This is a genomic window from Pseudomonas sp. NPDC089534 (genome assembly GCF_044749305.1).
Classification (GTDB): Bacteria; Pseudomonadota; Gammaproteobacteria; order Pseudomonadales; family Pseudomonadaceae; genus Aquipseudomonas; species Aquipseudomonas ekonensis.
This window is the reverse complement of the sequence record NZ_JBIVHR010000040.1, coordinates 1-50,056: the sequence shown is the minus strand read 5'-3', so window position 1 is coordinate 50,056 and position 50,056 is coordinate 1. Positions and strand designations below refer to the sequence as shown.

Annotated in this window: 49 protein-coding genes, 2 pseudogenes and 1 riboswitch; of the genes and pseudogenes, 16 read left to right on the top strand and 35 right to left on the bottom strand. The window is 65.2% G+C overall.

Annotated elements, in window-relative coordinates:
• The first annotated feature begins 212 nt into the window (after nt 1-212).
• The 3 genes from rdgC to sugE all read left to right on the top strand — a co-directional run bounded on the left by rdgC (nt 213) and on the right by sugE (nt 2,676).
• Complete coding sequence (gene rdgC, locus ACIP0B_RS14580; protein WP_400832950.1) at nt 213-1,133, top strand: recombination-associated protein RdgC; 921 nt, start codon at nt 213-215, stop codon at nt 1,131-1,133.
• 147 nt (nt 1,134-1,280) lie between these two features.
• Entirely contained in the window at nt 1,281-2,243 is a 963-nt protein-coding gene (locus tag ACIP0B_RS14575) for a bile acid:sodium symporter family protein (protein WP_400832949.1), read from the top strand.
• A 118-nt stretch (nt 2,244-2,361) separates the two neighbouring features.
• Nucleotides 2,362-2,676 (top strand): quaternary ammonium compound efflux SMR transporter SugE, encoded by a 315-nt coding sequence (gene sugE / locus ACIP0B_RS14570; protein WP_085577699.1) that lies wholly within the window; start codon nt 2,362-2,364, stop codon nt 2,674-2,676.
• A gap of 146 nt (nt 2,677-2,822) precedes the next feature.
• Here sugE and ACIP0B_RS14565 read toward each other — a convergent pair whose 3' ends face one another.
• From ACIP0B_RS14565 to ACIP0B_RS14550, 4 genes are all read right to left on the bottom strand, one after another.
• Complete coding sequence (locus ACIP0B_RS14565; protein WP_400832946.1) at nt 2,823-4,700, bottom strand: MFS transporter; 1,878 nt, start codon at nt 4,698-4,700, stop codon at nt 2,823-2,825.
• Between the two features lie 105 nt (nt 4,701-4,805).
• The gene (locus ACIP0B_RS14560) at nt 4,806-5,957 is read right to left on the bottom strand and encodes a TDT family transporter (RefSeq protein WP_400832945.1); all 1,152 of its coding nucleotides are present in this window, start codon (nt 5,955-5,957) and stop codon (nt 4,806-4,808) included.
• A gap of 105 nt (nt 5,958-6,062) precedes the next feature.
• Nucleotides 6,063-6,374 (bottom strand): cupin domain-containing protein, encoded by a 312-nt coding sequence (locus ACIP0B_RS14555; protein WP_400832942.1) that lies wholly within the window; start codon nt 6,372-6,374, stop codon nt 6,063-6,065.
• A gap of 52 nt (nt 6,375-6,426) precedes the next feature.
• Nucleotides 6,427-7,614 (bottom strand): MFS transporter, encoded by a 1,188-nt coding sequence (locus tag ACIP0B_RS14550; RefSeq protein WP_400832940.1) that lies wholly within the window; start codon nt 7,612-7,614, stop codon nt 6,427-6,429.
• A 91-nt stretch (nt 7,615-7,705) separates the two neighbouring features.
• Here ACIP0B_RS14550 and ACIP0B_RS14545 point away from each other — a divergent pair, with 91 nt between their 5' ends.
• Nucleotides 7,706-8,248, top strand: a complete 543-nt coding sequence (locus ACIP0B_RS14545; RefSeq protein WP_400832939.1) for a TetR/AcrR family transcriptional regulator — start codon at nt 7,706-7,708, stop codon at nt 8,246-8,248.
• Nucleotides 8,249-8,516: 268 nt separating this feature from the next.
• Nucleotides 8,517-11,987 carry a NahK/ErcS family hybrid sensor histidine kinase/response regulator gene (locus tag ACIP0B_RS14540; protein ID WP_400832938.1) on the top strand — a complete coding sequence of 1,157 codons (3,471 nt, stop codon included), beginning with the start codon at nt 8,517-8,519 and terminating at the stop codon, nt 11,985-11,987.
• Between the two features lie 252 nt (nt 11,988-12,239).
• Here ACIP0B_RS14540 and rmuC read toward each other — a convergent pair whose 3' ends face one another.
• Both rmuC and ACIP0B_RS14530 read right to left on the bottom strand, forming a co-directional pair.
• Complete coding sequence (rmuC, locus tag ACIP0B_RS14535) at nt 12,240-13,604, bottom strand: DNA recombination protein RmuC (protein ID WP_400832957.1); 1,365 nt, start codon at nt 13,602-13,604, stop codon at nt 12,240-12,242.
• A 175-nt stretch (nt 13,605-13,779) separates the two neighbouring features.
• Nucleotides 13,780-14,103 carry a sel1 repeat family protein gene (locus tag ACIP0B_RS14530; protein WP_400832935.1) on the bottom strand — a complete coding sequence of 108 codons (324 nt, stop codon included), beginning with the start codon at nt 14,101-14,103 and terminating at the stop codon, nt 13,780-13,782.
• 962 nt (nt 14,104-15,065) lie between these two features.
• Here ACIP0B_RS14530 and ACIP0B_RS14525 point away from each other — a divergent pair.
• The 3 genes from ACIP0B_RS14525 to ACIP0B_RS14515 all read left to right on the top strand — a co-directional run bounded on the left by ACIP0B_RS14525 (nt 15,066) and on the right by ACIP0B_RS14515 (nt 17,461).
• Nucleotides 15,066-15,287 (top strand): hypothetical protein, encoded by a 222-nt coding sequence (locus ACIP0B_RS14525; RefSeq protein ID WP_400832934.1) that lies wholly within the window; start codon nt 15,066-15,068, stop codon nt 15,285-15,287.
• 273 nt (nt 15,288-15,560) lie between these two features.
• Entirely contained in the window at nt 15,561-16,043 is a 483-nt protein-coding gene (locus ACIP0B_RS14520; RefSeq protein ID WP_400832933.1) for a hypothetical protein, read from the top strand.
• Between the two features lie 146 nt (nt 16,044-16,189).
• A complete protein-coding gene (locus ACIP0B_RS14515) occupies nt 16,190-17,461 on the top strand; it encodes an OmpP1/FadL family transporter (protein ID WP_400832930.1) in 1,272 nt (423 codons plus the stop codon).
• Between the two features lie 210 nt (nt 17,462-17,671).
• Here the strand turns inward: ACIP0B_RS14515 and ACIP0B_RS14510 are convergent, their stop codons facing one another.
• From ACIP0B_RS14510 to cobO, 14 genes are all read right to left on the bottom strand, one after another.
• The gene (locus ACIP0B_RS14510; RefSeq protein ID WP_400832927.1) at nt 17,672-18,232 is read right to left on the bottom strand and encodes a glutathione peroxidase; all 561 of its coding nucleotides are present in this window, start codon (nt 18,230-18,232) and stop codon (nt 17,672-17,674) included.
• 67 nt (nt 18,233-18,299) lie between these two features.
• Complete coding sequence (locus ACIP0B_RS14505) at nt 18,300-18,422, bottom strand: hypothetical protein (RefSeq protein ID WP_264082382.1); 123 nt, start codon at nt 18,420-18,422, stop codon at nt 18,300-18,302.
• Nucleotides 18,419-19,618, bottom strand: coding sequence for an MFS transporter (locus ACIP0B_RS14500; protein WP_400832955.1), 1,200 nt, complete (start codon nt 19,616-19,618; stop codon nt 18,419-18,421). The genes ACIP0B_RS14505 and ACIP0B_RS14500 overlap by 4 nt, the downstream gene beginning before the upstream one ends.
• Before the next feature lie 61 nt (nt 19,619-19,679).
• Nucleotides 19,680-20,084: a MarR family winged helix-turn-helix transcriptional regulator gene (locus ACIP0B_RS14495; RefSeq protein WP_400832924.1), complete on the bottom strand. Its 405-nt coding sequence runs from the start codon at nt 20,082-20,084 to the stop codon at nt 19,680-19,682.
• 105 nt (nt 20,085-20,189) lie between these two features.
• A complete protein-coding gene (locus tag ACIP0B_RS14490; protein WP_400832922.1) occupies nt 20,190-20,921 on the bottom strand; it encodes an adenosylcobinamide-GDP ribazoletransferase in 732 nt (243 codons plus the stop codon).
• Nucleotide 20,922: 1 nt separating this feature from the next.
• A complete protein-coding gene (cobC, locus tag ACIP0B_RS14485) occupies nt 20,923-21,498 on the bottom strand; it encodes an alpha-ribazole phosphatase family protein (protein WP_400832920.1) in 576 nt (191 codons plus the stop codon).
• Complete coding sequence (cobT, locus tag ACIP0B_RS14480; protein WP_400832917.1) at nt 21,495-22,550, bottom strand: nicotinate-nucleotide--dimethylbenzimidazole phosphoribosyltransferase; 1,056 nt, start codon at nt 22,548-22,550, stop codon at nt 21,495-21,497. Before cobT ends, cobC begins: the two co-directional genes overlap by 4 nt.
• Nucleotides 22,547-23,068, bottom strand: a complete 522-nt coding sequence (gene cobU, locus ACIP0B_RS14475) for a bifunctional adenosylcobinamide kinase/adenosylcobinamide-phosphate guanylyltransferase (RefSeq protein WP_400832916.1) — start codon at nt 23,066-23,068, stop codon at nt 22,547-22,549. The genes cobT and cobU overlap by 4 nt, the downstream gene beginning before the upstream one ends.
• A 78-nt stretch (nt 23,069-23,146) precedes the next feature.
• The gene (locus ACIP0B_RS14470) at nt 23,147-24,598 is read right to left on the bottom strand and encodes a cobyric acid synthase (RefSeq protein ID WP_400832914.1); all 1,452 of its coding nucleotides are present in this window, start codon (nt 24,596-24,598) and stop codon (nt 23,147-23,149) included.
• Nucleotides 24,595-25,602 (bottom strand): threonine-phosphate decarboxylase CobD, encoded by a 1,008-nt coding sequence (gene cobD, locus ACIP0B_RS14465; RefSeq protein ID WP_400832911.1) that lies wholly within the window; start codon nt 25,600-25,602, stop codon nt 24,595-24,597. The genes ACIP0B_RS14470 and cobD overlap by 4 nt, the downstream gene beginning before the upstream one ends.
• Nucleotides 25,595-26,503, bottom strand: coding sequence for an adenosylcobinamide-phosphate synthase CbiB (cbiB, locus tag ACIP0B_RS14460; RefSeq protein WP_400832908.1), 909 nt, complete (start codon nt 26,501-26,503; stop codon nt 25,595-25,597). Before cbiB ends, cobD begins: the two co-directional genes overlap by 8 nt.
• Nucleotides 26,500-27,150, bottom strand: coding sequence for a 5,6-dimethylbenzimidazole synthase (gene bluB, locus ACIP0B_RS14455; RefSeq protein WP_400832906.1), 651 nt, complete (start codon nt 27,148-27,150; stop codon nt 26,500-26,502). The genes cbiB and bluB overlap by 4 nt, the downstream gene beginning before the upstream one ends.
• Complete coding sequence (locus ACIP0B_RS14450) at nt 27,147-28,514, bottom strand: cobyrinate a,c-diamide synthase (RefSeq protein ID WP_400832903.1); 1,368 nt, start codon at nt 28,512-28,514, stop codon at nt 27,147-27,149. The genes bluB and ACIP0B_RS14450 overlap by 4 nt, the downstream gene beginning before the upstream one ends.
• Nucleotides 28,511-29,122 carry a cob(I)yrinic acid a,c-diamide adenosyltransferase gene (gene cobO / locus ACIP0B_RS14445; RefSeq protein ID WP_400832901.1) on the bottom strand — a complete coding sequence of 204 codons (612 nt, stop codon included), beginning with the start codon at nt 29,120-29,122 and terminating at the stop codon, nt 28,511-28,513. Before cobO ends, ACIP0B_RS14450 begins: the two co-directional genes overlap by 4 nt.
• 80 nt (nt 29,123-29,202) lie before the next feature.
• A riboswitch (cobalamin riboswitch) is annotated at nt 29,203-29,433 on the bottom strand.
• Between the two features lie 166 nt (nt 29,434-29,599).
• Between cobO and ACIP0B_RS14440 the strand changes: the two genes are divergently transcribed.
• Together ACIP0B_RS14440 and ACIP0B_RS14435 are read left to right on the top strand one after the other, a co-directional pair.
• Nucleotides 29,600-30,184: a hypothetical protein gene (locus ACIP0B_RS14440; RefSeq protein ID WP_085694594.1), complete on the top strand. Its 585-nt coding sequence runs from the start codon at nt 29,600-29,602 to the stop codon at nt 30,182-30,184.
• Between the two features lie 66 nt (nt 30,185-30,250).
• Nucleotides 30,251-31,564, top strand: coding sequence for a PQQ-dependent sugar dehydrogenase (locus tag ACIP0B_RS14435; RefSeq protein WP_400832898.1), 1,314 nt, complete (start codon nt 30,251-30,253; stop codon nt 31,562-31,564).
• Between the two features lie 129 nt (nt 31,565-31,693).
• Here ACIP0B_RS14435 and ACIP0B_RS14430 read toward each other — a convergent pair whose 3' ends face one another.
• The 5 genes from ACIP0B_RS14430 to ACIP0B_RS14410 all read right to left on the bottom strand — a co-directional run bounded on the left by ACIP0B_RS14430 (nt 31,694) and on the right by ACIP0B_RS14410 (nt 36,378).
• Nucleotides 31,694-32,230, bottom strand: coding sequence for a C40 family peptidase (locus ACIP0B_RS14430; RefSeq protein ID WP_400832897.1), 537 nt, complete (start codon nt 32,228-32,230; stop codon nt 31,694-31,696).
• 218 nt (nt 32,231-32,448) lie between these two features.
• Nucleotides 32,449-33,066: a C40 family peptidase gene (locus tag ACIP0B_RS14425; protein ID WP_400832894.1), complete on the bottom strand. Its 618-nt coding sequence runs from the start codon at nt 33,064-33,066 to the stop codon at nt 32,449-32,451.
• Between the two features lie 223 nt (nt 33,067-33,289).
• A complete protein-coding gene (hda, locus tag ACIP0B_RS14420) occupies nt 33,290-33,994 on the bottom strand; it encodes a DnaA regulatory inactivator Hda (RefSeq protein ID WP_085577728.1) in 705 nt (234 codons plus the stop codon).
• A gap of 221 nt (nt 33,995-34,215) precedes the next feature.
• Nucleotides 34,216-35,289 carry an AI-2E family transporter gene (locus ACIP0B_RS14415; RefSeq protein ID WP_400832892.1) on the bottom strand — a complete coding sequence of 358 codons (1,074 nt, stop codon included), beginning with the start codon at nt 35,287-35,289 and terminating at the stop codon, nt 34,216-34,218.
• Between the two features lie 36 nt (nt 35,290-35,325).
• A complete protein-coding gene (locus tag ACIP0B_RS14410) occupies nt 35,326-36,378 on the bottom strand; it encodes a DUF2066 domain-containing protein (RefSeq protein WP_400832890.1) in 1,053 nt (350 codons plus the stop codon).
• A gap of 376 nt (nt 36,379-36,754) precedes the next feature.
• Between ACIP0B_RS14410 and purM the strand changes: the two genes are divergently transcribed.
• From purM to ACIP0B_RS14395, 3 genes are read left to right on the top strand one after another with little or no spacing between them, the layout of a single operon-like run.
• Nucleotides 36,755-37,813, top strand: coding sequence for a phosphoribosylformylglycinamidine cyclo-ligase (gene purM, locus ACIP0B_RS14405; RefSeq protein ID WP_085577731.1), 1,059 nt, complete (start codon nt 36,755-36,757; stop codon nt 37,811-37,813).
• Nucleotides 37,813-38,463, top strand: a complete 651-nt coding sequence (gene purN, locus ACIP0B_RS14400) for a phosphoribosylglycinamide formyltransferase (protein WP_400832887.1) — start codon at nt 37,813-37,815, stop codon at nt 38,461-38,463. The genes purM and purN overlap by 1 nt, the downstream gene beginning before the upstream one ends.
• Before the next feature lie 8 nt (nt 38,464-38,471).
• On the top strand, nt 38,472-39,185 hold the full coding sequence (locus ACIP0B_RS14395; protein WP_400832886.1) for a DUF3108 domain-containing protein: 714 nt from the start codon (nt 38,472-38,474) through the stop codon (nt 39,183-39,185).
• 56 nt (nt 39,186-39,241) lie between these two features.
• On the opposite strand, the gene ACIP0B_RS14390 is transcribed toward ACIP0B_RS14395, so the two are convergent.
• Nucleotides 39,242-39,946 (bottom strand): methyl-accepting chemotaxis protein, encoded by a 705-nt coding sequence (locus ACIP0B_RS14390; RefSeq protein ID WP_400832953.1) that lies wholly within the window; start codon nt 39,944-39,946, stop codon nt 39,242-39,244.
• Between the two features lie 198 nt (nt 39,947-40,144).
• Nucleotides 40,145-40,867, bottom strand: a pseudogene (locus ACIP0B_RS14385) (MCP four helix bundle domain-containing protein); the annotation flags it as partial.
• Between the two features lie 320 nt (nt 40,868-41,187).
• Here ACIP0B_RS14385 and ACIP0B_RS14380 point away from each other — a divergent pair.
• Together ACIP0B_RS14380 and ACIP0B_RS14375 are read left to right on the top strand one after the other, a co-directional pair.
• On the top strand, nt 41,188-41,604 hold the full coding sequence (locus ACIP0B_RS14380; protein ID WP_400832883.1) for an OsmC family protein: 417 nt from the start codon (nt 41,188-41,190) through the stop codon (nt 41,602-41,604).
• A 60-nt stretch (nt 41,605-41,664) separates the two neighbouring features.
• The gene (locus ACIP0B_RS14375) at nt 41,665-42,528 is read left to right on the top strand and encodes a pirin family protein (RefSeq protein ID WP_400832881.1); all 864 of its coding nucleotides are present in this window, start codon (nt 41,665-41,667) and stop codon (nt 42,526-42,528) included.
• A 159-nt stretch (nt 42,529-42,687) separates the two neighbouring features.
• Here ACIP0B_RS14375 and ACIP0B_RS14370 read toward each other — a convergent pair whose 3' ends face one another.
• The 4 genes from ACIP0B_RS14370 to ACIP0B_RS14355 form a co-directional block, all read right to left on the bottom strand.
• Nucleotides 42,688-43,416, bottom strand: coding sequence for a dienelactone hydrolase family protein (locus tag ACIP0B_RS14370; protein ID WP_400832879.1), 729 nt, complete (start codon nt 43,414-43,416; stop codon nt 42,688-42,690).
• Nucleotides 43,417-43,483: 67 nt separating this feature from the next.
• Nucleotides 43,484-45,385, bottom strand: coding sequence for a molecular chaperone HtpG (htpG, locus tag ACIP0B_RS14365; RefSeq protein WP_400832876.1), 1,902 nt, complete (start codon nt 45,383-45,385; stop codon nt 43,484-43,486).
• Nucleotides 45,386-45,466: 81 nt separating this feature from the next.
• On the bottom strand, nt 45,467-45,916 hold the full coding sequence (locus ACIP0B_RS14360) for a PaaI family thioesterase (RefSeq protein ID WP_400832874.1): 450 nt from the start codon (nt 45,914-45,916) through the stop codon (nt 45,467-45,469).
• A complete protein-coding gene (locus ACIP0B_RS14355; RefSeq protein WP_400832871.1) occupies nt 45,913-46,389 on the bottom strand; it encodes a PaaI family thioesterase in 477 nt (158 codons plus the stop codon). The genes ACIP0B_RS14360 and ACIP0B_RS14355 overlap by 4 nt, the downstream gene beginning before the upstream one ends.
• Nucleotides 46,390-46,547: 158 nt before the next feature.
• Here ACIP0B_RS14355 and ACIP0B_RS14350 point away from each other — a divergent pair, with 158 nt between their 5' ends.
• Entirely contained in the window at nt 46,548-46,784 is a 237-nt protein-coding gene (locus ACIP0B_RS14350) for a hypothetical protein (protein ID WP_065260459.1), read from the top strand.
• A gap of 86 nt (nt 46,785-46,870) precedes the next feature.
• On the opposite strand, the gene ACIP0B_RS14345 is transcribed toward ACIP0B_RS14350, so the two are convergent.
• From ACIP0B_RS14345 to ACIP0B_RS14330, 4 genes and pseudogenes are all read right to left on the bottom strand, one after another.
• Nucleotides 46,871-47,272 (bottom strand): MAPEG family protein, encoded by a 402-nt coding sequence (locus tag ACIP0B_RS14345; protein ID WP_400832868.1) that lies wholly within the window; start codon nt 47,270-47,272, stop codon nt 46,871-46,873.
• A complete protein-coding gene (locus ACIP0B_RS14340) occupies nt 47,272-48,009 on the bottom strand; it encodes a DUF599 domain-containing protein (RefSeq protein ID WP_400832866.1) in 738 nt (245 codons plus the stop codon). Before ACIP0B_RS14340 ends, ACIP0B_RS14345 begins: the two co-directional genes overlap by 1 nt.
• A gap of 206 nt (nt 48,010-48,215) precedes the next feature.
• Complete coding sequence (gene brnQ, locus ACIP0B_RS14335; RefSeq protein WP_217893087.1) at nt 48,216-49,529, bottom strand: branched-chain amino acid transport system II carrier protein; 1,314 nt, start codon at nt 49,527-49,529, stop codon at nt 48,216-48,218.
• Nucleotides 49,530-49,908: 379 nt separating this feature from the next.
• A pseudogene (locus tag ACIP0B_RS14330) lies at nt 49,909-50,056 on the bottom strand (hypothetical protein); the annotation flags it as partial.

The window sequence follows — 50,056 nt, the reverse complement described above, 5'->3', positions numbered from 1 at the left end:
CCGCCGACATTCTGCTTGTAAGGCAGACGCTCTCCCAGCTGAGCTAATCACCCTTCGCTTCGGTGTGGCGCGCATTCTACGGAGCGACCCAACCTCTGGCAAGCACTTTTTCAATTAATTTTTTCAGGCCTTCCAAAGGCTTAGAGAAGGGTTGGCCTATGGCACGGCGAAGACAATAATGCCCTCCTTTGTATAAAGGAGAGATTCACCCCATGTGGTTCAAGAACCTGCTTATCTATCGCCTGACCCAAGACCTGCCTGTCGATGCCGAGGCGCTGGAAACCGCACTGGCCACCAAACTGGCGCGTCCATGTGCAAGCCAGGAGTTGACCACCTACGGTTTCGTCGCACCGTTCGGCAAGGGCGAGGATGCGCCGCTGGTGCACGTCAGCGGTGATTTCATGCTGGTCGCCGCGCGCAAGGAAGAGCGCATCCTGCCGGGCAGCGTCGTGCGCGACGCGGTGAAGGAAAAGGTCGAAGAGATCGAAGCGGCGCAAATGCGCAAGGTCTATAAGAAGGAACGCGACCAGATCAAGGACGAGATCATCCTGGCGTTCCTGCCGCGCGCCTTCATCCGCCGCTCGTCGACCTTCGCCGCCATCGCGCCGAAGCAAGGCCTGATCCTGGTCAACTCCGCCAGCCCGAAACGCGCCGAAGACCTGCTGTCCACCCTGCGTGAAGTGCTCGGCACCCTGCCGGTCCGCCCGCTGACCGTGAAAACCGCACCGACCGCCGTGATGACCCAATGGGTCACCACCCAGGAAGCCGCCCCGGACTTTTTCGTCCTCGACGAATGCGAACTGCGCGACACCCACGAAGACGGCGGCATCGTGCGCTGCAAGCGGCAGGACCTGACCAGCGAAGAGATCCAGCTGCACCTGAGCACCGGCAAGGTGGTCACCCAACTGTCGCTGGCCTGGCAGGACAAGCTGTCGTTCATGCTCGACGACAAGATGACCGTCAAGCGCCTGAAGTTCGAAGACCTGCTGCAGGACCAGGCGGAACAGGACGGCGGCGACGAGGCCCTGGGCCAACTGGACGCCAGCTTCACCCTGATGATGCTGACCTTCGGCGACTTCCTGCCGGCGCTGGTCGAGGCGCTGGGCGGTGAAGAGACGCCGCAGGGCATCTGAGGCCGGACGATGTACAACCTGTAGGAGCGAGCCTGCTCGCGATCGGCGATCGACATTCAACGAAAGGGTTGACTGAAAGTCCGCTATCGCAAGCAGGCTCGCTCCTGCAGTCGTTTTGTGGTGCACATAAACAATAAGGATCAGGCCATGCGCGCACTGGCAGCACTGAGTCGTTTCGTCGGCAACACCTTCGCCTACTGGGTACTGGCCTTTGCGGTGCTCGCCTTCCTGCAGCCGGCCTGGTTCCTGGGCCTCAAGGGCGCGATCGTGCCGCTGCTGGGCCTGGTGATGTTCGGCATGGGCCTGACCCTCAAGCTCGACGACTTCGCCGCCGTCGCCCGCCATCCGTGGCGGGTGGCGCTGGGCGTGGTGGCGCATTTCGTGATCATGCCGGGCATGGCGTGGCTGCTCTGCCAGGTGTTCCGCCTGCCGCCGGAAATTGCCGTCGGCGTGATCCTGGTGGGCTGCTGCCCGAGCGGCACGGCCTCCAACGTCATGACCTGGCTGGCCCGCGGCGACCTGGCGCTGTCGGTGGCCATCGCCGCCGTGACCACCCTCCTCGCCCCGCTGCTGACCCCGGCCCTGATCTGGCTGCTGGCGTCGGCCTGGCTGCCGGTGTCGTTCATGGAGCTGTTCTGGTCGATCCTTCAGGTGGTGCTGCTGCCGATCGTGCTGGGCGTGGTCGCGCAACGCCTGTTGGGCAGCAAGGTCCGTCATGCGGTAGAGGTGCTGCCGCTGGTCTCGGTGGTGAGCATCGTGATCATCGTGGCCGCGGTGGTGGCCGCCAGCCAGGCGAAGATCGCCGAGTCCGGCCTGCTGATCATGGCGGTGGTGATGCTGCACAACAGCTTCGGTTACCTGTTGGGCTATTTCACCGGGCGCCTGTTCAACCTGCCGCTGGCCCAGCGCAAATCGCTGGCGCTGGAGGTCGGCATGCAGAACTCCGGCCTCGGCGCCGCCCTGGCCAGCGCGCACTTCTCGCCGCTGGCGGCGGTGCCGAGCGCGCTGTTCAGCGTGTGGCACAACATTTCCGGGGCGCTGCTGGCCACCTGGTTCCGGCGGATGGACGAGCAGGACGGACGCGACACGCTCGTTCAGCAGCCCGACTGAGCGCGAACTTGATCCCCCAATCGATGCTGGGCACTATAGCGCCCAACGCGGGGACGACCCTGCGGCTCGCACGAGTCATTATCCTGGGGACGACCCCGTCAATCGATGGAGGTCCTGCATGTCCTGGATCATTCTGTTTTTCGCCGGCCTGTTCGAGGTCGGCTGGGCCGTCGGCCTGAAGTACACCGACGGCTTCAGCCGCCCGCTCCCCACCGCCCTCACCGTCGCGGCCATGGCCATCAGCCTGGGCCTGCTCGGCCTTGCGATGAAGGAACTGCCGCTGGGCACGGCCTATGCGATCTGGACCGGGGTCGGTGCTGTGGGCACCGTGATCGCGGGCATCATCCTGTTCGGCGAGTCGATGGCGCTGGTGCGCCTGATCAGCGTTGCGCTGATCGTGGCCGGGCTGATCGGGCTCAAGGCCAGCGCTTAAAGCACTGGCCCCTTCCCGGCGCAAGATTGTGGGAGCCAGCCTGCTGGCGATGGCGGCCTGTCTGACACATCAATGCCGGACGTGCCGCCGTCTTCGCGGGCAAGCCCGCTCCCACAGGAACAGCAGTGCCCTGATGGGCGCGGGCGTTACTTCCTGACCGTCCCGCGCAACTCCCCCACCAACACCTGCAACCGCGCCGGCTGCGCCGCCTCCACGGCCACCGGCGCCCCCGCCACCAGCGTCACCCGCGACCACAAGCGGTGAAACAGCCCCTTGTCCGGATCCCGGCTGAAGAAACTCCCCCACAGCCCCTGCAACGCCATCGGGATCACCGGCACCGGCGTCTCTTCGAGAATCCGCGTCAGCCCGCCCTTGAACTCGTTGATCTCGCCGTCCGCCGTCAGCTTGCCTTCCGGGAAGATGCACACCAGCTCACCGTCCTTCAGATACCGGGCGATGCGGGTGAAGGCCTTTTCATAGATCTGGATGTCTTCCTGGCGGCCGGCGATGGGAATCGCCCCCGCCGTGCGGAAGATGAAGTTCAGCACCGGCAGGTTGTAGATCTTGTAGTACATGACAAAGCGAATCGGCCGACGCACCGCGCCGCCGATCAGCAAGGCATCGACGAACGACACGTGGTTGCACACCAGCAGCGCCGCGCCCTCATCGGGAATCGCTTCAAGGTTGCGGTGCTCGACGCGGTACATGGAATGGCTGAGCAGCCAGATCATGAAACGCATGCTGAACTCGGGCACGATCTTGAAGATGTAGGCGTTGACGCCGATGTTCAGCAGCGACACCGCCAGAAACAGCTGCGGGATCGACAGCTTCACCAGGCTCAGCAGGACGATGGACACGATGGCCGAAATCACCATGAACAGCGCATTGAGGATGTTGTTGGCGGCGATCACCCGCGCCCGCTCGTTCTCGGCGGTGCGCGACTGGATCAGCGCGTACAGCGGCACGATGTAGAAGCCGCCGAAGATGCCGAGGCCGAGGATGTCGATCAGCACGGCCCAGGCATGGCCAAAGCCGAGCACTTGGGTCCAGCTGTACCCGCTCGCGCTTTCCGGGATCCCGCCGGAGTGCCACCACAGCAGCAGGCCGAACACGGTCAGCCCGAACGAGCCGAACGGCACCAGGCCGATCTCGACCTTGCGCCCGGAAAGCCGCTCGCACAGCATCGAGCCGACGGCGATGCCGACCGAGAACACCGTGAGGATCAGGGTCACCACGGTTTCGTCGCCGTGCATCCATTCCTTGGCGTAGGCCGGGATCTGCGTCAGGTAGATTGCCCCGACGAACCAGAACCACGAGTTGCCGACGATGGAGCGCGACACCGCCGGCGTCTGGCCCAGCCCCAGTTTGAGGGTGGCCCAGGACTGGCTGAAGATGTTCCAGTTCAGGCGCAGCTGCGGGTCGGCGGCCGCCGCCCGGGGAATGCTGCGGCTGGCCAGGTAGCCCAGCACGGCGATGCCGACGATCGCGGCCGACACCACCGGTGCGTAATGTGCCGAAGACATCATGATCCCGGCGCCGATGGTGCCGGCCAGGATCGCCAGGAACGTGCCCATCTCCACCAGGCCGTTGCCGCCCACCAGCTCGTCCTCGTGCAGGGCCTGGGGCAGGATCGAATACTTCACCGGCCCGAACAGCGCCGAGTGAGTGCCCATGGCGAACAGCGCCACCAGCATCAGCGACAGGTGGTCGAACAGGAAGCCGACCGATCCCACAGCCATGATGGCGATTTCCGCGAGCTTGATCAGACGGATCAGCGAGTCCTTGGCGAACTTTTCCCCGAACTGCCCGGCCAGCGCCGAGAACAGGAAGAACGGCAGGATGAACAGCAGCGCACACAGGTTGACCCAGATCGAGCGGTCACCTTCGATGGTCAGCCGATAGAGGATGGCCAGGATCAGCGATTGCTTGAACACGTTGTCGTTGAAGGCCCCCAACGACTGGGTGATGAAGAACGGCAGGAAACGCCGGGTTCGCAGCAGGTTGAACTGTGAGGGGTGACTCATCTTCCGTGTGACCTGTTTTTTGTAGGGTAGGTAGAGAACGGCCTGGATACGGTTATTGGAGTCTCGAACCGCGATCCAGGCCACACCTTACCTAAACTTTGCCGGTCATTTCTTCAAACCTGCAATGCAGGGCGACACGAACAGCTCGCCGCGCCAGGCGCCCTGCAGGGTGCGCTTGCCGACGATCAGCCACATCACCGCCAGCAGCGCCACCAGCACGCAGCCCGCCACGCTGAAAAAGCCCAGGTGCAGCGTGCCGGCCAATTTCAGGGTCGCCAGCGAGTACACGCCCAGCGGGAAGGTGAAGCCCCACCAGCCGAGGTTGAACGGAATGCCGTCGCGCAGGTAGCGCACGGTGATCAGCAGCGCCATCAGCATCCACCACAGGCCGAAGCCCCACAGGGTGATGCCGGCCACCAGGCCCAGGCCCGATGCGACCTCGCCGATGCCTGGCAGGCCGTTGGCGGCGAAGATCGCCGGAGCGTCGCCGCCCAACAGCAGCATGCCCAAGGCGCCGGTGCCGATCGGGCCGAGGGCGAGCCAGCTCGACGCGGCCATGCTTTCGTGGGGCAGTTTGTGCAAGGCCATGCGCAGCAGCAGGATGGTGAGGATGCTGAACGCCACCGGCAGGGAAAACGCCCACAGCACGTAGCTCGTCGCCAGCACCACCAGTTGCGCATGGGCATCGGCCAGGTGCGGCGCGAGCAGGCCGCCGCTGGCCGCCGCCACTTCCGCCGCCACCACCGGCAACAGCCAGACGGCGGTCATCTGATCGATGCTGTGTTCCTGGCGGGTGAACATCATGTACGGGATCAGCACGCCGCAGGCCAGCGACATCGCCACGTCCAGCCACCACAGCGCCTCGGCCAGGTGGATCACCCCCTCGCCCCAGCGCGGCAGGCCGAACGCGAGAAAGCCGTTGATGATCGTCGCCAGGCCCATGGGAATGGTGCCGAAGAACATCGAGACCGTGGAGTGCCCGAAGATCCGCCGGGCCTCGTCGAAGAACAGCACCCAGCGCGCGGCGTAGGCGAAGGTAAACAAAGTGAACAACAGGATGTTGAACAGCCACAGCCCTTCAGCCACGGTGTGCAGGCCAGGAACGGAGACCGGCAATTGCGCCAGCGCCAGGGCGAGCACGCCGGTACCCATGGTGGCGGCGAACCAGTTCGGGGTGAACTGGCGGATCGCCTCACGCGGGTGCTGCAGGTGGCTGAAGGGTTTGATGCCGGGTTTGGCGGTGTTGGGGCAAGTCATCATGAACTCCTGTCCTCTGGTGAGGGTGGAGCCATGATAGATCCGGATCGAATATCTATATAACGGGTAATTTCTCTATCTGTTATCTATTTTGCAAATAAGCGATCACACGCTGCCTTCCGTTTCGATCACGAGAATCCGCGCTTCGCCCTGAGGATGGGCGACATGCTCAGTGCCGACCGAGGCGTAGAAAATGTCGCCGGCCTCCAGCAGCACCTGCTGCTCCTGGCCCTTTTCGCGGTAGCGCATCTGCACGCGGCCATCGAGCACCACGAACACTTCCTCGCCGTCGTTGACGTGCCATTTGTAGGGCTGGTCGGTCCAGTGCAGGCGCGTGGTGATGCCGTTCATGTTGGCGATGTCCAGGGCGCCCCAGGCGCGTTCGGCGGTGAACGCCTTGCTGCGGATGATCTTCATGGGTCGTTCCGTGAGAGAAGTGGCCGGCCAAGGCTAACCGAATCCGCCGCGCTTATGGAGCGCCGCACGCCTTCACCGCCTGCGGACGGAAGCTGACCAGCAGCGCGCCCACCGCCAGCACGATCAGCACCGCGCCGTAGCCGTCGGTGGTGGCCAGCAGGCCCAGGCTGCGGGTGAAATGCCCTGCGAGCAGCGCCGGCAGACAGAACGCCAGATAGCTGAGCACATAAAAGGACGACATCAGCCCGGCGCGCTCGTGGGGCAACGCCAGCGGCACCAGGCTGCGCACCGCACCGAGGAAACCTGCGCCGAATCCGCAGCCGGCCACCAGCGTGCCGAAGAAGAACAGCGACAGACTGGCGCTGTGCACGCCCAGCAGCATCAGCACCACACCACCCGGCAACAGGCTGGCGCCCAGCTGCAACGCCCGGCCTGCGGGCCGGTTGCGCAGGGTGAAGATCATCAGGGCGCCGGTCACGGTCAACGCGGCCACGGTTGCCCCGCCGATCAGGTTGGAGGTGGAGCCGGTCGCCGTGCGCACCAGCGACGGGGCCAAGGAGGCGTAAAAGCCGCCCAGCGCCCAGGTGGCGGTGTTCAGCGGCAGCACCCGCCACAAGGTCGAACGCGCCTGGACCGGCACATGCAGGGTCGGCCGCAACGAAGCCCAGGCCCCGGCCTGCGGAGTGACGCTCTCAGGCAGGCGCCAGACATACGCGGCCTGCAACACAAACAGCGCCAGCAGCAGCCAGTAGGTCAGTTGCAGCGGCGCCGGGGCGAACTCCACCAGCACGCCGCAGCCCATCGCGCCCGCCGCCATGCCCAGCAACGGTGCCACGCTGTTGACCAGCGGCCCCTGCACGCGGTCGGTGTCCAGCAGCGTGGCGCTCAACACCGCCGTGGCCATGCCCGTGGCGAAGCCTTGCAGGATCCGCGCGCCGATCAGCCAGGCCACGCTGTCGGCGTAGATGAACGCCAGCATCGCCAGGGCGTTGAGCACGGCGGCGGCGAAGATCACCGGCTTGCGCCCCAGATGATCCGACAGCGAGCCCACCGTCAGCAGCGCCGCCAGCAGGCTCAGGGCATACACGCCGAAGATCAGGGTCAGCACCGCCGCCGAGAAGTGCAGGTGATCCTGGTACAGGTGGTACAGCGGCGTCGGCGCCGTGGAGGCGGCGAGAAAACTGAGCAGGGTGATCGCCAGAAACCACAGGCTGGAACGGTTCGAAACAGGGCTGGTCATGGGCACGCTCCTTAAAAGCTAATTTTTTGCTTTTGCGGAGTGTGCGCCCGGTTTTCGCTTAAAGCAAATTCTTTGTGTTAAGGTCGGCCCCATGCCTATCAAAGAAAGCAGCCGCCCCGGCGGCCGAAGCGCCCGGGTGCAGGAATCGATCCACTGCGCCGTGCGCGCGCTCCTCCAGGAACAGGAGCGCTCCACCGTGACCGTCCCGCAGATCGCCGCGCGGGCCGGGGTCACGCCCTCCACCATCTACCGGCGCTGGGGCGACCTGTCGGCCCTGCTGGCCGACGTCGCCCTCGCCCGCCTGCGCCCCGAAAGCGATCCGCTGGACACCGGCAGCCTGCGCGGCGACATCCGCGCGTGGGCCGAGCAGTATCTGGACGAGATGAGCTCCGAGCCTGGGCGCAATGTCATGCGCGACGTGCAGGCCAGCGCCACGCCGGGGTTCTGCATCGCGATCATCGCCGACCAGTTGCAGACCATCGTCGACCGCTACCCGGACGACTCGCCGCCCTCGGTGGATCACCTGATCAACCTGGTGGTGTCGCCGACGGTGTTCCGCATCCTGTTCGCGGCCCAGCCGCTGGAAGTGGAAGCGCTGCACCGGCTGATCGACATCGCGCTGCGCCAGGACTGACACCGCAGATCCCTGTAGGAGCGAGCCTGCTCGCGATGGCGACGGCTCATCCGGCATCGGTGTGTCAGGTGGGCCGTCATCGCCAGCAGGCTGGCTCCCACATTGAAATGCGGCGCGCACGTGCCGGCGCGGTCACCGAAGAACCGCCCGGTTCCACGCCTGCGACACCCCGCCGCGCCACGACCTTGGTCGACACTGACTAACCGCGGCACTCGTGCCAGACTGTCTGACCGGGCAAAGGTCCGGGCGTGTTCTGTCGGGAGTGCTCATGTCGTTGTCCACCGGGCTGATTGCCATCGTCGCCCTGGCCTATATGGCCATCATGTTCGCCATCGCGTTCTACGGCGACCGCCGCAGCGCGCCGCTGCCGCCGCGGATGCGGGCCTGGGTGTACAGCCTGTCGCTGGCGGTCTACTGCACCAGCTGGACCTTTTTCGGCGCGGTCGGCCAAGCCGCCGAACAGTTGTGGTCGTTCCTGCCGATCTACCTCGGGCCGATCCTGCTGTTGCTGGGCGCCCCGTGGGTGCTGCAAAAAATGGTGATGATCAGCAAGCAGGAGAACATCACCTCCATCGCCGACTTCATCGCCGCCCGCTACGGCAAGTCCCAATCGCTGGCGGTGGTCGTGGCGCTGATCTGCCTGGTCGGCGTGCTCCCCTACATCGCCCTGCAACTCAAAGGCATCGTGCTCGGCGTCAACCTGCTGATCGGCGCCGGGGCCGACGCCATGGGCACCCGCGCTCAGGACACCGCGCTGATCGTGTCGCTGGTGTTGGCGCTGTTCACCATCGTGTTCGGCACGCGCAACCTCGACGCCACCGAGCACCACCGCGGCATGGTGCTGGCGATTGCGTTCGAGTCGCTGGTCAAGCTGTTCGCGTTCCTGGCGGTGGGCGCGTTCGTCACGTTCGGCCTGTATGACGGTTTCGACGACCTGTTCAACCAGGCCATGCTCGCCCCGCGCCTGGAGGAATACTGGAAAGAAACCGTCAACTGGCCGTCGATGGTGGTGCAGACCGGCGTGGCGATGATGGCGATCATCTGCCTGCCCCGGCAGTTCCACGTTACGGTGGTGGAGAACATCGACCCGCAGGACCTGCGCCTGGCCAAATGGGTGTTTCCGGCCTACCTCGCCCTGGCGGCGCTGTTTGTGGTGCCTATCGCCCTGGCCGGTCAGATGATGCTGCCGAGCTCGGTCATTCCCGACTCGTTCGTCATCAGCCTGCCGCTGGCCGAGGCGCACCCGGCGCTGGCGCTGCTGGCGTTCATCGGTGGCGCCTCGGCGGCCACCGGCATGGTGATCGTCGCCAGCGTCGCGCTGTCGACCATGGTCTCCAACGACATGCTGCTGCCCTGGCTGCTGCGCCGCAACAACGCCGAGCGGCCGTTCGAGGTGTTCCGCCAGTGGATGCTGTCGGTGCGGCGGGTCAGCATCGTGGCGATCCTGCTGCTGGCCTACGTCAGCTACCGCCTGCTCGGCTCCACCGCGAGCCTGGCGACCATCGGCCAGATCGCTTTCGCCGCCGTCACCCAACTGGCCCCGGCCATGCTCGGCGCGCTGTACTGGAAGCAGGCCAACCGCCGCGGCGTGTTCGCCGGCCTCGCCGCCGGCACGTTCCTGTGGTTCTACACCCTGATCCTGCCCATCGCCGCCCGCAGCCTGGGCTGGTCGCTGGACAGTTTTCCGGGCCTGGCGTGGCTGGCCAGCAACCCGCTGAACCTGCCTATCACCCCGCTCACCCAAGGCGTGGTGCTGTCGCTGGCGGGCAACTTCACCCTGTTCGCCTGGGTCTCGGTGCTGTCCCGCACGCGGGTGTCGGAACACTGGCAGGCCGGGCGCTTCATCGGCCAGGAAATCAGCGCCCGGCAGAGCGCCCGCTCGATGCTGGCGGTGCAGATCGACGACCTCTTGAAACTGGCGGCGCGGTTCGTCGGCGAAGAGCGGGCGCGGCAGAGCTTCATCCGTTTCGCCTATCGCCAGGGCAAGGGCTTCAACCCGAACCAGAACGCCGACGGCGAATGGATCGCCCACACCGAGCGCCTGCTGGCCGGTGTGCTGGGGGCCTCATCGACCCGTGCGGTGGTGAAGGCGGCCATCGAGGGCCGGGAGATGCAGCTGGAGGACGTCGTGCGCATCGCCGACGAAGCCTCGGAAGTGCTGCAGTTCAACCGGGCCCTGCTGCAAGGCGCCATCGAGAACATCACCCAGGGCATCAGCGTGGTCGACCAGTCCCTGAAACTGGTGGCCTGGAACCGGCGCTACCTTGAACTGTTCAACTACCCGGACGGCCTGATCAGCGTCGGCCGGCCGATCGCCGACATCATCCGCTACAACGCCGAGCGCGGCCTGTGCGGCCCAGGCGAGGCGGAAGTCCACGTCGCCCGGCGCCTGCACTGGATGCGCCAGGGCCGCGCCCACACCTCCGAGCGCCTGTTCCCCAACGGCCGGGTGATCGAGCTGATCGGCAATCCGATGCCCGGCGGCGGTTTCGTGATGAGCTTCACCGACATCACCGCGTTCCGCGAAGCCGAACAGTCCCTGACCGAATCCAACGAATGGCTGGAGCAGCGGGTCAGCGAACGCACCCAGGAGCTGTCGCAGCTCAACGTGGCGCTGACCGAAGCCAAGGGCAACGCCGAGGCGGCCAACCAGTCGAAAACCCGCTTCCTGGCCGCCGTCAGCCACGACCTGATGCAGCCGCTGAACGCCGCCCGCCTGTTCTCCGCCGCCCTCTCCCACCAGGACGACGGCCTGAGCCCGGAGGCGCAGAAGCTGGTGCAGCATCTGGACAGTTCCCTGCGCTCGGCCGAGGACCTGATCAGCGACCTGCTGGACATTTCCCGCCTGGAGAACGGCAAGATCAACCCGGACCGCAAGCCGTTCGCGGTCAACGAGCTGTTCGACACCCTCGGCGCCGAGTTCAAGGCGCTGGCCCAGGAACAGGGCCTGAATTTCCGCGTGCGCGGCAGCCGCCTGCGCATCGACAGCGACAGCAAGCTGCTGCGGCGGATACTGCAGAACTTCCTCACCAACGCCTTCCGCTATGCCAAGGGCCCGGTGCTGCTGGGCGTGCGCCGGCGGGCGGGCGAAGTGTGCCTGGAGGTGTGGGACCGCGGGCCGGGCATTCCGCTGGACAAGCAACAGGTGATCTTCGAGGAGTTCAAGCGCCTCGACAGCCACCAGACCCGCGCCGAAAAAGGCCTGGGCCTGGGCCTGGCGATCGCCGACGGCCTGTGCCGGGTGCTCGGCCACACGCTGCGCGTGCGTTCCTGGCCGGGGCGCGGCAGCGTGTTCAGCGTCAGCGTGCCGCTGGCCCGCACGCAAACGGCCCAGCCGGGCGCTGCGGTCGAGCTCAACGGCAAATTGCTCGGCGGTGCGCAGGTGCTGTGCATCGACAACGAGGACAGCATCCTGATCGGCATGAACAGCCTGTTGACCCGCTGGGGCTGCCAGGTGTGGACGGCGCGCAACCGCGACGAATGCGCGGCGCTGCTGAGCGAGGGCATCCGCCCGCAACTGGCGCTGGTGGACTACCACCTGGATCACGGCGACACGGGCACCGAACTGATGGCGTGGCTGCGCACGAACCTGGGCGAACCGGTGCCCGGCGTGGTGATCAGCGCCGACGGCCATCCGGAGACCGTGGCCCAGGTGCATGCGGCGGGACTGGATTACTTGGCCAAGCCGGTGAAGCCGGCGGCGCTGCGGGCGTTGCTGAGTCGGTATCTGCCGCTGTAGCGGTCGGCCGGATTCAGTGGCGCCATCACCAGCAGGCTGGCCCCCACCAGGGATTGCGGGTGGCCGCAGGGTGCCTGCACACCACCAATCCTTGTGGGAGCTGGCTTGCCAGCGATGGCGGCGGCACATCCAGCACAGAGGTGTCGGATAGACCGCTATCGCCAGCAGGCTGGCTCCCACAGTGGTTTGGCGTTGTCGCTGAAAAGGTAGGAGCCAGCCTGCTGGCGATGGCGTCGGCGAAGGTCTGCGGGCCTACTCCGGCAATTCGACCAGCCCGTCCGCATCAGTCATGGCGCGCTCCAGCAGATCCGCCGGCAGGCTCTTGCTGGCCCGGGCGCCGAGCAGCTTGAGCTGTTCGCTGCGGCTGACCAGGTTGCCCCGGCCCTCGGTCAGCTTGTTGCGCGCGGCGCTGTAGGCCTTGTCCAGCTGCTGCAGGCGGTTGCCGACCTCGTCCAGGTCCTGGATGAACAACACGAACTTGTCGTACAGCCACCCGGCGCGCTCGGCGATTTCCCGGGCGTTCTGGCTCTGGCGCTCCTGCTTCCACAGGCTGTCGATCACCCGCAGGGTCGCCAGCAGCGTGGTCGGGCTGACGATCACGATGTTGCGGTCGAAGGCTTCCTGGAACAGCGTCGGCTCGGCCTGCAGCGCGGCGGAGAACGCCGCTTCGATCGGCACGAACAGCAAGACGAAATCGAGGCTGTGCAGGCCTTCCAGACGTTTGTAGTCCTTGCCGGCCAGGCCTTTGACGTGGCTGCGCAGGGACAGGACGTGCTGTTTCATGGCGGCCTGGCGAAGGCCCTCGTCGTCGGCGGCGACGGACTGCTGGTAGGCGGTCAGGCTGACCTTGGAATCGACCACCACCTGCTTGTCGCCCGGCAGGTAAATGATCACGTCCGGCTGGAACCGCTCGCCGTCCGGCCCCTTGAGGTTGACCTGGGTCTGGTACTCGCGGCCCTTCTCCAGCCCGGCGTGCTCCAGCACCCGCTCCAGGATCAGCTCGCCCCAGTTGCCCTGGGTCTTCTGGCCCTTGAGGGCGCGGGTCAGGTTGGTGGCTTCGTCGCTCAGGCGCAGGTTCAACTGCTGCAGCCGCTCCAGTTCCTTGGCCAGCGAGAAACGCTCGCGGGCCTCGGCCTGATAGCTTTCCTCGACGCGCTTCTCAAAGGACTGGATGCGCTCCTTCAACGGATCGAGCAACTGGCCCAGACGCTGCTGGCTGGTTTCGGCGAAGCGCTGCTCGCGCTCATCGAAGATCTTGCCCGCCAGTTCGGCGAACTGCGCACGCAGCTCGTCGCGGGAACCTTGCAGGTCGTTGAGGCGTTGCTGATGGCTGTCCTGCTGCTCGCGCAGCTCGGCGCTCAGCGAAGCGGCCTGGGCGTCCAGGCGCCGCAGCTCGGCGTCCTTGCCGGCGCGTTCGAGGTTCCAGGCATGGGCGGCGTCACGGGCGTCGTCGCGGTCGATCTGCAGCAGTTCGACCTCCCGGCGCAGCGCCGCCAGTTCCACCTGCTTGGCGGTGTTGGCCTGGCCGAGGTCGGCGATTTCGTCGCGGCAGGCGTCGAGCTGCGCGCTGAGCCCGTCCTGGGCCATCTGCGCCATGGCCAGCCGCTCTTCGAGCAATGCGAGATCGGCCTGGCCGCCGCTGGCCCGGCGCTGCAACCGCCAGGCCAGCGCCAGCAGCGGCAGGCCCGCGCCCGCAAGGCCCAGCAGCAGGCTGGTCAAGTCCATCGCCATCATCATTCCCGCCGATCAGATAAAGCCTGAAGGTTAACCAAGGCGTCCGGTCTTGGACAGCTCAGTCTTCGATCAGGCCGAGCTCCTGCTGCGCACGGCGATCCCCCGCGCGGGCGGCCTGGCGCAGCAGATCCTGACCGATGCGGCGATCCCGGGCGTTGCCGCACTCGCGGCACATCAACTGGCCCAGACGGCTCTGCGCGGCCACCACCCCTTCGCGCGCCGGTTGCTTGAGCAGGCGGCCGGCCAAGTGCTTGGCGTTGCGGCTGTCGCTCAGGCGCGGGCTGTCCAGCAGCCATTCGGCCACACGGACGGAAAATCGCTTGGGAGCGGCAATGCGGGGGGATTGGGAAGGAGCAGCGTCTGATACTGAGCGAAACTTCATAAAGCACTGTGGGACGAATCGGAAGGCGCGCCACTCTACTCTTTTTTTCGTACAGGTAAAGTCGAAAAAAACCCGGCACGCCCGTGCTAGAGCAAGCGCTAGGGACAATCCACAGAAGCTGTGGATAACTCAGTGGACAACCGCCCTCCAACCCCCGCAAAGCCTTGTGGAACGGGGCCCGCAGTCAAACTGACGATTTTTTCACCAGCAAAAAAAAGCGATGTTTTTCATTGACTTAAACTTTCGACACAGGCAGCCACCGGGGTCAGGATCGTTGTGACAGCGCCGTTACAGTCTGCGCAACTAATGTGCACAAGTACCTGTTGCGCGGTTATATCGATGCGCCTTTTCGGGTCGTTTCGGTGGCCGGCCCTTCGCGAAACCGCTCTGGGCCGCTCTTTTGTGCGAGCCTTGGGCGCGACCGCCGGTCGGAAGGCGGGCCATTTCGGGGCGAGCGAATCCGGCATGGGGCTCAGGCTGGCCGGCACAAGCACTTTTTCGCGTCTTCGGGTTTGCATTACACGACCGGTTCGGTTAGCATCCGCGCCGTTAGTACCAAGCTGAAAGTCAATTCCGGTCGAACACATCCTCGCGGTCAGCCTTCTGCCAAAGAAGCCTCCACCGAAAAAACAGGATCGACCCCTCGATGGTTTCCAGGTAAACCCTGCGCCGGCACAGCCTCGAACGAAGGCCAAGCGTGTCGCGACACAGCGTTACTCTGACCGAACCAACCTGCAGATTGATCAGGATCTTCACCCTGGGCCATGGACCTCTGCCCTTGCTGTGTTGCCTGTCCTCCTAAGTACCTACCTGCCAGCCCGAGCGCGCCAAACCTTATAGCGCTTCAAACTGGCTGCCTTGTTCCAGCCGGGTTCTTCGTTCGACCGATGGCGGTCGTCGTTACTGGAACGTTTTAACGTTGCACGGTTCTGATCCGTGTCATATGCAGGAACACCCATAACATGTCTCATATCCAGACTCAGGATGCCATTCGCACCCTCACCAACGCTTTTGCACCGATGAACTGCCTGATCCTGGCCGCCCGCAAAGGCTGCTTCAGTTTCACCGTCGTCAACGAACACGGGATCGCCCGCCACAGCGAGCGCCTGTACCCCGATCAATACTCCAGCGCCGAACCGCTGCAGGCCGTGATCGACCGCACCCGCCAGGCCCTGACCGCCTGAACGGCCGCTACGCCGCAAAAGCCAAAGCCCCGCCGACAACGCGGGGCTTTTTATTGCCCGATGTTTCCCGGTGAGGCCGAACCGGTTAAGTCCGATCCGGCATAACGGTTATAACGGCCGTTCGGAAATATTGTAAAAACAGGCCTTTACGCCCCGAATATGACACTACACTTCAACTCAAGCGGCATGAACCGCTTCCGGCGGGCCTGATTCGTTCCACAGCTGCCAAGCACCCGGTCAGGCCCGCCGCCACTCAAACGCTCCGAGGGCTTTATGGGTATCGCCGCAAGCGAACTGTGCCGTTATGTGATCCGCCCCACGCTGATCTACCTGGGACGCCACTGCGCCACCGCCGAATCCCTGCTGCTGGGCATCGCCGCCAGCCAGTCAGCCCTCGGTTCCGCCCTGCATGACCGCCGCGGCCACGGGCTCTACCGGATCGCCGAACACCGCCACCAGGCCCTGTGGGATCATTACCTGGCGCTGGATCCGGAGCGCGCCAGCCTGGTGCGCGGCCTAGCCAGCCAGCATGCCTTCCTCAGCGGCCCGCACCTGGAACTGACCGTCAACCTGCGCTACGCCACCGCCATCGCCTGGCTGCTGGTGGAAGAACAGAACCCCACCCTCCCCGACCCCGACGATCTGCTGGGCATGGCGCGCATCTGGCGCCAGACTTTCCAGCCCCAGGGTCGCCTGCGGGATTTCACCTGCGCCTGGCAGGCCTGTGTTTCACCGCTGAATCAGGTCGCTTGCTGACCCGCCGGTTCCGGAAGATCGCCCATCGCGACGCCAATTTGGTCGGATTGTCCTACAAAACCGCTCTAACTCAAGGCATACGGGCTCTGGCGCGCGGACGAAAATGTTGGTAATTTTCGCCCCGGTGATCACCAGGAGTTCTAATAATGAAAAAAGTCATGCTCAAAACCACCCTTAGCCTTGCCGTTTCCCTGGCATCCACCCAGCTTTTCGCAAGTGGCTTCGCCATCAACGAACACAGCATCAGCGGGATGGGGACTGGGTACGCCGGGCGATCTTCTTCTGCCGACGATGCAAGCACCGTTTACGGCAACCCTGCCGGCATGTCGCGCATCAAGCGCGAACAAGTCACCGGCGGCGTTGCGTTCCTCGACGCCTCGACCGACATCAGCCACGGCAGCTCCAGCCCGAACAGCGGGAGCAACAAAGGCGACATGGTGCCCTTCACCTCCGTACCTATGGGCTACTACGTCAAGCCGATCGACGAGCATTGGGCCTTCGGCCTCGGCATGTACGTGCCGTTCGGCCTGATCACCGACTACGAAAACGGCTTTGCCGGCCGTTACTTCGGCAGCAAGTCGAAAGTTCAGGTCATCACCCTGCAGCCGACCGTCAGCTACGCCTTCAACGACAAGGTGTCGATCGGTTTCGGCCCGACCATCAACCGCATCGACGGCTCGCTGGAGTCCAACCTGTCGATCACCCAGGCTGCGCCGGACGGCAAGGTCAAGATCAAGGGTGACGACACCGCGCTGGGCTACAACGTCGGCGTGCTGGTGCAGGCCACCGACTCCACCCGTGTCGGCCTGACCTACCACTCGAAGGTCGACTACAAGCTCGAAGGCGACACCAAGGTCAACTACGGCGTGCTCGGCGCAATCGGCCTGGGCGCCAGCCAGAAGTACGACGCTTCGCTGAAGATCACCACGCCTGAGTCCGTCGACCTCTCGGTCACCCAGGCGATCAACGATCAGTGGAACGTCTACGCCGGTACCACCTGGACCCGCTGGAGCCAGCTGGAGAAGATCACCGTCAAGAACTCCGGTGTGCAGCCGCTGCTGGCCGGCCAGTTCGGCGAAATCACCGAAGAGCAGAACTGGCACGACACCTGGGCCTACGCCATCGGTACTTCGTACCAGCTGAACAAGGAATGGGTGCTGCGTACCGGCCTGACCTTCGACCAGGCGCCGACCAACAACGTCGACCGTTCGCCTCGCATCCCGACCGGCGACCGGACCATCTTCAGCATCGGTGCCGGCTGGAGCCCGACCGACGACCTGACCATCGACGTCGCGTACTCGTACCTGAAGGAAGAGACCGTCAAGATCAACAACAGCAACGACCGCGGCCAGTCCTACAGCTCCAAGTACGACAACTCGGCCAACGGCTTCGGCATCGGCGCGACCTACCGCTTCTGATGGCCTGCGGCGAGGCTCATCCCTCGCCCACAAAAAGCCCCGCTGTCCTTCGGACGCGGGGCTTTTTCATGCCTGAGATTAACAGACAGACCGCCATCGCCAGCAGGCTGGCTCCCACAGGAGATCTCGGGTGAATGCAGGGGCTGTGGTCACCGAAGAACCCTGTGGGAGCCAGCCTGCCGGCGATAGCGTCAGTCAGTGCGCCGCCGCTCATTGCCCAAGCGGCTTGGACGCAATCGCCTTCTCGATCGCCGCCAGAAACTCAGGATCGTCCGGTTTGGTCAGGCTGGAGAAATTGGCGATCACCTTGCCCTGGCGGTCGATGACGTACTTGTAGAAATTCCACTTCGGCGCACCGCTCTGCTTGGCCAGCACCTGGAACAGATGGGTGGCGCCGTCGCCGCGGACTTTCTGCGGTTCGGTCATGGTGAAGGTCACGCCGTAGTTGGCGTAGCAGACCTTGGCGGTCTCGGCGCTGTCCTTGGACTCCTGCTTGAAGTCGTTGGACGGCACGCCGAGCATCTCCAGGCCTTGCGCCTTGTAGCGTTGATTGAGGGCCTCAAGGCCTTCGAACTGCGGGGCGAAGCCGCAGAAGCTGGCGGTGTTGATCACCACCAGCGGTTTGTCGGCATAGCGTTGGCACAGGTCGATGGATTCCTTGGCCCGCAGCTTGGGCAAGGAGCCCTGCAGCAGGTCCGGGCAGTCCGCCGCCCGAACCACTCCGGTCAACGCCATCAGCAACGCAGGAACAGCACACCAGCGCATCAGCATGTCAGGCTTCCTCGGGCAGTCGTCAGACCCCGACGTTACTCGCCCCCCAAGCGTCCCCGCAAGCGCCCTAGCAGATGCTCATGCCCAATTGCATCAGCGCCAGACCGCCCCGCAGCCAACCCCACCACACCAGCGCCAGCAGCGCGGCGCCGAGCGCAATGACGGCGACCTGCGGCCACAGGCGCTTCATGCCGCGCTCACGCCCGCTTGCAGGCGCGCCACGGGGCGCTCGCGCACCGGCCAGTTCAGGGCCGCCGCCAGCAGACTCAAGAGGATCGCCACCTGCCAGATCAAGTCATAGCTCCCGGTACGGTCATACACCACCCCGCCCAGCCAGCCGCCGAGGAACGAGCCGAGCTGGTGGAACAGGAACACGATGCCGCCCAGCATGGACAGGTTGCGCACGCCGAACAAGGTCGCCACCGTACCGTTGGTCAACGGCACCGTCGACAGCCACAGAAAGCCCATCGCCATCCCGAACAGGTAGGCCGATGTGGTGGTGACCGGCAGCCACAGGAACAGCACGATCACCACCGCGCGCAGCAGATAGAGCCCGGTGAGCAGGCGCGGCTTGGACAGGCGCCCGCCCAGCCAGCCGGCGGTGTAGGTGCCGAAGATGTTGAACAGGCCGATCAGCGCCAGCACCGTGGTGCCGACGGTGGCCGGCAAATGCTGGTCCACCAGGTAGGCCGGCAGGTGCACGCCGATGAACACCACCTGGAAACCGCAGACGAAAAAGCCGAACGCCAGCAGCCAGAAGCCGGAGTGCGAACAGGCTTCGCGCAGGGCTTCGGACAGCGTCTGCTCGTGACCGTGGACCGGCAGCGGCTTGTCCTTGAGCATGGCCACCAGCGGCACGATCAGCGCCACCAGCAGGCCCAGCGCCAGCAAGGCCGCCGACCAGCCCAGCCAGCCGATCAGCCCGAGGGTGCCGGGCAGCATGGCGAATTGGCCAAAGGAACCTGCGGCACTGGCGATGCCCATGCCCATGCTGCGTTTTTCCGGTGGCACGGCCCGGCCGACCACACCGAGGATCACCGAGAACGAGGTGCCGGACAGACCGATGCCGATCAGCAGCCCCGCGCTCAGCGACAGGCTCAGCGCCGAGTCGGACAGCCCCATGCACACCAGCCCGACCGCGTAGAGCACACCGCCGATCAGCACCACCTTCGCCGCGCCGAAGCGGTCGGCCAGCGCGCCGGTGAACGGCTGCGCCAGGCCCCAGATCAGGTTCTGCAGGGCGATGGCAAAGGCGAACACCTCACGTCCCCAGCCGAACTGGGCGCTCATCGGCGACAGAAACAGGCCGAAGCCGTGCCGCACGCCCAACGACAGCGCCAGAATCAGCGCACTCCCCAGCAACACCCAACCGCACGCACGCCACATCGAACTCATTGTTGTTCTCCAGTCACGGGTATATACCCGCTTAAAGTCGGAAAAACCGGCGTCACGCCAGTTCGTCCAGCAGTCTCAGCAAGGTTTCACGCTTCTCGGCGCCCAGTCGGTCGATCAACCGCTGCTGCGCCGCTTCCCAGGCCGGCAGCGCCGCCGCCAGCCGCTGCGCACCGGTGTCGGTGAGCCTGACGATGCGGTTGCGCATGTCTTCGCCCTCGGTGAGCGCCACCAGGCCCTCGCCTTCCAGCACCCGCAGGTTGCGGCCCAGGGTGCTGCGGTCCAGGCCCATGGCCTCGGCCAGTTCGGAGATGCTCGGTTGATCCAGCCGCTGCAGGTTGCACAGCAGAGAATACTGGGCAACGTTGATCCCGAAGCCGTCGAGGGCGCCGTCGTAATGCCTGCTGACGCCACGGGCGGCGCGACGCAGGTTGGTGCACAAACATTGGGAAGGAAGCATGATGCGTGTATATACCCGCGACTCTGTTAAATCAAGTTACATGTGGTTTTGTTCAACAACATTTCCGATGGCCGCGAAGGGGCCGGCCGATCCGGTGCAGGGCCTTCAGACCAGCGCCAACCCCACCAGCACCGCCATCTCCGTCAACTCCAGCAACGCTCCGGCCGTATCGCCCGTCGTCCCGCCCAGCCGCCGCACCATCAAGCGCCGCGCCCAGACGAACACCGCGACCGCCACCAGCAGCGCCACAGCGCCCTGAAGCCCGGCAACCGCCACGCACACCAGCGCGCAGGCCGCCAACGCCCACCACCCCGCCCTGCGCGGCAGATGATCGGCCAACGCCTGCCCCAGGCCGCCGGCACGCACATAAGGCGTGGTCAAAAACAGCGCAAGCAACGCAGCACGCCCGATCAGCGGCACGATGATCAGCACCAAGCCCTGGCCCTGCCCGATCACCGCCAGCAGCGCAGCGAACTTGAGCAACAGCACCAGCACCAGCGTCACCACGGCGATCGGCCCACTGCGCGGATCCTTCATGATCGTCAGCGTGCGCTCGCGGTCGCCGAAGCCGCCGAGCCAGGCATCGGCGCTGTCCGCCAGCCCGTCGAGGTGCAAGGCGCCGCTGAGCAGCACCCACGCCGTCAGCAGCAACGCGCCGTGCAACAGCGAGGGCGCGCCGGACAGCGCCAGGCCCAGCGCCCACAGGATCACGCCGAACAGCAGGCCCACCAACGGATAGAACAGCAGCGAACGGCCAAGCGCCTCCGGCGCCGGCATGCCCGGCAAGCGCACCGGCAGGCTGCTGAGAAATTGCAGGGCGATCCAGAACGGCAGCATGTCAGTCCACTTCCCGAAGCGATCCGTCGGCCTCGACGACCAACGAAAACAAGCCGCCATGGCCGACCTCGACGGTGAGCAACTGCTCACGCGGCAAACCACGGGCCCTGGCCAGCAACAGGCGCATGACGCCGCCATGGGTGACCAGCAGCAGCCGCTCGCCGGCGTGCGCCGCCTGCAATCGTGCGACCGCCGCCAGCACCCGCGCCGAGAACTCGGCGACCGGCTCGCCCTGCGGCGGCGTGAACGCGTACGGATCAGCCCAGAACCGCCCGAGCGCCTCGGCGTCGGTTTCCATCAGGGCTGCGGCGCTCTGCCCTTCCCAGGCGCCGAAATGCAGTTCCTGCACGGCCCCGTCCAACGTCAGCGGCAGATCCAGCTGCCCACGCAGTTCTTGCGCGAACCGCGCGCAGCGCTGCAGCGGTGAGCTCACCAGGCGATCCCACGGCCCGCGCCCGACCACCGCCGCGCGCATCTGCGCCCAGCCCTTGTCGGTCAACGCGTCATCGAGGCTGCCGCGCAAGCCGCCGCCCAGCTCGGTCTCACCGTGGCGCAGCAGATCCAGGCGCAAGGTCATGCCGGGCGATCCGCCACCGCCGCCTCGGCGAACGTCGCCATCTGCCCGTGCAGGTCGCAGGCCAGGCGCAGCAACGGCACCGCCAGCGCGGCACCGCTGCCCTCGCCCAGACGCAGGCCCAGCTCCAGCAACGGCTCGGCTCCGAGGCACTCCAGCACATGCCGGTGGCCAGGCTCGGCGCCGCGATGGCCGAACAGCAGCCACTCTCGGCAGGCCGGGTTCAGGCGGACGGCCACCAGCGCGGCGACGGTGCAGATGAACCCGTCCACCAGCACCGCGACGCCTTCCTGGGCACACGCCAGGTAGGCTCCGACCAACGCGGCGATCTCAAAACCGCCCAGGTTGAACAAGGTCTGCAACGCATCGCCGCGCTGGGCCGCGTGCCGCGCCAGCGCCCGCTCGATCACTTGCGCCTTGTGGCTGACGCCTTCGGCGTTCAGCCCGGTGCCGGGCCCGGTCAGGCTCGCCACCGGGCAATCGAGCAAGGCGCAGGCCAGCGCGCTGGCCGCCGTGGTGTTGCCGATGCCCATTTCGCCGCCGATGAACAATTGCGTCCCTGCGGTTTTGGCCCGCAGCACGCTGTCGCGGCCGGCCTGCAAGGCCTGTTCGCCCTGCGCACGGGTCATCGCCGACGTTTCGACAAAATTCGCGGTGCCCGGGCCCAGGTTCAAGTGACGCACGCCCGGCAACGCCAGCGACGGCGTCACCGTGCCCAGGTCCACCACCTCCAGCTGCGCATCGAGCTGACGCGCCAGTACGCTGATCGCCGCGCCGCCGCTGACGAAGTTCAGCAGCATCTGCCCGGTGACCTCCTGCGGATAGGCGGAAACGCCCTCGGCCACCACCCCGTGGTCACCGGCGAAGATCGCGATCCACAACCGGTCGAGACGCGGCTTGACCTGCCCCTGCAGGCCGGCCAACTGCACCGCCACCGCTTCGAGGCGACCGAGGGAGCCGGCCGGCTTGGTCAGTTGCTGTTGCCGCGCCGCCGCCTCGGCAACGGTGTCGGCATTCACGGGTCGGCACGGGGCGCACCACCAGGCTTGGGTCATAGGGCAGGTCCTTTCAGAGTCAGGGGCAGGCCGGCGACCGTCAGCACCACGCGCTGACAACGTTCGGCCAGGGCTTGATGCAGCCAACCGGCTTCATCGACATAGCGGCGAGTCAATTCGCCCAGCGGCACGACACCCATTCCGGTCTCGTTGCTGACAAAAACGATGTCGCCCGGCAGCGTCGCCAGGCAGTCCAGCAAGGCCTCGCGCTCGGCGGCCAGGCGTTCGGCGTCGTCGAGCATCAAAAGGTTGGTGAGCCACAGCGTGAGGCAGTCCACCAGCAGGCAGCGCCCGGCGTCGGCGTTCTCGCGCAGCACGCGGGCCAGCGCCAGCGGCTCTTCGATCAGGCCCCACTCGGCGGGACGGCGGGCGCGGTGGTGGGCCACCCGCTCGCTCATTTCACCGTCCAGCGGTTGGCTGGTGGCGATGTAGGTGACGGCCAGGCCGCTGTCGGCGGCGAGTTTTTCCGCCAGGCGACTTTTGCCGGAGCGGGCGCCGCCGAGGATCAGTTGGAGCATGAGGACATCCTGAACAATGTACGGTGAGGCAACCGGCCCTTTCGCAGGCTCACCCGCGAAAGGCCCGGCACAGGCGAATCAGATCCCACAGAGCCGACGCAACAGCCCGGTATCCAGATGCTTTTCCACCAGATCCGCCAGCCGTTCGATGTCGCGCTCGCGCAAGCCGTGGTAATCCACCGCCTGCACCTCGCAGAGGCCCGCCCAGCGCAGCAGCGCCGCACTGGCCGCCGGCGACTCGAAGAGGCCGTGCAGATAGGTGCCGAACACCTGCCCGTCGGCACTTTGCGCGCCGTCGCAACGGCCATCGTCCAGATGCACGGCGGCCTGCTCCAGGGCGGGCCCTGTCGTCACGCCGGCATGGATCTCGTAGCCGCTGACCTCGGCGTCTTCCAACGCCAGGCGTCCACGGACATTGCGCAACTGCTTCTCGGCTTCGAGCTGCGTCTCGAACGCCAGCAAGCCCAGGCCGGCGCTGGAGCCCGGCGCACCTTCCAGGCCCAGCGGATCATGCACCTGCTCGCCGAGCATCTGCAGGCCGCCGCAGATCCCGAGCAGCTTGCCGCCATAACGCAGGTGCCGGCGGATGGCCGCTTCCCAGCCGTTGGCGCGCAGATGAGCCAGGTCGCTGCGCACGCTCTTCGAGCCCGGCAGGATGATCAGGTCCGCCGGCGGGATCGCCTGGCCGGGCCCGATGAATTGCAGATCCACCTGCGGATGCAGGCGCAGCGGATCGAAATCGGTGTGGTTGCTGATGCGCGGCAACACCGGCACCACCACTTTCAGCACCTGTTCGGCCTTGTCGGCCTGGCGCCGGTCGATGCCGTCTTCGGCTTCCAGGTGCAGGTCCATCACGTAGGGCAACACGCCGACCACCGGTTTGCCGGTGCGCTGCTCCAGCCAGTCGAGGCCCGGCTGCAGCAAGGCGAGGTCACCCCGGAAGCGATTGATGATGAAGCCCTTGACCCGCGCCTGCTCGCTGGGCGACAGCAGCTCCAGCGTGCCGACCAGGTGGGCGAACACGCCGCCGCGGTTGATGTCGGCGATCAGCAGCACCGGGCAGTCCACCGCCTCGGCGAAACCCATGTTGGCGATGTCGCCAGCCCGCAGGTTGATCTCCGCCGGGGAGCCGGCGCCCTCGACCATCACCAGCGGGTACGCGGCGCTGAGCCGTGCGTGGGAGGCCAGCACCGCCTGCATGGCGATGGCCTTGTAGTCGTGATAGGCCACCGCATTCATGGTGGTCACGGCGCGCCCGTGGATGATCACCTGGGCGCCGGTGTCGCTGTTGGGCTTGAGCAGCACCGGGTTCATGTCGGTGTGCGGTTCCAGGTGCGACGCCTGTGCCTGCACCGCCTGGGCGCGGCCGATTTCGCCGCCGTCGGCGGTCACCGCGCTGTTGAGCGCCATGTTCTGCGGCTTGAACGGCACCACCGCCACGCCCTGGCGGGTCGCCCAGCGGCACAGCGCGGTCACCAGCGTGCTTTTGCCGGCATCGGAAGTGGTGCCCTGCACCATGAGCGTGGTCATGCCGGTGTATCCATGGGGCGATCCTTGACGAACGCCTGCAAGGCCTGTTCGAGCCGCGCTTCATCGGCGGCGTTGGCGGGCAGTCCGAAACGCAGGCTGCTGTTGTGGGTGAAGAGGCGCAGCAGGATGCCGCGACGGGCCATGAACTCATGCAACTGGGCTGCCTGGCCGGTGATCAGCCACTGAAACAGGGCGCACCCGCCTTGGGGCTTGAAGCCGTAGCGCTCCAGCAGCGCGGCCAGCCGTTCGCTGGACTCGTCGCTGCGGATGCGTTGGCGGGTGTGGCCTTCGGTGTCCAGCAGGCACGCCTGGCCCAGCACCCGGGTCGGCCCGCTGACCGCCCACGGGCCGACCTGTTCGGCCAGCAGCCTGAGCAGCTTGCGCTCGGCCAGGACAAACCCCAGCCGCACCCCGGCGAGGCCAAAGAACTTGCCGAACGAGCGCAGCACGATCAGGCCGACCTGATGGGCATGGGGCGCCAGGCTCAGTTGGGGGGTGTTGTCCATGAACGCTTCATCGACCACCAGCCAGCCGCCCCGCTGGGCGAGCCTGGCGTGCCAGTCGAGCAGGCGCGCCGGAGTCAGGCTCAACCCGGTGGGATTGTTCGGGTTGACCACCACCAGCACATCGAGGCTGTCGAGAAAGAAATCGACTTCCTGCTCCAGCACCTCACGCACGATATAGCCGCTGCGGCGCCAGGCTTCGGCATGTTCGGCGTAGCAAGGCGACAGCACGCCGACCTTGCCGGCCCGGCGCAAGCGCGGCAGCAGTTGGATGGCCATCTGCGAGCCGGCCACCGGCAGCACCTGCGCGGCGCCGTAGTAATCGCACGCGGCCTGCTCCAGGCCGTCGTCGGTTTCCGGCAGGCGGGCCCAGGCCCGCAGCGGGATGTCCGGCACCGCAAACGGCCACGGCGCAAGGCCGGTGGACAGGTCGAGCCAGTCCGGCTCGGCGATGCCGTACTCGAGCGCCGCCCTGCGCAGCCGGCCACCGTGCTCAAGCATAGAATTCAGCCCCCACGCAAAGGATCAGCAGCCACAACCATACCCCGCGCTGCACCAATTGCCAGCCGCGGTCGATGGAATCGGCATCCGCCGGCACGCCCTCGCCCAACTGCGGGCGCTCGTGCAGTTCGCCGTGATAGACCGCAGGCCCGCCCAACTCCACGCCCAGCGCACCGGCGCCGGCGGCCATGACAGGGCCTGCGTTGGGGCTGTCCCATTTCGGGCCCTGGGTACGCCAGCACTTGAGGGCCAGCCGGGTCTTGCCCAGCAGCGCGTAGGTCAACGCCACCAACCTCGCGGGAATGTAGTTGAGCACGTCGTCGATTTTCGCCGCCGCCCAGCCGAAACGCTCGAAGCGTTCGTTGCGGTAGCCCCACATGGCGTCGAGGGTGTTGCTCAGGCGATAGAGCACCACACCGGGCGCCCCTGCCACGGCAAACCAGAACAGCGCGGCGAACACGGCATCGCTGCCGTTCTCCAGCACCGATTCGGTGGCGGCGCGGGCGACGGCGGTGCTGTCCAGCTCGCTGGTCTGGCGGCTGACCAGATACCCGACGCGCTTGCGCGCCTCCTCCAGGTCGTCGCTGCGCAAGGCCTTGGCCACCGGCTCGACGTGCTCGCCGAGGCTGCGCATGCCGAGGGCGCAATACAGCGCGAGGATCTCCACCACCCAGCCCACATAGGGCGCCCACGACAGCGCCGTGGCCAGCAGGGTCAACGGCAGCACCACGATCACCCACGCGGTCACGCCATGGCTGCGCCAGCCACGGCCTGCGGCATTGAAGCGTTGTTCGACGCGCCCGGCGAAACGGCCGAACGCCACCAGCGGATGCCAGCGTTTCGGTTCACCCAGCAGCGCATCCAGCGCCACGGCGGCGACACTCAACAACGCGACACTCATTCACTCACTCCCCATTGGTTTTCGTACAGCAACTCATGGAGCGGACGCGCCTGCGCCCACCCTTCGAGCACCAGCATCGGCGCCGGATAGAATTTCTTGACCGGCCCCAGGCACAGCACCGCCAACGGCTTGGCCCCCGCCGGCAGGTTCAGCAGGTCGGCCAAGGCCTGGGGCTCGAACAGCGACACCCAGCCCATGCCCAGGCCTTCGGCGCGGGCGGCCAGCCACAGGTTCTGGATCGCGCAGGACAGCGACGCCAGATCCATTTCCGGCAGCGTGCGCCGGCCGAAAATGTGCCGTTCGCGGTCGTCCCCCAACGCGGCCACCAGCACTTCGGCGCAGTCATTGATGCCTTCGACCTTGAGCTTCATGAACTCGTCGCTGCGCTCGCCGAGGGCTTCGGCGGTGCGCACCCGCTCTTCTTCCACCAAGTTCTGGATCCGGCCGCGCAGGGTGCGGTCGCTGATGCGGATGAAGCGCCACGGCTGCATCAGGCCGACGCTGGGCGCCTGGTGGGCGGCCTCCAGCAGGCGGCGCAGCAGTTCGGGCTCGACCGTGCCGCCCGTGAAGTGGCGCATGTCGCGGCGTTCGGCGATGGCGCGGTAGACGGCTTCGCGTTCGGCCGGGGTGTAAGCGTTGTCTGTCATGGCCCCTTCGCGAGCAGGCTCGCTCCCGCTGGCGCTTGCGGTGCGTCAGGGATGGCAGCGGCTTCGCGGTCGGGCGAAAGCAACGCGGCGACCGCCGACGGATTGGACGGGAAGTAAAAGTGCACGTAGGAGGCGGTCATCCGCCCTTCCCGGTAGACCGCCTCGGCACCGCGCCCGCCGTTGGGGCTCAGGCCGCGGGCGATCGGCGCAAGCCCGGTGGTGGTCAGGGAATGGTGGTAGGTGTGGCCGCGCAGCGTGCCTTCCGGCAGCTCGACGGCCTGCAGAGCCAGCGCCGCCAGACGCTTCTGCATCACCGCATCGCCGCTGAGCAGGCCGGCCAGTTCGGCGCGGGTGCCGCTGACGTCGGTCAGCGAGTCGAGCAGATAGAGCATGCCGCCGCATTCGGCGAGCAGCGGCTTGCCGGCGGCATGATGGGCGCGGATCGCATCCAGCATCGAGGTGTTCTGCGCCAGCGCCTCGTGGTGCAGTTCAGGGTAGCCGCCCGGCAGATAGAGACTGTCGGCCTCGGGCAGCGCCGCATCGCGGATCGGCGAGAAAAAGCGCAGTTCGGCGCCCATCGCCCGCAGCAGATCAAGACTGGCGCCATAGGTGAAGGCAAAGGCCTCGTCCCGGGCGACAGCGATCCGCACGCCCTGCAGCAACGGTTCGATCTCCAGCACCTCGGGGGCGGCGAATTCGACCGGCGGCGGCAGCGCGACCTCGCAGCTGTCCGCCAGGGCTTGCGCAGCGGCGTCGAGGCGCACGTCGAGGTCATTGAGTTCGCTGGCCTGCACCAGGCCCAGGTGACGGCTCGGCAGCTCGATCCCGGTTTCCCGGGACAGCGCGCCGTACCAGCGCAGGCCTTCGGTGAGGCTGCCTTCGAGCAGCTGCGCATGGCGCACGGTGCCGACACGGTTGGCCAGCACCCCGGCGAACGGCAGGTCCGGCTGATAGCGCGCCAGGCCCAGGGCCAGCGCACCGAACGTCTGGGCCATGGCGGTGCCGTCGATCACGCCGAGCACCGGCACGCCGAAATGCCGCGCCAGGTCGGCGCTGGACGGCGTGCCGTCGAACAGGCCCATCACGCCTTCGATCAGGATCAGGTCGGCTTCGGCGGCGGCTTCCCACAACAGGCGGCGGCTTTCCTGCTCGCCGACCATCCACATGTCCAACTGATAGACCGGCGCACCGCTGGCGCGCTCGAGGATCATCGGGTCGAGAAAGTCCGGGCCGCACTTGAACACACGCACCTTGCGCCCGTGATTGCGGTGCAGGCGGGCCAGCGCGGCGGTGACGGTGGTCTTGCCCTGGCCCGAGGCCGGCGCCGCGATCAGCACCGCCGGGCAGTGACGAGGCTGATTCAAAGTTCGACGCCTTTCTGCGCTTTGATCCCGGCCTGGAAGGCGTGCTTGACCATGCCCATCTCGGTGACGGTGTCGGCCATCTCGATCATTTCCGGCTTGGCCGCGCGCCCCGTGACCACCACGTGCTGCATCGGCGGACGGGCCTGCAGGTCGCCGAGCACCTGATCGAGGTCGAGATAGCCGTGCTTGAGGGCGATGTTCAGTTCGTCGAGCACCACCAGCCCGATGGACGGGTCACGCAGCATCTGCCGGGAGACTGCCCACGCGGCCTCGGCGGCGGCGATGTCGCGCTGACGGTCCTGGGTTTCCCAGGTGAAGCCTTCGCCCATCACATGAAAACGCACCTGCTCGGGGAAACGGCGGAAAAACAATTCCTCGCCCGTGCTGTTGCGGCCCTTGATGAACTGCACCACGCCGCACTGCATGCCGTGGCCCATGGCGCGGGCAAGCATGCCGAACGCCGAGCTGCTCTTGCCTTTGCCGTTGCCGGTGAGCACCAGCAACAGGCCGCATTCGTTCGGCGAGTTGGCGATGCGTTCGTCGATCACGGCTTTTTTGCGCTGCATGCGCGCCAGATGGCGCTCGTCACGCTCGGTGGTGTCAGTCATGGGGGAGCTCTCCGTTGAGGCTGGGTAACGGCGGGCAGGCACAAGAATAGATGGCGACAAGCCTGGCATCGCCCACCGTGATGCCGTTGGATGGATCAGGCCGGTCTCCGGGCTCATGAGCGGCGCAAGGCCAGGCTGTGCGCCTTCCCGCGTCGTCGGACGCAGTGGCATCAGGCACAGCTTTCACTCATTTACCGTTGCGGGGGCAGCGCCGGAATCGCGATCGTCCACCTTCGGAAACGACCCTCACCGGCTTCCCTGTTTCACTCTGTCGACGGGAGCCACAGAGCACCTGAAACAAGCCGCGAAGGTTAGAGGGTTGGGGGTGGAGCGTCAAATGAAGCGGGCCTTTGGCGACGAAAAAATGCCGCTGATCAATTAACTGACGCCAATCTTGTGCCACACTGCCATGAGTGATATCAAAGAGCCATGCTTTTTGACTGCAGAGAGCACATCACAATAACAAGGGAGAGCACCATGCAAGGCATGATCATCAGCAATCCGCGGCTGGAATTCCTGCGCCCGGTGCTGGAACGCTGGTTTGACTGTATCGACCGCTACAACGCCGTGCGCGGCGACAACGACACCCCCTACTGGCACGACGAGAAGGCCAACCTGGGCCTGCTCTCCGCCGCCGCGTGGATGGCCGAGCTGGTGACGCTGCGCGACACCGCCACCCGCAAGCAGAACGAGGACGGCGAACGCAACGCCCGCGCCGACCTGTTCCTGGCCGGCACCGACGACCGCGCCTACATCCAGGCCACCCAGCGCTGGCCGCGGGTCAACAGCCTCAACCTGACCCAGGCGCTGCACGACATCACCAGCGACGCCAAGCGCATCAGCTACGCCAGCGACCTCAAGCTCGGCTGCCTGTTCGTCTCGCCGCAGAAGGCCCAGCACAGCGCCAGCCCCGAAGAGCTGCAGGACATGGTCGACGACCTGCAAAAGGAACACACCTGCGCCGTCGCCTGGTACTTCCCTTATGCCTACCGCAAATTGCGCAGCGAAGCCGGCAACTACCACCCGGGCATCGCCGTGCTGTTCAAGGAGGCGCGCGGCTGAGCGCTTGAACCATCGGGGTCGTCCATGCCTCTATGATTGGGAATGCATTCATAGGGAAGACAAGCAATGCGCAAGCCCCCGTTCGTTTTCGTCATCGCGGCCGCCGCAGGACTCAGCGCCTGCGGCGAAACCTCCAGCCTGCAGGTCGCCGACGGCACCGGCCCGTCACCCACACTGCCCGAGCCGAACAAGACCCTGATCCCGACGGTGCACATCGCCCCGGCGGTCGGCTGGCCGAACGGCGCCAAACCGACACCGGCGCCAGGCACTCAAGTGGCGGCGTTCGCCGACAACCTCGACCACCCGCGCTGGCTCTACGTGCTGCCCAACGGCGACGTTCTGGTGGCGGAGACCAACGCCCCGCCCAAACCCGATGACGGCAGCGGCCTGAAGGGCTGGATCGCGAAAAAGGTCATGAACCGCGCCGGTGCCGGCGTACCGAGCCCGAACCGCATCACGCTGCTGCGCGATGCCGATCACGACGGTGTCGCGGAGACCCGCACGGCGTTCCTGCAAAACCTCAACTCGCCGTTCGGCATGACCCTGGTCGGCAACGACCTCTATGTCGCCGACACCGATCGCCTGCTGCGCTTTCACTACGAACCCGGCGCGACCGAAATCAAGTCACAACCGGTCAAGGTCGCGGACCTGCCCGGCGGCACACTGAACCACCACTGGACGAAAAACGTCATCGCCAGCCAGGACGGCAACAAGCTCTACGTCACCGTCGGCTCGAACAGCAACGTCGGCGAAAACGGCCTGGATCAGGAACAAGGCCGGGCAGCCATCTGGGAGGTGGACCGCGCCACCGGCAATCACCGGATCTTCGCCTCGGGCATCCGCAACCCCAACGGCCTGGCCTGGGAGCCGCAGACCGGCGCTCTGTGGACGGCCGTCAACGAACGCGACGAGATCGGCAGCGACCTGGTGCCGGACTACATCACCTCGGTCAAGGACGGCGGCTTCTATGGCTGGCCGTTCAGTTACTACGGCCAGCACGTCGATGTGCGCGTGCAGCCGCAGAACCCGGACCTGGTGGCCAAGGCCATCGCCCCGGACTACGCCGTCGGCCCCCACACCGCCTCGCTGGGCCTGGCCTTCGCCGAAGGCAACAGCCTGCCGCCGACCTTCAAGGAAGGGGCGTTCATCGGCCAGCACGGCTCGTGGAACCGCAAGCCGCTCAGCGGCTACAAGGTGATCTTCGTGCCGTTCGCAAACGGCAAGCCGAACGGTGCGCCGGTGGATGTGCTGACCGGGTTCCTCGACAAGGACGAGAACGCCATGGGCCGGCCGGTGGGCGTGGTGATCGACCGACAAGGCGCGCTGCTGGTGGCCGACGACGTGGGGAACAAGGTGTGGCGGGTATCTGCGGCCCGATGAACATCTGAGACCACCCCAAAGACACTGTAGGAGCGAGCCTGCTCGCGATGGCGGTCTGTCAGCTGACATGGAAGTCGGCTGGACGGACGCCATCGCGAGCAGGCTCGCTCCTACAGGTTATCTTGAAGGCTAAGGGTTGTGCGCCAGGTGCTCCGGCTGCAATACGCGCTTGGCGCTCAGGTACGCCTTCTGCCAGTAGGCCTTGGACAGGCTGTCCAGCTTCACCGTGCCGCCGGTGGCCGGCGCGTGGACGAAGCGCCCTTCCCCGACATAGATCCCCGCATGGCTGACCTGGGAGCCGCCGTTGGTGGCGAAGAAAATCAGGTCGCCAGTCTGCAGCCCTTCCTTGCCGACGTTCGGTGCCTGCATCACGATCATCTCCCGCGTGGAACGCGGCAGCGTGATGCCGGCGGCATCGCGGTAGACGAAGCCGATCAGGCCGCTGCAATCGAAGCCCGAGTCCGGCGTGTTGCCGCCCCAGCGGTAAGGCGTGCCGACCAGGCCGAGCGCGCGGAACAGCACGTCTTCGGCAGCCGGAGAAAAGCTTTGGGAGGATCCGAACACAATCGGTGCACGCACCACCGGCGCGGGCGGCGGCGTGCGGCTGGCGCAGCCGCTGAGCAGCGCTGCGAGCATCATCAAGGCGAGGCGGGCCGACATCGTCATAAGCAGAACATCCTGATCTGGCTGCGGCTTTCACTGCCGATTCGACAGAAAACAAAACCGCCTGCGTTGGGACGCAGGCGGTTTGCCATCAAAGTAGATCAGAATTCTAGCGGCTACGCGGCAAACTTCAAGTAAGACTTTAACTTCACCCTGTAAAGTTTACGTCTACTGACTGGCCGCGACCGTTTGTCGCCACGGACGTGGCGACAAGGGAGGCATCACTTGCGGGCGGTGACCACGGTCGGCGCCATCGCCAAGGCACGCTTGGCCTCGATGAAGGACTTGCTCCAGTAGCTGTCACCCAGGCTGTCGATGCGCACACCGCCGCTGCGGCGGCTGCTGGAGTGAATGAACTGGTTGTCGCCCAGGTAGATGCCTGCGTGGCTCACACGGCCGCGACGGCCGTTGGTGGCGAAGAACAGCAGGTCGCCCGGCTCCAGGTTGCCGCGCGAGACTTGCGGGGCATCCACGTTGATCATTTCGCGGGTGGAGCGTGGCAGGTTCATGCCGGCCTCTTCGCGGAAGAGGTAGCCGATGAAACCGCTGCAATCGAAGCCGGCTTCGGAGGTGCCGCCGAAACGGTAACGGGTACCGATCAGGGACATGCCGCGCTCAAGGATGCTGTCGGCCAGAACCGGCAGCTGGTAAGGCTTCTTGCCGTTGAAGTCGGCCAGTTCCTTTTCGGTGTCCAGCTCTTCCTGGTAAATGACGGAAGACTGGGCGGTAGCGAAATTCTTGTACTGCTGTTGCTGCTCTTGAACAGGTGAATGAGCAGCGCAACCGAACAGCAGGGTGACGAGTGCGAGAGGCACGAGGGGTGCGAAGCGCTTTAGCATGGGCACGACCGTGGCTGAAGTTGTAAAGAAGCCGAGACTATGCCCGCTATCGGCCTCATTTGCAAATTCAATCGATCTTTTTGTGACTTCCCGGTTTCTCGTTTACATCTAAGCGCTTAAGCCTATTTGAAACGATACGCAGCCTGAGCAGCGCTCAGGAAAGCGGGTTTTCTGGCGCCTGAAATATGCCGAACCCGGCTGAAAGCCACGGACTTGAAGGCTTTCACCAGCCCAGGGTTTCTTTCAGGAAAGGGATCGTCAGCTTGCGTTGGGCCTGCAGCGAAGCCTGGTCGAGCTGCTCCAGCAGGTCGAACAGCGCGCTCATGCTGCGGGTGCCCCGGGTCAGGATGAAATGGCCGACTTCGTCGGTCAGGTGCAGGCCGCGACGGGACGCACGCAACTGCAATGCACGCAGCTTGTCTTCATCGGAAAGGGGACGCATCTGGAACACCAGCGCCAGGGTCAGGCGCGATTTCAGGTCGGCCAGCTTCACCGGCAATTCACGGGGGGACGTCGAGGCGGCGATCAGCAGGCGCCGGCCGCTGTCGCGCAGGCGGTTGAACAGGTGAAACAGCGCTTCTTCCCAATCCGCCTTGCCCGCCACCGCCTGCAGGTCATCCAGGCAGACCAGTTCGTACTGTTCGAGGTGGTCGAGAATTTCGATGCCGCGATCCATCAGCTCGGCCAGCGGCAGGTAAACCGCCGGCTCCCCCATCTGCTCGAAGCGCAGGCAGGCCGCCTGCAACAGATGAGTGCGCCCTACCCCATGCTTGCCCCAGAGATAGATCAGACTTTCGGTCCAACCGGCGTCGGCTTCGCAGAGGCGCTCGACATAGCCGAGTGCAGCGGCATTGGCGCCTGGGTAGTAGTTGATGAAGGTGGCGTCGTCACGCAGACGCACACCTAGGGGCAGCTGAATCGGTTTCATGCTGACTGAACGGTTCCCGGGGAACCATTAGTGACCTCTGTGTAAAGTGTGCGAAGTTTATACCCGTGAAGCGGAGCGCACAATCCGACAGACCCCAAGCAAAATCAAAGGTTTGCGTTAACGTCTTGGTTTCATGGCAGTTTCTCTGGCGGCCGCGCCACCGATCGCGCCTGCATGAGCCGGGCCAACCCGGCGATCCGCCGGGCAGCCCGCCGCTCGCGTCACAATTCAGGTTCGTCCACGCCGCTGTAGATGTCGGAGTCCTTGTACAAGTCATGGACATGCCGCACCAGCACCATGATCACCGCCGCCACCGGCAACGCCAGGAGCACGCCGGTGAAGCCGAACAGCTCGCCGCCGGCCAGGATCGCGAAAATCACCGCCACCGGGTGCAGGCCGATCCGGTCCCCCACCAGCAGCGGCGTCAGCACCATCCCTTCCAGCGCCTGCCCGACCATGAACACCGCGACGATCCCGATCATCGGATACAGCTCGCCGCCGAACTGGAACAACCCTGCGATCAGCGCCGCGCCGATGCCGATGACAAAGCCCATGTACGGCACAATCGCCGCCAGCCCCGCGATCAGACCGATCAGCAGCCCCAGTTCCAGGCCGACAATCATCAGGCCCGCCGCGTAGATCACGCCCAGCGCCACCATCACCAGCAACTGGCCGCGCACGAACGCGCCGAGCACTTCGTGGCATTCACCGGCCAGCGCCACCATGCGCTCTTCGCGGTCACGGGGCAGCAGGCTGCGGATCTTGGCCATCATCACGTCCCAATCCCGCAGCAGGTAGAAACTCACCACCGGAATCAGCACCAGGTTCGCCAGCCAGCCGATCAACGCCAGGCTCGACGCCGTCGCCTGCGTCAGCACGGCACCGACGATGTCGGTGGTCTGCCCGACGTGCTCGCTGATCGCCGCCTTGACCTTGTCGAACTTCCAGAACCCTTCCGCCAGCCCCAGCTTCGCCTGCGCCCACGGCAAAGCGGTGTGCTGCAGCCAGTCGAGCATCTGCGGCGCCAGCTCATACAGGCGCAACAGCTGCCGGGCCAACATCGGCACCAGCACCAGCAGCAACGTGGTCACGATCAAGGTGAACAACGCGAACACCGCAATCACGCCCCAGGTGCGGGAGAGGCCTATCCGCTCAAGACGGTCCACCAGCGGGTCGAACAGGTACGCGAGCAGCAACGCCACCAGAAACGGCGTGAGGATCGGGTGCAGCAACCAGACGAACGCACACAGCAGGGCCACCCCGCCCAACCAAAACCAACGCCGTGTATCGGCCATGTAACACTCCATTGCTTCTATATATGAAAGAACGACTTACCAGCGAAACCGAAGCGCCGGCGCGACCGCGGGCGCCGCCGGAACAGGCGCAACTCCCGGGACCGCCGGCTGGGGCGCCGCGACCGGAGCCGGCGCTTCGGCCGGCAACTCCTGCAGCTTCGCCAGCGCCAGCTGCGCACGCAACTGATCGGCGCTGCCGTTGACCCGGTACACGATGCGATCGGCATCGACACTCTGCAGACGCACGCCGAACGGCTCAAGCAACCGCATCAGGGCGGCATAATGCTCAAGGTTCATGCCCTGCACATCCAGGACCTGCTGGCCGGATGCACCGGGCCGGGCGACGAAGCGCGGCGCCAACCGCCCGGCGACCGCCAGCATGACCGCATCGGCCACCGCCGCCTGATCGGCGCCCTGCACACTGCCCGCCTCCTTTTGGTCGCCGAGCCACAGGTGCCATTTGGCTTGCCACTGACCGCCCTCCTCGCGGGCATGCACCGCCAGCAGGGCGTCGGCGCTGTAACGCTCCGATGCACTGCGCAAAGGCGCCGGATCCGTACCCTCCAGGGTCGGCGCGGTGGCCACCAGCTGTTCGCTCAGGTCCGCCAGCGGCAAGCGCAGCGGCAGGCCGCGGTGCTGGGCCGCCCGGCGCAACGGCGCGGCGCTGGCCTGGCCGTCACCGACCAGGCTCGAACCTTCAGCGGAATCGTTCAGCCACCAGCCCAGGATCGAAGGGCGGTTGGCGCCCCACAACGCAAGCCCGGCGCGGCGCAGCGCCTGCTCCGTGGTGCCCGGATCGAAATCGACCTTCAGCACCTCCGGCGGCCCCGCGTCGAAACCGTACTGACTGATGATCTGCTGCGGATCCTTGCGGATCGCCGCCAACCCCGGATTCTGCGGCGCCTTCGGGTCGCCGGTCAGGCGCAGCACGAGGGTGTCCAGCGCCGCCTGCGTGGCGCGGTCGCGCTCCTCCGGCGCCTGGCCGTTGACCGGCTCGCGCACCTGGTACAGGCCTTTGAGGTTTTCGGCGTGGCTCGCCAGGCTGACCAGGGACAGACAACCCACAAACAGCAATTTGCAAAGACGCATGGAGAATTCCCGTCGACAAGAGCGGCTGGAACAGGCCGCGTGAACCGGCTGAAGCAAGCCTGTGACCACAGGCCGTCGCAAAACATTCACACGCTGGCCGTAAGTTTTTTGCACAGCCCTAACGATAGACGGTTCCCTTATACAGGCAGCGGCGAGGTCACCGACCATTCAATTGCAATTTTTTTCAGGTGATATGCCCCTGCCCGTCGGCACGAGGATGGCCGCTGCCCCTCAAGCCTGATAAAATCGCGCGCCTTCGCAGACCGGCAACAGCCGGGCCACCCGAATGACGCGTGAGGCACCCGCCCCACCGGTTTCGGTGCCCCGCAGAAATCGGTCGTTACCCAGAAATCCCTCCCTTACAAAGGCCTGGATCATGAGCAAGCAACCCTCCCTGAGCTACAAGGACGCCGGTGTAGACATCGACGCCGGTGAAGCATTGGTCGAACGCATCAAGAGCGTCGCCAAGCGCACGGCGCGCCCGGAAGTCATGGGAGGCCTGGGCGGCTTCGGCGCCCTCTGCGAAATCCCGGCCGGCTACAAGCAGCCCGTGCTGGTTTCCGGCACCGACGGCGTCGGCACCAAGCTGCGCCTGGCGCTGAACCTGAACAAGCACGACAGCATCGGCATCGACCTGGTCGCCATGTGCGTCAACGACCTGGTGGTGTGCGGCGCCGAGCCGCTGTTCTTCCTCGACTACTACGCCACCGGCAAGCTCAACGTCGACACCGCCGCCCAGGTGGTGACCGGCATCGGCGCCGGCTGCGAACTGTCCGGCTGCTCCCTGGTGGGCGGCGAAACCGCTGAAATGCCGGGCATGTACGAAGGCGAAGACTACGACCTGGCCGGCTTCTGCGTCGGCGTGGTGGAAAAGTCGGAAATCATCGACGGCTCGAAGGTCGCCACCGGCGACGCCCTGATCGCCCTGCCGTCGTCCGGCCCGCACTCCAACGGCTACTCGCTGATCCGCAAGATCATCGAAGTGTCCGGCGCCGACATCGAAAACACCCAGCTCGACGGCAAACCGCTGACCGACCTGCTGATGGCCCCGACCCGCATCTACGTCAAGCCGCTGCTCAAGCTGATCAAGGACACCGGCGCCGTCAAGGCCATGGCCCACATCACCGGCGGCGGCCTGCTGGACAACATCCCGCGCGTACTGCCAAAAGGCGCCCAGGCCGTGGTCGACGTGGCGAGCTGGACCCGCCCTGCGGTATTCGACTGGCTGCAAGAGAAAGGCAACGTCGACGAGACCGAAATGCACCGCGTGCTGAACTGCGGCGTGGGCATGGTGATCTGCGTGGCCCAGGAGCACGTTGAATCGGCCCTGAACGTCCTGCGCGAAGCCGGCGAGCAGCCTTGGGTCATCGGCCAGATCGCCGCGGCCGCCGAAGGCGCCGCACAGGTCGAACTGAAGAACCTCAAGGCTCACTGATGCCGAGCACCTGTAATGTCGTGGTGCTGCTGTCCGGCACCGGCAGTAACTTGCAGGCCCTGATCGACAGCACGCGGACCGGCGACAGCCCGGTCCGCATCGCTGCGGTGGTTTCCAACCGCGCCGACGCCTACGGCCTGCAGCGCGCCAAGGACGCGGGCATCGAAACCCGCACCCTGGACCACAAGGCCTTCGAAGGCCGCGAAGCCTTCGATGCCGCCCTGATCGAACTGATCGACGAATTCAATCCCGAACTGGTGGTGCTGGCCGGCTTCATGCGCATCCTCAGCGCAGGGTTCGTGCGCCACTACCAGGGTCGCCTGCTCAACATCCATCCGTCACTGCTGCCCAAGTACAAGGGGCTGCATACCCATCAGCGCGCGCTGGAGGCCGGCGACGCCGAACACGGCTGCTCCGTGCACTTCGTCACCGAGGAACTCGATGGCGGGCCTCTGGTCGTACAGGCTGTGATACCGGTAGAGTTGCACGATTCGCCGCAGAGCCTGGCGCAGAGGGTTCACGTTCAGGAACACCTGATCTACCCGATGGCCGTGCGCTGGTTTGCCGAAGGACGGCTGGCCCTTGGCGAACAAGGTGCTTTACTGGATGGCCAGGTACTCGCGGCCACCGGCCACTTGATTCGAAACTAGGAGATTTTATGCGTCGCGCCCTGCTCTTCGCTTGCGCTCTGCTCGCCCTGCCTCTGGCACAGGCGGCAGACCTTCAACCGTTCTCCGCCAGCTACACCGCCGACTGGAAGCAGCTGCCCATGAGCGGCACCGCCGAACGCAGCCTGACCAAGGAAGCCAACGGCGCCTGGAAGCTCAGCTTCAAGGCCTCGATGATGATCGCCAGCCTGTCCGAGGAAAGCACCCTGACCCTGGACAAGGACACGCTGCTGCCGCAGTCCTACCACTTCGAACGCGGTGGCCTGGGCAAGGCGAAAAAGGCTGACCTGGACTTCGACTGGGCCAACAAGCTGGTCACCGGCACCGACCGCGGCGACGCGGTGAAGATTCCGCTGAACCGCGGCATGGTCGACAAGTCCACCTACCAGCTGGCGCTGCAGCATGACGTGGCCGCCGGCAAGAAGACCATGAGCTATCAGGTGGTCGACGGCGGCGAAGTCGACACCTATGACTTCCGCGTGCTGGGCTCGGAGAAGGTCGAGACCAAGGCCGGCCAGATCGATGCGATCAAGGTCGAACGCGTGCGCGATCCGACACAGAGCAAGCGCATCACCGTGCTGTGGTTCGCCAAGGACTGGGATTACCTGCTGGTACGCCTGCAACAGGTCGAGACCGACGGCAAGGAGTACAACATCATGCTCCTGGACGGCACCGTCAACGGCAGGACCGTCAAAGGCAGCTGATGTGCCGCACTATCGAAAAGCCCCGCAAACGCGGGGCTTTTCTTTGCCCGGATCCTTCATACCGAGAACTTGGCCACCATGTTGTTCAGGTCCACCGCCAATCGCGACAGCTCCTGGCTGGCGGCGCTGGTCTGGTTGGCCCCGGCCGAGGTCTGCATCGCCAGATCGCGGATATTCATCAGGTTGCGGTCGACCTCCCGCGCCACGGCCGCCTGCTGCTCGGACGCGCTGGCGATCACCAGGTTGCGCTCGTTGATCTGCGTGAAGGCCGAGGCGATCTCCTCCAGCGCAGTGCCGGCGGCCTTGGCCAGATCCAGGGTCGAACGGGCGCGGACGTTGCTTTGCTGCATCGAACTGACCGCCGCATCCGTGCCCTGCTGAATGCCGCCGATCATCTGCTCGATCTCCTGGGTCGACTGCTGGGTGCGATGGGCCAGCGCCCGCACCTCGTCGGCCACCACCGCGAAACCACGCCCGGCATCGCCTGCGCGAGCCGCCTCGATGGCCGCGTTCAGCGCCAGCAGGTTGGTCTGCTCGGCGATCGAACGGATCACATCCAGCACCTTGCTGATGCTGTAGACCTGCTGGGCCAGGTCTTCCACCTGGGTCGCGTTGGCCGTGACGTCCTCGGCCAGCGACTCGATGGAAGAAACGGTCTGCTGCACCTGTTCGCGGCCGTGCTGGGCGATGCGATCGGACTCCCGCGACGCCTCTGAGGTAGCCACGGCGTTGCTGGCCACCTCCTCCACGGCCGCCGTCATCTGGTTCACCGCCGTCGCGGCCTGCTCGATCTCCAGACTCTGCTGATGCAGCCCGCGCGTGGCGTCCTCTGTCACGCAACTCAATTCCTCCGACGCCGAGGCCAGCTGGCTGGAGGATTCGGAAATGCGCCGGATGGTGTCGCGCAAACTGTGCTGCATGCTCTGCAGCGCCTGCAGCAGCCGCGCCGGCTCATCCTTGCCGGACACATTGATGTCGCCGGTCAGGTCGCCGCCCGCCACCACCTCCGCGACGTTCAGCGACTGCGAGAGCGGCAGCACGATGCTGCGGGTCAACAGCAGCGCCAGCGCAACGGTGATCAGCGCGGTGATGCCGATCATCACCCCGACCCACACCCGCGAATTGATGAACACCAGCCGAGCCGCCTCGGTGGCGAGGTTGGCGTTGTGCTTGTTCAGCTCGACCAACTCCTTGAGCGTGACGGCGATGTCGTCGGCCAACGGACTCATCTGGCCGTTGAGAATGGCCGCCGCCTCTTCCACCTTGTCCTGCGCGGACAACGCCATCACCTGGGCCTGAAACTCCAGGTACTTGTGCTCGGCGACCTTGAACCGGTCGAACAGCGCCCGCTCCTCCCGCAGCACGATCAAGGCGTCGTAGCGCTGCTGGGCCTCGCTCAGCACGCCGCGCAACTCAGTGAGCTTGGCGACGTTCTGCGCCAGCGCCTGCGGATCGCGGTTGAGCAGCAGACGCATGGTCAGCGCCCGCAGACGCAGCATGTCCTGGCTCATCTCGCCGACCGCCATCACGCTGGGCAGCCAATTGTTGTCGACCTCGTCGGACTGGGCGCGCATGTTCGACATCTGCAGCAGGGCGAACGCCCCGAGCGCGAACACCATCAGCGCCAGCACCCCGAAACCGAGGCCGGCCCGGGGGGCGATATTGAGGCTACGGATACTCATTGCTCTGGTTCCTTCCAAAAGCGCTGCATCAACCCTGCAGCTGGCTGCTTTAGAAGGTATCGGCCCGGCGGAAATTTGCGTAAGACGAAAAGGTGATATCAAAAGGCCTTGATACTTCGAAGCCTCGGCATGAACGATTCAGCGACGGTTGACCGGACTTCAGCGCCGTTCGCCGCACGTTTGCCATAGGAATGCCCGTGCGACCTCATCGCCACCTTGCGCGACGCACAATAAAGTGGAACGCCGATTCAGCACACATGTTCTATACCTGCGAGGTTCTTTTTGCTCGAATGGCTTTTCCCACCGCTTGCGAGGTTCCCATGACTGTCACCGTCAATACCGTCTCCGCCGAAGGTTTTCGCCACACTGTCCAGATCGATGACCACCCATTGTTCACCGATGCGCCCGCCAGCGTCGGCGGCGAAGGCTCCGCCCCGGAGCCGCACGATTACTTCGACGCCGCCCTGGGCGCGTGCAAGGCCCTGACCCTGAAGCTGTACGCCAAGAAAAAGGACATTCCGCTGACCGGTGTCGGCGTCGAAGTCAAACGCGACAACAGCCAGGAGCAGAAAGGCAAGTACGCCCTGCACGTCACCCTCACCCTCAAGGGCGTGCTCACCGATGCGCAGCGCGAGGAATTGCTGCGGGTCGCCGACCGCTGCCCGATCCACAAGCTGATGACCACCAGCGAAGTGAGCATCGAAACCCACGCGCCGCAAGGCTTCGACAGCCAATGATCCGCCCGGGGACGCGGCGGGTTATGCTCCCCGCGTCACCCGCCCAGCCTGGAACGCACCATGGACAAGCAACCCCTGATCATCCGCCCGCGCGCCGAAGACGTCGAAGGGCAGCCGATCCTGCGCCCGCTGCCGTCGGCCAAATGCCGCAGCGTCGGGCCTTTCGTGTTTTTCGACCACATGCTCGAAACCGTCTACCCGGCCGGTAAAGGCATGAACATCCGCCAGCATCCGCACATCGGCCTGTCGACCCTCACCTATCTGTTCGATGGCCAGATCCAGCACAAGGACAGCCTGGGCTCCGATCAGGTGGTCAACGCCGGCGACGTCAGCTGGATGACCGCCGGCAGCGCCATCGCCCACGTCGAGCGCACGCCTGCGCCGCTGTGGGAACAAAGCTTCAAGATGCATGGACTGCAGATCTGGCTGGCCTCGCCCAAGAACCGCGAACAGGGGCCGGGGCACTACAGCCATCATCCGGCAGCGACGCTGCCGGTCAGCGACAGCCTGGGCGTGCAGATCCGCATGATCGCAGGCTCAGGCTTCTGCCTCGAATCGCCGGTGCCGGTGCTGTCGCCGACGCTGTACGCGGAACTTAAGATGCAGACCGCCACCACGCTGCTGATCCCCACCGAACACGAAGAGCGGGCGGTGTATGTTTTGAGCGGCGATGTGCAGCTCAATGGCGAAAGTCTGGAGCCCCATGCCTTGGCGGTGCTGCCGCCCGGCGAGGAAATGAGCCTGTTCGCCGACAGCGACGCCCATGCCGTGCTGTTCGGCGGCGCACCGCTGGACGGGCCTCGAAGGATCAACTGGAACTTCGTCGCCAGCGATCCGGCGGCGATCGATGAGGCACGGCGCAAGTGGGCGGCCGGGGATTGGCCGACGGTGCCGGGGGAAACCGAGCGGATCGAACTGCCGTAGGTCTTGAGCGCTTGCAGGCAAGGATCCTGTGGGAGCCGGCCTGCCGGCGATGGCGGCGGGACAGGCGCCGAAGTGTCGACGGCACTGGCCTCATCGCCGGCAGGCTGGCTCCCACAGTTCTTTGCGATGCGAACCGGCCTGCTGGCTTTGAAGGCCCGGTCAGGCCTTGAACACTTCGTCCAGCAGGTCATGCATCGACTTGAACGCCCGCGCAGCGGTCTTGGCGTCGTACATCATCTTGCCCGGCACATTGGCGTGCGGGTCGGTGAACGAATGCACCGCGCCGCCATAGCTCAGCAACTGCCAATCCACGCCCGCCGCGTTCATTTCCTCCTCGAACGCCGGCAACTGCTCCTTCGGCACCAGCGGGTCGGAAGCGCCGTGCAGCACCAGCACCGAGCCCTTGATGTTGTTCGCGTCCGCCGGGTTCGGCGAATCCAGCGTGCCGTGGAACGACACCGCCGCCTTCACCGGCGCGCCGGTGCGGGCCAGGTCCAGGGCGCAGCAACCGCCGAAGCAGAAACCGAACACCGCCAGCTTCGAGGTGTCCACCGCCGCTTCGCCCTGCTTCTGAAGCTGTTCGAAGGCCACCTGCAGACGCTTGCGCAGCAAGGCCCGGTCGTTCTTCAGCGGCATCATCGCCGCGCCGGCCTGGTCGGCGTTCTGCGGGCGCACGGCCTGCCCGTACACGTCGGCGATCAGCACCACATAACCCTTGGCCGCCACCGACTTGGCGATCTCTTCCGCCCCGGCACTGACGCCCATCCAGTTCGGTGCCATCAACAGGCCCGGACGGGCGCCCTTGTGTTCGGCGTCGAACGCCAGCCGGCCTTCATAAGGCTGGCCGTCAATCTGATAGACCACGGAACGCACAGTGATTTGGCTCATTTCTGACTCCTAATGATTAAACGCCGGAATGAAAAAACCCGCCGAAGCGGGTTTATTCAGGTTGGGGTCAAGCCGACAGCTCGACCAGCAGCTTGTTCAGACGGCGCACGTAGGCGGCCGGGTCTTTCAGGCTGTCGCCGGCGGCCAGGGCCGCCTGGTCGAAGAGGATGTGCGACAGGTCGCCGAAACGCTCCTCGCTGACCTCGCTGTCGAGCTTCTCGATCAACGGGTGGTTCGGGTTGAATTCGAAGATCGGCTTGGAATCCGGCACCTTCTGCCCGCTCGCTTCGAGGATCTGGCGCATCTGCAGGCCCAGGTCCTGCTCGCCGATGGCCAGGATCGCCGGCGAATCGGTCAGGCGATGGGAAACGCGGACTTCGGCCACGGACTCGCCCAGGGCGGTCTTGAGGCGCTCGACCAGACCTTCCTTCGACTTGGCGACTTCCTCTGCGGCCTTCTTGTCCTCTTCCGAGTCCAGGTTGCCCAGGTCCAGGTCACCCCGGGCCACGTCGACAAAGCCCTTGCCGTCGAATTCGCTGAGGTAGCTCATCAGCCACTCGTCGATGCGGTCGGTCAGCAGCAGCACTTCGATGCCTTTCTTGCGGAAGACTTCCAGGTGCGGGCTGTTCTTGACCTGCGCGTAGGACTCGCCGGTGAGGTAGTAGATCTTGTCCTGACCTTCCTTGGCGCGGGCCAGGTAGTCGGCCAGGCCGACGATCTGCTCGTCGTCGCCGTTGGTGGAAGCGAAGCGCAGCAGGCCGGCGATCTTTTCCTTGTTGGCGAAATCTTCGGCCGGGCCTTCTTTCATGACCTGGCCGAAGTTCTTCCAGAAGCCCTTGTATTGCTCAGGCTCGTTCTTCGCCAGTTTCTCCAGCATGTCCAGCACGCGCTTGGTCAGCGCGGACTTCATCGAATCGATGATCGGGTCTTTCTGCAGGATTTCCCGCGACACGTTCAGCGACAGGTCGTTGGAGTCGACCACGCCCTTGATGAAACGCAGGTACAGCGGCAGGAACGATTCGGCCTGATCCATCACGAACACGCGCTGGACGTACAGCTTCAGGCCCTTCGGCGCTTCGCGCTGGTACAGGTCGAACGGCGCGCGGGCCGGCACGTACAGCAGCGAGCTGTATTCCAGCTTGCCTTCGACCTTGTTGTGGCTCCAGCTCAGCGGGTTTTCGAAGTCATGGGCGATGTGCTTGTAGAACTCCTGGTATTCCTCGTCCTTGATCTCGGTACGGGGACGGGTCCACAGGGCGCTCGCGCGGTTGACGGTTTCCCACTCCAGCGCCGGCTTCTCTTCGCCTTCGGCGGCGGCAGCCTCTTTCGGCAGCTCGATCGGCAGCGCGATGTGGTCGGAGTACTTCTTGATGATGTTGCGCAGGCGCCAGCCGTCGGCGAACTCGTCTTCACCGGACTTCAGGTGCAGGACGATGCGGGTGCCGCGATCGGCCTTGTCGAGGGTCGCGACTTCGAAATCGCCCTCGCCCTTCGACGACCAGTGCACGCCTTCGCTGGCGGCGGCGCCCGCGCGGCGGCTGTACACGTCGACCTTGTCGGCGACGATGAACGCCGAGTAGAAACCGACGCCGAACTGACCGATCAGGTGCGAATCCTTCTTCTGGTCGCCGGTGAGGTTCTTCATGAAATCGGCGGTGCCCGACTTGGCGATGGTGCCCAGGTGGGTGATCACGTCGTCGCGGTTCATGCCGATGCCGTTGTCTTCGAGGGTGACGGTCTTGGCGTCCTTGTCGAAGCTCACACGGATTTTCAGGTCGGCGCCGCCTTCGAGCAGCTCAGGCTTGGCCAGGGCTTCGAAGCGCAGCTTGTCCACGGCGTCGGAGGCGTTCGAGATCAATTCGCGCAGGAAGATTTCCTTGTTGGAATACAGCGAATGGATCATGAGGTGCAGCAGCTGCTTTACCTCGGTCTGGAAGCCCAGGGTTTCCTTTTGAGTTTCCACACTCATGGTCATCAAACTCCAATCAGATGGCATTGGCCGCGACCTTGCCGGTCGGCGGCGGGTTGTTCTCTGAGTTGGGGACGCGTGTCAGGATTTCAAGGGGTCATCAATCTTGAAGTGCGCGCGGGCCGTGGCGATCGGTTCGCCTTCGGTGGTCTGCCAGGCCGTGACGGCCACGTTGGCCACCCGTCGGCCCTGACGGCAGACCTGACATTTGGCCCAGGTGTCGCGAAACTGCCCGGCGCGCAGATAGTCGAGGGAGAAGTCGATGATCTTCGGCACGCCGGGCGCCCCGGTGAAGATCAGCAGGTGCAGGGCCGCGGCCAGCTCCATGAACCCGGCGATCACCCCGCCGTGGATCGCCGGCAACAGCGGGTTGCCGATGTTGTCCTTGTTGGCCGGCAGCCTGAACAGCAGCTCGTCGCCCACCCGGGAACATTCGACGCCGATCAGCCCGGCATACGGGATCAGTTTCAGCAGGGGCGCGTAGTCGCCCTGCGCGTGGGCCTGTTCGAGCTGCCGCTTGAGATCGCTCATTGCCCCTCTCCCTTGATCTTGCCGCCGAAGCCCTGGGTGCCCTTGAGCCCCTTGCCCATGCGCATGAAGGTGCCGACGACGTGGGCGATCGGATGTTCCGGGTCGTCCTGATAGGCGAAACCGCGGGCGAAGATCACGTCCGTGGTGACCCGGTAGCACTGCGCGAAGCCATAGACATCCTTGTGCGGCTGCGCGGCGTGCATATAGTCGATCCGCAGGTCGAGGGTCGGACACACCTCGAACTCCGGCAACACGCACAGCGTGGCCATGCCGCACGCGGTATCCATCAGCGACGTCAGGGCGCCGCCATGGATGACGCCGGTCTGCGGGTTGCCGACGATGCTTGCACTGTAGGGCAAGACCACCGTCAGGCCTTCGCTGTCGGCGCTGTGCACGCGCAGCCCCAGCACCTGGCAGTGGCGCAGGGCCGAAAGGAATCTTGTTGCGCGCTCAAAAACAGGGTTGTCGGCCATTTAACAAATGCTCTATTCAGTGGCGGTCCGCAGTATTGGAAAGAACAGAAAAAGTTCCTTCTCAGAACAAACTTATATATCTGTGGGAAATGAGGAACTTAACCTTGGACAACGCGTTCTTAAGGCCAGTAGTTCTTTTCCACCAGGAGAAACACCCCATGCGTAAGACTTTAGCTATTGCCTTGATGTTGACCGCTTCCCTCGGTCTCGCCGCCTGCGATAAAAAATCCGAGGACAAAGCTCAAGATGCCAACCAACACGCTGAACAAGCTCAGCAGAAAATGAATGAAGCTCAGGATAAAGTGAACGAAGCGGCAAAAGAAAACGCCGAAGCCGCCAAAGATCAGGCTGAATCGAACGCAGCCGCCGCAGACGAAGCCGCCAAGAAGCAATGACCTGCTCTTCGCCGCAATAAAGAAAACCCGCCAAGTGCGGGTTTTCTTTTGCCTGTCATTTTTCGGCAATACGCCAAAGTGGCCCGTTAGAGCAAAACGGTCCTGAAAGTCGGGCTGATCATCAGCAACAAGGAACACACTAAGCCGACCACCCAGACCAGACTGCGCTGCCACGCCAGATCGGCCCAATAACACAATAAGTAAACCACTCGGGCAATCACGAAAACGATCGCCAGCGTATCGATCAGCCATCCGGCCGTTTGCGTGGTATGCGCCATCAGCACCCCGACCGCGAACAGCATGAACGCCTCGATGCTGTTCTGGTGGGCCGCCAGCGCCCGGGCGCCGAACCCGGTCAGTTGCGCCTGCTGCCGGCGCGGCTGGTGGTTGTCGTAGCCGCCCTGCTCCTTCATGGCCTTGGCCACCGGCATGCGCGCCACATAAATCAGCAGCGCACTGATAAACACACACCAGAACGGAATACTCATCAAGCGGCCTCTTTGATTGCCTCAGGCGATGGTGCCTCTGTAGGGGTATAGACCATCACGTCGAGGACATCCGAATGAAACTCCCGGCGATACAGCACCAGCACCACCCCGGCGCTCATCAGCATGAACAGCCACGGGCTGACGAACCAGGCCAGCATGCTCATGCCGAAGTAGTACGAGCGCAGGCCGAAGTTGAACTGGTTGGCCGCCATCGAGATCACCCGCGCCGCCCGCGAGGCGAACGCCTTGCGCTCCTGCTCCGACACCTGCCGCTCGCCGATCATCGGCGCCGAGCCGACCAGGACCGCGGCGAAGTTGTACTGGCGCATGCACCAGCTGAAGGTGAAGAAGGCATAGACGAACACCAGCGCCAGGCACAGCAGCTTGATTTCCGACATGCCCTGGGACGCCTGCTGCACCATCGGGATGTCCGCCAGCAGCGACACCGCGCGCTCGGACGCACCGAGCACCGTAAGGATGCCGGCCAGGATGATCAGGGTGCTGGAGGCGAAGAACGACGCGTTGCGCTCCAGGTTGCCGATCACGCTGGCGTCGGCGATGCGGTTGTCGCGCAGCAGCATGCGGCGCATCCAATCTTCGCGGTACAGATGGAGGACGCTGGCCAGGCACGCGGTGTCGCGGCCCTTCCAGGTGGCGTAGCGGGTGTAGCCGCCCCAGCAGATGACGAACCAGAGCGCGGCGAGCAGGTGGATCAGGTTGGCTTGGATGAACGACATGCAATTCCCTGTGGAGTATGAGCGCAGTACCGGTTTCCTGTGGGGCCGGCCTTTCGGCACGTCCCCGCAGGAATGCGTTGCAGTGCTTCGACGTTAGCTCAGAGAAAAAGACACTGCCTCACGCCCATAAAAAATGCCCCGCATCGATTGATGCGGGGCATTTCTGTTTAATCGCTCAAGGCCCGCTTTTGGCGGGCCGGTCAGCGTCAGGCGATCGCTTCGCTGCGCTTGCCCAGCAGGCGGTCGCACACCACGGCGACCACCAGCGTCATCACGCACGGCACCAGCCACGCCAGGCCCTGCTCGCTCAGCGGCAGGTGCGCCAGCTGCGACGGCATCCAGTCGGCCAGGCCGGCGCCCTTGAGCGCGTCGATGGTGCCGAACAGGAACGACACCAGCATCACAGGGCCCAGGATACGGCCGTGCTCATGCCAGAAGTCTTTGCAGAAGCTCAGGGCCACCAGCACGATGCACGGCGGGTAGATGGCGGTCAGCACCGGGATCGAGAACGCGATCAGCTTGGTCAGGCCCAGGTTGGACACCAGCAGCGAGAACGCGGCCAGGATAATCACCAGGGTCTTGTAGGACAGCGGCACGACGCGGCTGAAGTACTCGGCGCAGGCGCAGGTCAGGCCTACCGCGGTCACCAGGCACGCCAGGGAGATCAGCACGGCGAGGAAGCCGCTGCCCAGCGAACCGAAGGTATGTTGCACGTAAGCGTGCAGCACCGCCGCGCCGTTGGTGGCGCCGGCCGCGACTTCGTGGCTGCCGGAGCCGAGGCGGAACAGGCTGACGTACACCAGCGCCAGGCCGACGCCGGCGATCAGCCCGGCGATCACGGCGTAACGGGTGATCAGCGCCGGCGATTCGACGCCGCGGGAACGGATCGCGTTGACGATGACGATGCCGAACACCAGCGCGCCGAGGGTATCCATGGTCAGGTAACCGTTGATGAACCCTTGGGAGAACGGCGCCGCGACGTATTCAGGCGTCGCCTGGCCGATGTCGCCGGCCGGCAGCGCGAAGGCGGCGATGCCGAGCACCGCCAGGGCGATGATCTTCAGCGGCGCCAGGAAGCGCCCCACGGTGTCCAGCAGGCGGCCCGGATAGAGCGAAATGAAGAACACCAGCAGGAAGTAGACGGAGCTGTAGAGGAACAGCGCCAGCGGGCTCTCGCCGGTCAACGGCGCCAGGCCCACTTCAAAGGACACGGTCGCGGTGCGCGGGGTCGCGAACAGCGGGCCGACCGCCAGGTAGCAGGCCGCCGCCAGCAGGCCGCCGGCGATCTTGCCGATCGGGCTGCTCAACGAATCCATCGCCCCGCCGACCTTGGCCAGCGCCACGACGGTGATCACCGGCAGGCCGACCGCGGTGATCAGGAAGCCCAGCGCCGCCATCCAGACGTTGGGTCCGGACTGCAGGCCGACGATAGGCGGGAAAATGATGTTGCCGGCCCCGACGAACAGGGCAAATGTCATGAAACCAAGTGCCAGGATGTCCTGGCCTTTCAAAACTTTCATCAAGGAAATACCACACTACTGAATCGGAATTTAGAGAGGGATTTCCCTGTTGGGTGAGGGAAATGCTGTCAGTCCGTATAAGACTGACCCGTTTAGCGCGTTGCATGCCTTGTGGGCGGCAGACGCAAAAATGGCTGCTAGCCTAACGAATTTGTCTGACAAACGCACTGTTTGAGGGCGAACTATCCGATACGCGACGTTTCTGTGTCGCGTTTTTGCATGTAATTGGACAGATGCTTATAAATCGCCATCACGCTGACGAATTGAAATGCGCCGAACCGGCGCCCCGACAGCCCCCAGGGCGGATCCGGATCCCCACAACGACAAAGGCCACCCGAAGGTGGCCTTTGTTTGCTGGAGCTTGAAGGTCAGCCGAAGCTTACTTCTTCACTTCCCAGCCGGTCAGCTCGGCCAGGGCCTTGCCGATGTCCGCCAGCGAACGCACGGTTTTCACGCCTGCGTCTTGCAGCGCAGCGAATTTCTCGTCTGCAGTGCCTTTGCCGCCGGACAATCCGGTGATCTGCACC

Coding starts and splice junctions, on each gene's coding strand:
- ACIP0B_RS14380 (WP_400832883.1), top strand. CDS start 41,188: ATGACTGTCACCGTCAATACCGTCTCCGCCGAAGGTTTTCGCCACACT.
- ACIP0B_RS14555 (WP_400832942.1), bottom strand. CDS start 6,374: ATGAAGATCATCCGCAGCAAGGCGTTCACCGCCGAACGCGCCTGGGGC.
- ACIP0B_RS14430 (WP_400832897.1), bottom strand. CDS start 32,230: ATGACGATGTCGGCCCGCCTCGCCTTGATGATGCTCGCAGCGCTGCTC.
- ACIP0B_RS14490 (WP_400832922.1), bottom strand. CDS start 20,921: ATGCTGCCGTTCTGGATCGCCCTGCAATTTCTCAGCAGCCTGCCGGTG.
- ACIP0B_RS14415 (WP_400832892.1), bottom strand. CDS start 35,289: ATGGCCGATACACGGCGTTGGTTTTGGTTGGGCGGGGTGGCCCTGCTG.
- ACIP0B_RS14395 (WP_400832886.1), top strand. CDS start 38,472: ATGCGTCGCGCCCTGCTCTTCGCTTGCGCTCTGCTCGCCCTGCCTCTG.
- ACIP0B_RS14540 (WP_400832938.1), top strand. CDS start 8,517: ATGTCGTTGTCCACCGGGCTGATTGCCATCGTCGCCCTGGCCTATATG.
- hda (WP_085577728.1), bottom strand. CDS start 33,994: ATGAAACCGATTCAGCTGCCCCTAGGTGTGCGTCTGCGTGACGACGCC.
- ACIP0B_RS14360 (WP_400832874.1), bottom strand. CDS start 45,916: ATGAGCGATCTCAAGCGGCAGCTCGAACAGGCCCACGCGCAGGGCGAC.
- ACIP0B_RS14530 (WP_400832935.1), bottom strand. CDS start 14,103: ATGAAGTTTCGCTCAGTATCAGACGCTGCTCCTTCCCAATCCCCCCGC.
- cobU (WP_400832916.1), bottom strand. CDS start 23,068: ATGCTCCAACTGATCCTCGGCGGCGCCCGCTCCGGCAAAAGTCGCCTG.
- ACIP0B_RS14565 (WP_400832946.1), bottom strand. CDS start 4,700: ATGAGTCACCCCTCACAGTTCAACCTGCTGCGAACCCGGCGTTTCCTG.
- cobC (WP_400832920.1), bottom strand. CDS start 21,498: ATGACCTTGCGCCTGGATCTGCTGCGCCACGGTGAGACCGAGCTGGGC.
- cobT (WP_400832917.1), bottom strand. CDS start 22,550: ATGACCCAAGCCTGGTGGTGCGCCCCGTGCCGACCCGTGAATGCCGAC.
- brnQ (WP_217893087.1), bottom strand. CDS start 49,529: ATGAAAGTTTTGAAAGGCCAGGACATCCTGGCACTTGGTTTCATGACA.
- ACIP0B_RS14520 (WP_400832933.1), top strand. CDS start 15,561: ATGGGTATCGCCGCAAGCGAACTGTGCCGTTATGTGATCCGCCCCACG.
- ACIP0B_RS14500 (WP_400832955.1), bottom strand. CDS start 19,618: ATGTGGCGTGCGTGCGGTTGGGTGTTGCTGGGGAGTGCGCTGATTCTG.
- ACIP0B_RS14410 (WP_400832890.1), bottom strand. CDS start 36,378: ATGCGTCTTTGCAAATTGCTGTTTGTGGGTTGTCTGTCCCTGGTCAGC.
- ACIP0B_RS14525 (WP_400832934.1), top strand. CDS start 15,066: ATGTCTCATATCCAGACTCAGGATGCCATTCGCACCCTCACCAACGCT.
- ACIP0B_RS14550 (WP_400832940.1), bottom strand. CDS start 7,614: ATGACCAGCCCTGTTTCGAACCGTTCCAGCCTGTGGTTTCTGGCGATC.
- rdgC (WP_400832950.1), top strand. CDS start 213: ATGTGGTTCAAGAACCTGCTTATCTATCGCCTGACCCAAGACCTGCCT.
- htpG (WP_400832876.1), bottom strand. CDS start 45,385: ATGAGTGTGGAAACTCAAAAGGAAACCCTGGGCTTCCAGACCGAGGTA.
- ACIP0B_RS14510 (WP_400832927.1), bottom strand. CDS start 18,232: ATGCTGATGCGCTGGTGTGCTGTTCCTGCGTTGCTGATGGCGTTGACC.
- ACIP0B_RS14425 (WP_400832894.1), bottom strand. CDS start 33,066: ATGCTAAAGCGCTTCGCACCCCTCGTGCCTCTCGCACTCGTCACCCTG.
- ACIP0B_RS14375 (WP_400832881.1), top strand. CDS start 41,665: ATGGACAAGCAACCCCTGATCATCCGCCCGCGCGCCGAAGACGTCGAA.
- ACIP0B_RS14515 (WP_400832930.1), top strand. CDS start 16,190: ATGAAAAAAGTCATGCTCAAAACCACCCTTAGCCTTGCCGTTTCCCTG.
- ACIP0B_RS14470 (WP_400832914.1), bottom strand. CDS start 24,598: ATGACCACGCTCATGGTGCAGGGCACCACTTCCGATGCCGGCAAAAGC.
- ACIP0B_RS14390 (WP_400832953.1), bottom strand. CDS start 39,946: ATGACGGCGGCCGTGGAGGAGGTGGCCAGCAACGCCGTGGCTACCTCA.
- ACIP0B_RS14340 (WP_400832866.1), bottom strand. CDS start 48,009: ATGTCGTTCATCCAAGCCAACCTGATCCACCTGCTCGCCGCGCTCTGG.
- sugE (WP_085577699.1), top strand. CDS start 2,362: ATGTCCTGGATCATTCTGTTTTTCGCCGGCCTGTTCGAGGTCGGCTGG.
- cobD (WP_400832911.1), bottom strand. CDS start 25,602: ATGCTTGAGCACGGTGGCCGGCTGCGCAGGGCGGCGCTCGAGTACGGC.
- ACIP0B_RS14575 (WP_400832949.1), top strand. CDS start 1,281: ATGCGCGCACTGGCAGCACTGAGTCGTTTCGTCGGCAACACCTTCGCC.
- ACIP0B_RS14350 (WP_065260459.1), top strand. CDS start 46,548: ATGCGTAAGACTTTAGCTATTGCCTTGATGTTGACCGCTTCCCTCGGT.
- ACIP0B_RS14505 (WP_264082382.1), bottom strand. CDS start 18,422: ATGAAGCGCCTGTGGCCGCAGGTCGCCGTCATTGCGCTCGGCGCCGCG.
- bluB (WP_400832906.1), bottom strand. CDS start 27,150: ATGACAGACAACGCTTACACCCCGGCCGAACGCGAAGCCGTCTACCGC.
- ACIP0B_RS14440 (WP_085694594.1), top strand. CDS start 29,600: ATGCAAGGCATGATCATCAGCAATCCGCGGCTGGAATTCCTGCGCCCG.
- purM (WP_085577731.1), top strand. CDS start 36,755: ATGAGCAAGCAACCCTCCCTGAGCTACAAGGACGCCGGTGTAGACATC.
- ACIP0B_RS14370 (WP_400832879.1), bottom strand. CDS start 43,416: ATGAGCCAAATCACTGTGCGTTCCGTGGTCTATCAGATTGACGGCCAG.
- ACIP0B_RS14355 (WP_400832871.1), bottom strand. CDS start 46,389: ATGGCCGACAACCCTGTTTTTGAGCGCGCAACAAGATTCCTTTCGGCC.
- ACIP0B_RS14435 (WP_400832898.1), top strand. CDS start 30,251: ATGCGCAAGCCCCCGTTCGTTTTCGTCATCGCGGCCGCCGCAGGACTC.
- purN (WP_400832887.1), top strand. CDS start 37,813: ATGCCGAGCACCTGTAATGTCGTGGTGCTGCTGTCCGGCACCGGCAGT.
- ACIP0B_RS14345 (WP_400832868.1), bottom strand. CDS start 47,272: ATGAGTATTCCGTTCTGGTGTGTGTTTATCAGTGCGCTGCTGATTTAT.
- cobO (WP_400832901.1), bottom strand. CDS start 29,122: ATGACTGACACCACCGAGCGTGACGAGCGCCATCTGGCGCGCATGCAG.
- ACIP0B_RS14545 (WP_400832939.1), top strand. CDS start 7,706: ATGCCTATCAAAGAAAGCAGCCGCCCCGGCGGCCGAAGCGCCCGGGTG.
- cbiB (WP_400832908.1), bottom strand. CDS start 26,503: ATGAGTGTCGCGTTGTTGAGTGTCGCCGCCGTGGCGCTGGATGCGCTG.
- ACIP0B_RS14495 (WP_400832924.1), bottom strand. CDS start 20,084: ATGCTTCCTTCCCAATGTTTGTGCACCAACCTGCGTCGCGCCGCCCGT.
- ACIP0B_RS14560 (WP_400832945.1), bottom strand. CDS start 5,957: ATGACTTGCCCCAACACCGCCAAACCCGGCATCAAACCCTTCAGCCAC.